The sequence below is a fragment of the Bacillus cereus group sp. MYBK79-1 genome (genome assembly GCF_051915365.1).
Lineage (GTDB): Bacteria > Bacillota > Bacilli > Bacillales > Bacillaceae_G > Bacillus_A.
In genome coordinates, this window is record NZ_JBQAEO010000007.1 from 1 (window position 1) to 57,671 (window position 57,671).

Genomic DNA, 57,671 nt, shown 5'->3' on the forward strand with positions numbered 1-57,671 from the left:
TAATTATAACAACAGTTGGACTACCAAACGAACAGCTGGATTCGGTTTAGCACATGAAAAAATTTATAAAATGTTTAAAGAGCGTTATGAAGAAAAAACCATTTAAAAAATGGTGTGGGAACAGTGAAGCTAGCTTCACTGTTCCCACACCAAATAATTATAAACTGGATAAACCAATGTACTGAACCCCAACAATTTACACAGACTTCTTGACGGAACCGGGATATCGATTTACCGACAAATAACGACAAACTCACACCAAATTATTCCTTATCTTATTAAGCCGTTTTCAAAACTTTAATACCTTTTACGATATTCCAAATGAAGTAATAAATCCCTACAAGAATGAACACCGCATATGTGATCATCATGCCAATTCCAGCACCATCGGATTGATTAAAGCTTACACCATATATGCCGGATACTGCTAATCCACCAAATAAAACCGCATACGGGAAAATATGTGACCAAAATGCTTTTTTCGCGTGGTATTTTACTTCATCCTCCGCAACGAAATACACGATAATCGGCAGTAAAAATGGTGCAAAAAAGATACTAAAGTAACATAATGAAGATAATATATTATTTCCTTTCATCCGATTCACCTCTAAATAGTTTTTGTTATCTTCATTATGTCAGGAATGCATTCTAGAAACTATCGCTTTACCTTTCATGAACATGACATTTTTGTAAGATTTTCATCAAAAATAATCCCCCTTGGATTTCAAGGCGGGATTATTTTTCTTTATATTCGATTCATAAACCAATATTGCGTAATGGCTAAATACTCTCGTATATTCGATGGAATGACAATTCGCTTCGGTGTTTTGGCCGGAAGACCTTCTAATTGTAAACCTTGTTTTGCTGCTATTTTTTTTGCTCTAAACATATGGAAATCGTTTGTTACGATCATTCCTTTTTTCATATTGTCCGGAATTAACGGTTTTGAGAATGTAATATTCTCATCTGTACTCGTTGACTTATCTTCCATTATAATACGGTCTTCTGCAATTTTTAATTTCATTAATCCATTTTTCATTGCTAATGCTTCTGAAATATCTTCTCCTTTTCCTTTCCCTCCAGACACAATCGCAATTGTTTTTTCATGTGATTGTAAATACTCAGCTGCTTTATCAATACGATATTGCAATGAGTACGACGGTTTCGTTCCATTTACTTTCGAGCCTAATACAATTATATAATCCGCATCGTAGGTAGCATTCATTTGCCCATGCTTATAAATGTTATATTGTAAAAATCCCATATAAACGGCGCAGACCATTATAATGCCTATCATATACTTCATTATTTTCTTCTTTTTCATATCTATATACTCCTATGTTCTTTGCTTCTTTCATGATAATATCCATTTATTTGTTTGTATACAGGCAAATTCCAATTCACCCTAATTTATCCTCCGGAAAGTAATATTTATATTCCTTTCGGGAACAGTAAGTACAACTTTGCACGAAGGAGTGTCTCTATTGCTTCTCTTTTTATGTAACGTATCGTTCTTTTTCATTTTATTTTTACTATCACTCAAGTTACTTGGTAAATCTGCTTTAGCACAACTAACGCCTCATGATTTTGGTGCCATTATCTTTTTATCTTATTTAGCTTTTCAGGCCATACCAGTCTCTGGTGCATTGCAAGCCTTTCTCGGTATGGTCGTTATTACATGTTTGCATTTGCTACTTACAAAATTAAGCTTACTAAATAAACTAAATCGTTTTATTCTCGGACATCCTATCATTTTAATTAAACATGGTGATATTATTTTTGAGAACTTACAAAAAAGTAGATATCCAATTGCTGAACTACTATCTAACCTTCGCGTTGCAGGATACCCAAGTGTTCACGAAATTGAATACGCTATTTTAGAAGCAAATGGAGCTATTAGCATTTTACCAAAGCGTGAACTTGTACCATTAACTCCAAAAGATTTGAACATAGATGTTACGTATGCCGGATTACCAATTGCCCTTATCGTTGATTCACAAATTCAATACGATAACTTAAAGTTAATTCATAAGGATGAAAAGTGGTTATATAAAGAATTAAAGGAAAAAGGCATCACAAATATTAAAAGCGTTGCTTTCGCATCTGTTCAAGAAACAGATGGATCTTTTGCAATTAGTTTAAAGGAATAAAAAAAATCCCATTAATTGCTTAATGGGATTTTCTTCATTATATTGCTTCTTTTTTTTCCGCCATATTTAATGGAACAGGATGTTTCATACGATTCATCGTAAATACGATAATCGCTGTTAATACTTCAGCTACTGGCATAACGAGCCAAATTCCGTTTATCCCAAATAATTTTGGCATAATCCATAATAATGGAATAATAAATAATAATCCTCGGCTCATTATAATAAGCACTGATTTTGTCGTCTGTCGCACGGATTGGAAGTACTCTCCATACACAATGTTATAACCTAAAAATACATATTGGATAAAGAACAAGCTAATACCCGTTAATGTTAACTTCAGTAACTCTGGAGATTGGACATCAAATAGACCAATAATATATTTCCCGAAGAATAATCCGACAATTATTGCAACGCCTCCAAGTACAACTGCAATTTTTACAGCAAACTGCAATCCTTCGCGCAATCTTTTTGATAAATTTGCACCGTAATGAAAACTAGCAATTGGTTGTAACGCTGCACCAACGCCGAAGAATAGTAGTAATGTCATCGCATGAATACTGTTGACCATCGCATAGGAAGCTACACCTACTTCTCCTGCATATTGAACGAATGCAATGTTAAAACCAATCGTTACAATTGCAACTGTACTTTCTGCTGTAAAACTTGGGAAACCGATTATCATAATTTGTTTTACTGTATCCCATTCAAAATGGAATTTCGTCCACTTTAAAATACTACTTTTTCTAAAGAAGTGAGTTAATAATACAAGGAAACCAATCGCTGCTGAAAGAATAGTCGCTGAAGCTGCTCCTGTTACGCCCCATTCAAAGATGAAAATAAAGATATAGTCAAACACTATATTTAATACAGCCGTTACAACTAAACCTGCCATTGCTAAATTAGGATTTCCATCATTTCGTATAAATGTACTTAAAATATTTTCTAAAACGTATATCATTCCAAAGGTTAATAGCACATGTAAATAGTCTAACGCATACGGTAAAATCACTTCGTTTGCACCGAATAAGTATGCTAAATCTTCTATTCTCCATAAACAAATCGCTGCTAATACACCTACGATAATTACTGCTACAGTCATAGATTGAGTAAAAATAGACCTTGCTCTTTCTATTTTATTTTCACCTAGTGCAATAGAATATAACGTTGCCCCGCCCATTCCAATCCATAATGAAATTGAAAAGAAAATTGAAAACGCTGGAATAGCCACGTTTACTCCTGCTAATCCGTTTGCTCCAACTCCTCTACTAATCATGACTGCATCAATTACAATATTAACTGACATTAACACCATTCCAAGAACGGCTGGTATTAAATAAGAAATAAATAAGCTCTTTATCGGTTTTTCTCTTAATTTTTCTGTTGCTTCCATACTATTTTGCTCCTTTTTTTCAACTCTCTTTTCTTAGTTTAAACCTTCAAGTAACTTGAAGGTCAATAGAGAATTTAAAAAATAGGTAACTTACTTATCCTGTTTCATGCCAATTTGTAATGATACAATTCCTATAACTTATTGCTTTATTTTTTCATGATAGGAATTTGAATTTCAGTTACTTGCTCCTCTGGATTTTCTGTTACAGACCAATCAATTAATGCAATCTCAATCGCATCTCCATTTACTTCGTATCCTTCTTGATCAATATATTTCATTAATTTCTTATATGTTTCATCCGTTTCTTCATATGGGCCGTGATGATATACACAGGCATACATACCTTCTTTAATTTCATCTGAGCTATGTACTTGAAAAGGCATGTAATCTAAAAGAATGAAAACACTGCTATATGCTTGAAACTCATTTTGCATTAATCCTTTTTTCGCAACTGTTACACCGATATCTCCAGAAAATAAGCTATCATCCATTTGCCTCATATTTTTTTGCAAAGAATGAATGTAGTACTCAAACATATCATCTGTCGTATTCGGAGCAACAGCAATGGCTGTTATTTTTCGCTGCGGGATTTCTTTCATTACCATTTGTTCAGCTTTTGCTTTTGTTGCTTCCTTAATTAAATGAATTCTATGCTCCATTTTCGCCAAAGCATACTCAATTTCTCTTTGTTTTTTCAACATCATTTCTTGTTGTTTCTCCAGTAAATTGAGTGCGTATGCTGGATTTCTTTCATCAATATATTTCTTAATTTCCTTTAATGGAATATTTAATTGGCGTAAAAACTTAATCGTATCTAATAGTGAAAATTGATCGATTGTGTAATAACGATAATTCGTTTGCGGATCTACAGTAGACGGATGAAAAATACCTTTTTCATCGTAATAACGTAAAGTAGATTCCGCTATATTATGCATTTTTGCCATTTCTCCAATTGTAAAACGTTTATTTAATAACATATGCCCTTCTCCAATTCATAAAAAATGTCGCCTTGTTTCTTCTTATTATATAGTGATTCCCTCCATACATAAATCGAATCCTATAATGAAAATCTGCTATTTTTTCATTGATTTTTCATACATTTTATTATATATTAATTACAGGTTCAAATTACGAGTTCAAAAGAACTTGTAATCAGACCCTTTGTTTAATGGGTTTTACATATTTTCATTAGGCAAATTCCGAGAAATCGTATGATAAAAATAAAAATGATGAGGAGAGGATCCGATGGATTTCGAATTTTTCTTTCAAATTGCACTTATTTTATTAAGTACAAAGCTTGCTGGTGATCTTAGTGTTAGATTAGGTCAACCTTCTGTACTAGGTAAACTAATTGTAGGTATCGTTATCGGCCCAGCTATATTAGGTTGGATCGAAAATTCAGAACTTTTAACACAATTAAGTAATGTCGGTGTTATTCTTTTAATGTTTATGGCAGGACTTGAAACAGACTTAGAAGAATTAAACGCAAATCGTAATTCTTCTTTAGCTGTTGCACTTGGAGGTATCATTCTACCATTCGCAGGAGGTTACATTTCAGGTCTTGTTATCGGAATGGAACAAGGAAATGCTGTATTTTTAGGATTACTTCTATGTGCGACAAGTGTTAGTATTTCCGTACAAACACTTCGCGATTTAGGAAAGATGAAAACACGTGAAAGTACAACTATGCTGGGCGCAGCTGTATTTGATGACATTCTTGTCGTTATTTTATTAGCATTTGCAATGAGCTTCTTAGGTACAGATGATGTTAACTTAACAATGATTATCTTGAAGAAAGTTGTATTCTTCGCTTCTATTATTTTAATCGGATGGAAAGGTGTCCCTGCGATCATGCGCTGGTTATCACCGCTACGCGTATCTGAGTCTATCGTGAGCGCGGCTCTTATCATCTGTTTCTCATTCGCATACTTCGGCGAATTATTAGGAATTGCTGGTATTATCGGTGCTTTCGCAGCTGGTATCGCGATTTCTCAAACGAACTACAAACATGAAGTAGAAAAGAAAGTAGAACCAATTGCTTACGCTATGTTCGTTCCAGTATTCTTCGTAAGTATCGGTATGAATATTACATTTGACGGTATTGGCGATCAAATTTGGTTTATCTTAGCATTAACAGTAATCGCTGTATTAACGAAACTAATCGGTTGTGGATTAGGTGCACGAATGACTGGATTTGACGCTAAGTCTTCTGCAATTATCGGTTCTGGAATGGTTTCTCGTGGTGAAGTTGCACTTATCATCGCAGGAACAGGACTTTCTTCAGGCCTATTAGCACAAGATTACTTTACAGCTATTGTTATTGTCGTTATTTTAACTACAATGATTACACCACCAATGTTAAAATACACTTTTGGTGCAAAAGATAAAGCAATGAAAGCAAGTAAATAAGCTTGCTACAATAGAAGGAGATTACTATCTTATAAGATAGTAATCTCCTTTTTCATTTTATCTTTAAACAATCTCGTTCTTTTTTAACCAATTTTCAAACATAATTCGTGCTTCTTCATCATCCATATCACTACTAAATGAATATACCATAATGCCGTAATTATCTATATATTCACCTAGCTTCATTTCCTCCACTTTGCTATAAAAATCGCCTGCCTCATAGTGCGGAATATAAGCGTCCCAAACTGGTTCATTTATTCTTTTGTACGCCGTCACTTCTAAATCATATCCATCTTCATAATACCCGATATGATAATGTTGACTAGGATCATATTTCTTCATAATAATTCCCCTCCCTTTGAAAATTTACCATATTTCACCTAATAAATAAAAGCGAGCTGTAATCACAGCTCGCCTGGTTCATTAAATACGTTCCATCGCTGTCTTCAACGTCCCAACAACAAAGGCAATTTCTTCACTTGAAATAACAAGCGGTGGTGCTAATGTTAAGACGTTATTATATCCTGCTGTTGTCATGCCGTTTCGTCCTATAATTAAACCTTTTTCTTTACAAGCATTTACAACACTTGCAATTTTGTCATTATCAATTGGCTCTTTCGTCTCTTTATCATTTACTAATTCGATTCCAACTAGTAAACCTTTTCCTCTAATATTCCCAACAAGTGGATGCTCTCCAATTTCTTCTTTTAATTGCTCTAATAAAAGCGAGCCCATTTGTGCAGATCGTTCAATTAAATTTTCATTTTCCATAATCTCTAAGTTTTTAAGTGCTAATGCACAAGCGGCTGGGTTCCCACCAAATGTATTAATATGACGGAAGAATTCATATTCACCCTTCCCTTTAAATGCTTCATATATTTCTTTTTTCACAGCTGTTGCTGATAATGGTAAATATGCGCTCGTAATCCCTTTTGCCATCGTAATAATATCAGGCTTCACATCATAATTCATAAATCCAAATGCTTTTCCTGTACGTCCGAAACCACAAATCACTTCATCGCTAATGAGCAAGGCACCGTGTTTTTGACACGTTTCATGAACAGCTTTCATATAGTCTTGTGGCGGCATTAAAATGCCTCCGCCCGTAATAATTGGTTCCATAATAAAAGCTGCAATCGTTTCACTTAATTCCCATGTCATAACGCGATCCACTTCTTTTACACATTCTACATCATAAATGTTCTCTCTTTCTATTCCAGGCATACGATAACAATCTGGCGGCGTTACATGTAAAAATCCTGAAGCAAATGGCTCATATTGATATCTACGCTGTGCTTGTCCCGTCGCTGCCATCGTTGCCATTGTATTCCCGTGATACCCGCGGTAACGTGACATAAATTTATAACGATGCGGTTCACCTTTTTGAGCATAGTATTGTCTTGCTATTTTAAAAGCTGTTTCGTTCGCTTCCGAACCACTATTAGAGAAGAAAATAACATACTCCCCTCCAAGCCACTCATTTAATTTTTCTGCAAGCTTTATAGCCGGTTCATGCGATTGTGACATCGGAAAGTATGATAATGTTTGTAATTGCTTATATGCCGCCTCTGCAAGCTCTTTTCTGCCATATCCACTATTCACACACCAAAGACCACTCATACCATCTAAATATCTTTTTCCTTGTATATCTTCAACCCAGCACCCTTCTGCTTTTGCCCCTACCATTGTACTATTTGGACTAAAGGGACGCATTCCGTGCCAAACATATTGCTCATCTTTTGCTAATAATTCATCCGTCTGTTTCGTTTTCATCATTTCTTCCACCTTCCATAACAACTTATTTTTCACAAAAGCTGCGCTGGTGCCATGATGATTTAAATTTCTCCCTGCTTATTTTCATTCCACAAAATTAAGACAAATCCTACTTACAAAGCAGTATTATTTACAAGAAAATGACAAAAGAAAAAGGAGCTTTTCTTATATATCGAAAAGCCCCTCTTTTTTAATGTGAAGACGCATCACTAATACCATGACCAGTATTAGATTTCACAAGAATCTCATCAAATTTCGCAGCATCTTCTTTCTTACTAGATAAAACGGTCCCTAAATATGCCGCAAGGAATCCTAGCGGAATTGAAATAATTCCAGGTGTCGTATATGGGAATATCGCTTCCCCAACAAATATAGCTTTTCCAGCTACAGGGTTCCAAACATTTGGACTTAGCGCTACGAGAACAATTGCTGATACAAGGCCAACGACCATACCCGAAATGGCACCTGTCGTATTGAATCGCTTCCAATATATTGTAAATAATATAACTGGTAGATTTGCACTCGCTGCAACTGCAAAAGCTAATGAAACTAAAAATGCTACGTTTAATGTTTGAGCAAATAACGCCAGTATAATGGATAATACTGCTACTCCAATAGACGCATAGCGAGCCATTGACACTTGCTCTTTTTCCGTTGATTTCCCCTTGCGGATAATTTCATTATAAAAATCATGTGCAAAGGCTGACGCTGCTGTTAATACAAGGCCTGCCACTACAGCTAAAATCGTTGCAAAGGCAATGGCTGATACGAAAGCAAATAAGAAATCTCCACCTAACGCTTTCGCTAATAAAGGTGCTGCCATATTACCAGCAGGATTTGCTTTAATAATTGCTTCATTCCCTACAAATGCCGCTGCTCCAAATCCTAAGAAGATTGTCATAATATAAAATGCACCAATTAACCATGTAGCGTATACAACAGATTGACGTGCTGTTTTTGCATCACGTACTGTAAAGAAGCGAACAAGAATATGTGGTAATCCAGCTGTACCAAGAACTAGTCCTAAATTTAAAGATAGCGTATCAAGACCATCTTTATACTTTACTCCTGGATTTAAAAACGAATCTTTTAACGGTGTAGCTGTTTTCATTTGGGCGAACATTTCAGTCACGCTAAAGTTAAACTTTGCGAAAACGATAACAGAAATAAGAAATGTACCAGCCATAAGTAATACAGCCTTAACAATTTGTACCCAGCTCGTCGCAGTCATTCCGCCAAAAATAACGTACACTGTCATTAATGTACCAACGATTAAAACTGATGTCGTATATTCGATCCCTAATAATAATTTAATAAGTGCACCAGCCCCAACTAATTGTGCAATCATATAAAAAATCGAAATTGTCATCGTATTAAGCGCTGCAACTCCGCGAACTTTTTTCGCATCAAAACGAGCCGCAATCATATCTGCTAACGTGTACTTTCCTAAATTTCGAAGCGGCTCTGCAACTAAGTATAATACAACTAAGTAAGCAACTAAAAAACCGATGCTATAAAAGAATCCATCAAACCCAGTTAACGCAATCGCTCCAGCTATACCAAGAAAGGACGCAGCAGACATATAATCACCCGCAATGGCCAGACCATTTTGCCAACCAGTTAATCCCCCTCCAGCCGTATAAAACTCACTCGCATTTTTCGTTTTCTTCGATGCAAAATAAGTTATGACGAGTGTACCAAGTACGATGATTAAAAATAGTGCAAAAGCGGTTACATTCAAAGTCAGCCCCTCCCTTTTTGCATGTCTTGCAGAATGTTTTGCGAGATTTTATCAAAGGATTCCGCTTTTTTGCTGTAAATCATACATAATGACCACGTCATAATAAATTGAGTAAATGCAAACACCCATGCCCACGTAACATCCCCAAATGCTGGTGTATTGAGCACCTTTGAATACGATGTTAAAATAGGTAACGCAATAAAAAAACTTAAAAAGAAAATACTCATCGGAACGATGAACTTCTTTTTCTTATTTAATAGCAATTGAAATTCCTCTGACTGAACAACTTCTGTATAATTCACCTCATTTTGTAACTTACGTGCTGACGTATCATCTCGTTTCATTCTCTAATCCCCTCTCTTACTAAAAATACAATTCCCCCTTGCATGCCTAAAGAATAAATTTTATAAATATTCAGAAACTTATTTTCATTTTAGACAATCCATACATTCCTGCAAAGATTTTTCGATAGACATTTTTCGGCAATTTCCCCTAAGTTTTTAATATACTTTTTCAGCATAAAATTTGCGCACTTCACTTCCGCATCAGCCAAGCTTTCATACTCGTTATAACAAAATAAAAAAGTAGTGCTTAGCGCACCACTTCTGTTTTTTTCTCTTTTTCTAAATTACGAGCTGTTTCGCTTAATTCAACATCTTTTCCATCTTTAAGCGTTCCAAATATGAAATCAAATACTGGATTTGAAACACCAAACCAAAACTTTTCATTTTTATAATGGTGTAATATGTGCTGTTTTTTTAGCCATCTTCCAAACTTAGTGACGGGACGAATTGGCTTATGTGCAATATAATGTTTCCATTCATAAACGAGAAGCATGATAATCATTCCGATTCCGAATGAAAGTGTAACAGTAACACTTTTTGTTATAGCGTATGATATAAGTAAATATATAGTAAAGCTCGGTATACTAAACCATATAGGCAAAAATAAAAGTTTTAAATCATCTGGGTACACGTGATGATCATAATGTAGTCTTCTTAACATTTTTAATAAAAATACGTTTTTAGGTGGTTTTAAGTGAAATAAAAAACGGTGCGTCATATATTCGTTAAGCGTATAAAAAACAATCCCAAACAGACACGCTAACATACCGATCCATGTGAATAATTGCATTTTTAAAATAATGATGAAAACAAATAGAATACTATACATAATAACGATATCATGTTGTAAAAAGAACTCTTTCCCCACCCTCTTCATCTTCCTTCCCCCTTTTCCAAAAAAACAGCCGCAACATATCGTTACGACTATTTTTTTCTATATCTTATTCTATTCACTTTACAAATTTGCCTGCTGCTCTATTGTCGAGAAAAAACTGTTCTGTCCAAATATATTTTGCTTTGGAATAATATGTTCCACCGCAAACACTGTTACTTCTCCTCTTTGTACCTCTCCTATAATGAGCCCGAATATTTCATGATTTACCGCAAACGTTGGTTGCTTTGTTTGTAGTAATCTTGCTGCAGTATGAAATACCGCTTCATATAGTGGATTCCTATCAGTAATTTCTTTTCGGATTTTTGGTGCTAGCGTAATAATAATTTCTTTTCCGTCAATAGTGGTTCGATACATAAAAATCTCCCCTTCAATCTTATGTGAACAACTGTAAAGCTTTGTATGCAAAATGGATAGAATATCCTACTAAAATAATACCTGCTCCGGCTGTTATATAGCCAAGTGCTTTTTGCTTTAATAAAGTTCTGCCAAAATGGACAGAAAAAGCGATATTTAAATTCCATAAAATAATGCCAACGATAATACAAAGGCTGTACAAAAAGGCTTCTTGTTTCGTTACCTTCGTAAGCAATGAGCTAAGTGTACTTCCGTATATACCAAACCAAAAAACGAGATTTAATGGATTGGATATCGCAATTAAAAAACCTGCCATAAACGATTGTTTCAGGCCACCTACCTCTTCTTTTTTATATTCCATATTCGAGTGGGAAATTCCTTGTTTTACACTTTGAAATCCTAAATAAAATAATAAGAAAAACCCTGTGCAATACATAAAAGCTTGTACATATGTATACATAAACACAGAAGATAAACCGAAATAGATGAGAAGCATAAACAAAATATCTGCAGTCATTCCACCAATTCCAACAACCCACGCATGCCAAAAACCTCGTTCAATTCCTCGTTTTAACATTTCAATATTAATCGGACCTACTGGTGCAGCTAATGAAATACCTAATACAATTTGTTGTATAATCGCTCCAAACATCGCTCTATCCTTTCTACTTCCTTTACTATTAAGTAATGATGTAATGATGAAAAATAGACTAGCTTTCATCAAAATATTTACTACTAAAATACCCTTTTTTATCCAAAATATGCAAAAGAGCCATCTAGATGATGGCTCTTACTTTTCTAACTTATGAAGAAAAGGACATTTTCCTTTTAGCGGCTCTACATCGTCTCCTATGAAATATTGTTTCCATTCGCGATGATCCGGATCACCATAATGACTAATATTAGGATGCTTCGGCAGCTGATCCCACTTTTCAACCCGATCTCGAACCGTTTGCCTTGAATATGCTCCTTTAGGGCGATCCCCTTCTAATCCATCAAAGATGGTGCGTGGTTGAAACCCAATAACGAGAGAATTTCCTAAATGTCTCGTTTTTCGTTGTTTATAAGCTGGCGCATTTCCAAATGCGAATATCGGTTCCCCACCAAATGAAAATTCCCATAAGTAATGGTCTGGGTCTTCAGGGATTTGTTTCGGCCATATTTGATCATCGTTTTCATGTAAATATTGTAGTACTTTCCAAAAGTAATCACGATAATATTCTAGTGATTGTTCTTCACATTCCGGTTCTACAAAAAGAAAAAATCCCCTTCTTACAATTGGGCGCTCTTTCATTAATTCTAAAAAAGATAACATTGTATGTGGCAAATGACTCCAATCATTATGAGAGAGGAAGGAATAACGAAGTTCATTCTTTTTCAAAGCTGTTAAACCGAAATAGCACGGGAAAGTTGGTTCTAGCACGACACTCGAAAAATTTTGAAATTCCTTTGTAACCCAATTCGGTATGTCAGTTCTTGTTCTCATTCCTTCATTATCTAATAAATAAGACTCATTCATTCTTTCTTTCACCTCATTATGTATAGCATTCAATTAAGAATATTACATACTCGGCCTGTCCTATACCTATTTAAAAATTCGGTCGAAAAATTATTTAAAAATACAAAAAAATAAAATCGCTTACTTGACTAATTTCTACCATTTCGTGTATATTTAAATTAATCATTTAGCAGAATATTCAAGATTATAGCATTTTTAGTTTATTTTATCTTTCAAATGAATTTCACTAAATGAAAAAAGCAAATGTTTTTAGGAGGAATTGTAACATGCAAGGAAAAGTAAAATGGTTTAACAACGAAAAAGGTTTTGGATTTATCGAAATGGAAGGCGCTGACGATGTATTCGTACATTTCTCTGCTATTCAAGGCGACGGCTACAAAGCTTTAGAAGAAGGTCAAGAAGTATCTTTCGATATCACTGAAGGAAATCGCGGACCTCAAGCTGCTAACGTAGTAAAACTTTAATCCAACATATGACAGGAGGTTACCTAACTTGGTAACCTCCTTTGTTATTCCTTTGTATATTTCCGTTTTCCAGAGCAAAAACTATGTGAAATGCGCAATATACAAAGGAGGAATTAGCAATGGGATCAGAAGTAAATGATTTTGAAGAAGTAAAATTCCGTGTAGAAACAGCACAAAAAATGGTAGGATCAGCGACAATTTCAATGGATCCAGATACATTAGAGCATGCTACTACTGCTGTAGAAGCCGCTCGTTCTCAGCTTGAAATTATGAAATCTGTTGCGACGGATTTAGATGAGCCATTTCTAATGAATGAGGAAAAAAAATTAAGTAAATGTGAGCATCAATTAAATGAAGCGAAGCACTAAAAAACATCCAGAGAATTTTCTCTGGATGTTTTTTCATGACAACTGTTCTCCATACTTTTTCAATGTTTCTCCAACTGTACATTGCCGTATGCAAAAGGAATGAGCATAATACTTACTATTTGTCTTTCGATTATGTTCTCGCAAAAAACACCCTTCACAATACGTTTCTAATAAGTCGTTTACCTCTGTAATGAGTTGCTTTTTATCCACCTTTGCACCTCTCTATTCGGTTATTTCTTTATGACTATCAATTACTGTTCCTTCTAATGCTTGCGTAGCTAATTGGTGTGCTTCTTTATTTTGTTTTCTAGATATCGGCTCACATACAAGTTTTAATTTCATTTGCTTCGCCTTTTGTTCAATTTGATCTAAGTAATGATTTAAATGCTCATCATAACAAGGCCATTCTCCAGCCAATTGCTGCAGTACAACTTGCGAATCGCCGCGAAGTGTAACTGCTTCATACTTAATTGCTAATTCCTCGAGTATATTCATGCCATATAGTAACGATGCATATTCCGCTTCATTATTATCATATATGCCTTCTATGTATGCATTACGGCGAATTCGATATTTTGTATTTCCTTTTTTATAGTATACACATATACCTACTCCAGCTTCTTTCGTCTGTACATCATAACCGCCATCAAAATAAACGAGTATTTCTTGGGGCTCTTCCTCCACTTGTTTACTCAGTTTTTTCATTTCCTTTAATGACCATTCTGCATCCATTTCATCATAAAATGATAGTTCTTTCACTCTTCCTGTTTTCTCAAAATCCTCTGCAAATTGAAGCACTTCTTCTATGTTCATATAATCTGTCGTTAATTCTGTCTGCAAACCGCGCTTTGTTTTATACAACCAATGAATTTTATATTTCATACTAGATTCCCCTTATATAAGACTTCTTATATGTAGCCAGCTAATGCAAGCCTCACTTTATTTTATTATATTGTATCAAGAGTCACAGCATTATATTCAATGTGATTACATATAAAAAGAGCTATCCCTTTAGGAATAGCTCTTTCATCTATTACATAAATCTTTCAAATTGTACTCGTTTATTAATCCAGTACATTACAGGCATACCAATCGCCATGACAACAAATTCACCGATTGCACATGTTAACCAAGTCAACATAAACGGTAAATCAAATGCAAGATGAAGTTCAATTGCAATCATAAACATAGTAATCGTAAAAATAACTGTATTAAAAATCATACGAGCCCAAACACCTTTAATAAATCGCATAGAAATAATCGTTGCAACTAATGCAAGAATAGATTGCCCTACTCCAAATACTAAATCGTAAGCGATCATAGGTGAGAAAAAGAGATTTGTTAAAAATACACCTAATACAATTCCGTAAATTGCTTTCTTATTAAATACAACAAGATGATTAAACATCTCTGAAATACGAAACTGTACATTCGTAAAGCCAAATGGCTGAATAAGCATAGAAACAGCAATATATAATGCCGCTAAAATACCATTACCGACTAAAGTTCTTATATTCATGACAAAATCTCCTTAGTTTTTTTACGTGGGATGGTTTCGAACCACGTTATTCGTTTTTTAAGCAACAAGATTATATTCTACGCAATACACACTCTTTCGTCAATAGATTCCTATCATGAACTACCTTTTTTCTTTTAGACAACGTATAATAAAACATATGAAAGTTTTAGGAGGTTTCACTTCATGACAGCAACAATTCAAAATGAAAAATTGATCGTTTCCATTTCTGACAAAGGTGCAGAATTACAAAGTGTTCGCTTAAAAGAAGATAATACTGAATACTTATGGCAAGGCGATTCTACTTATTGGGGGCGCCGCGCACCAATTTTATTCCCAATTGTCGGTCGATTAGTAGATAATACATACTACGTAGATGGTAAACCATATTCTTTAACACAACACGGCTTTGCTCGTGACCTTACATTCACTGTGAAAGAACAAAGTGAAACGAAAATCACTTACATTGTTACTAGTAATGAAGAAACATTAAAAAAATACCCATACGAATTCGAATTACTCGTTTCTTATGAGCTAGACGGACAAATCGTTCATGTAACATATGACGTACATAACCCTGCTTCAAAAGAGATGTCCTTCTCAATCGGAGCACATCCTGGTTTCAACTTCCCGTTATTAGAGGGCGAATCATTTACAGATTATCATTTATCCTTTAATGGTTCTGAACGTTTAGAAACAAGCATATTAGAAGGACCTTACCTTTCAAACAAAAAGCAATTAATCGCTGAAAATACGAATGAATTACCACTTACATACGATTTATTTAAAAATGATGCACTTATTTTTGAAAATATGAATACGGATGAAATCTCTATTCGTTCTCATAAACATAATAAATTTGTAAAAGTAGAATTTGACGGATTCCCATTTGTCGGCGTATGGACACCAGGCGAGAATGCGCCTTTCTTATGTATTGAACCTTGGTACGGAATTGCCGATGAAGTAAATCCAGCAAAAGATTTCAAGGGAAAAAAAGGAATTCAATCTTTACAAGCGAATGAAACATTTACATGTCGTTATAGCATTACAATCGGCTAACTACTCTATCCCCTACTTCAATGAAACATATAAGTAGGGGATCATCTTATCATTTGGAGGTTTCTCATTTTGATTGAAGTATATATTGATGGTGCATCAAAAGGAAATCCTGGTCCTTCTGGTGCGGGAGTATTTATTAAAGGGGTTCAACCAGCTGTACAATTATCATTACCCCTTGGGACAATGTCCAATCATGAAGCAGAATACCACGCTTTACTTGCAGCATTAAAATATTGCACGGAGCATAATTATAACATTGTCTCTTTTCGTACAGATTCGCAACTTGTTGAGCGAGCTGTCGAAAAAGAATACGCAAAAAATAAAATGTTTGCACCACTATTAGAGGAAGCATTGCAGTACATAAAAAGTTTCGATCTCTTTTTTATTAAGTGGATTCCGAGTAGTCAAAATAAAGTTGCTGATGAATTAGCTAGAAAAGCTATCTTACAAAATTAAGGGGGTATGAGTGTGAAAAAAGATTGGATTGCTCCTCTTGCTTTGTTATTTGTCTCTTTTATTTGGGGAGCTACATTTGTTGTCGTTCAAAATGCTATGTCGTTCGTTGGTCCATTTACTTTTAATGGTATTCGCTTTTTATTCGCTGGAATTATTTTATTATTCGTTCAAATGATTTTTTCAAAAAAAACTTCAAAACAAGATATAAAACAGAGTAGTCTCGCTGGATTGATCGTTGGATTCTTTTTATGTGTTGGCTATGTGTTACAAACATTTGGCTTACTTTATACAACATCTTCAAAAGCAGGCTTCTTAACAGGGCTTAGTATCGTTATGGTACCCATTTTGTCTTTTATCTTTTTAAAACAAAAAGCTACCATTTTCATCGTGCTTGGCATTGCTGTAGCAACAGCAGGTTTATACTTATTAACAGCTGGTGATTCTTTTCAATTGAACATTGGGGATATACTCGTTCTCGGTTGTGCAGTTGCTTTCGCTGCTCATATTCTCGTTAACGGCTTCTTTTCTAAGAAAATATCACCTTTATTATTAAGCACATCACAAGTATTAGCTGTCGGTATATTTTCTTCTATTTGCGCCTTTTTGTTTGAAGATTGGGAAAAATTATTTTCAGTAGCACTATGGACGAATTCTTCCTTTTTATTCGCTCTATTTCTAACTTCCCTATTCGCGACATCCATTGCTTTTTTCATTCAAACATCAGCGCAAAAACATACGTCTCCAACGAGAGTAGCCATTATTTTCGCAATGGAGCCCGTTTTTGCTGCATTAACAGGCGTTCTCGTTGCAAACGAACAACTTTCTATTTCTGCTATTTTCGGATGCCTATGTATTTTCCTAGGCATGGTTTTTGTTGAATTACCTTCCAAAACAAAAAAAGAAGCGCAGGCTGCGTGAAGTTACGCTTGTAACTTCCGCATAAAAGCCTTAGCGCTTTTTTTATCTGTAATTTCTTCTTCTTTCAATCGTTCTAATAACGCAACAAAATAACTCCCATCAAACTGTAATTGATGTTTAATTGTCGCTTCTATTGCTGCGTTCACAATCCCATCAGATGCACCAGTATATCCTTGTCCGAACATAATAAACCCTTGTGCTTCTTCTGATAGTTTAAATCCTTTCGTATGTAAGAATGAAAGATAATCCTCTACTGTTTGCATGATATTCCCACCTACTCAAAAATTCTCCATCTCCTATCATACATGTTTTTACACGCTATGAGAATGAAATTTCTTTGACAACTTTGTAAATCTATCGTCTACTGCATAGACAATAGAGGATTTCCTTGCAATATGAATGAATATGTATAGTGGCACTTATTTCATATTAAAGGGGAGACACGATGAAACAAGCACTATTAATTATCGATGCGCAGCAAGAATTAATGGATGGAAATGAACAAGAACATGAAGTTTTCCGTAAAAAAGAGCTATTATCTACACTAAATACAGCCGTACAAAAAGCAATACATGCAAATGCCCTTATTGTTTTCGTAAGAGATATCGATGTTGCTTCTGGTGGCGGAGAAGGGTTTGAAGTACATAATCAAATTCAAGTACCTCAGTCTGCAATCCTTATTAATAAAGCAGCAACAAACGCATTCTATGGCACTTCTTTACTTGAAATTTTAAAAGAAGAGAAAATTGGCCATATCGTTATCGGTGGATGTAAAACAGAACATTGCATCGACACCGCAGTTAGAACCGCTACTGTACAAGGATTTGATGTTACATTAATTAAAAACGGTCATTCCACAACTGATTCTAACGTGTTGTCTGCAGAGCAAATCATTGGCCATCACAATAAAACTTTACATGGCCATTATAACGTTGATCATTTTTCTATGGTGAGAGATATCGAGGAAGACCTCTTTGAACCTATTCATGATCAATATCGTGATTAAAGTAACTGTAAAAAGAATCCTTTTCACGAAAGGATTCTTTTTTTATCCAAAAATTTGTGCTGCAATACTATAGAGCCCATTATTCCTTTTTAAAAATTGATCACTATTTCTCATCATAATTGGTGGTGTATTAACCTTTTGAAAGTTAACAACCTCTAATTCTTTCATAAAATCATTCTTTCCTTCTGTTACATCTATTCTTAATTTTCCGCTATACCCTTTTGCTAACTCATGTACTATTCTCATTGCCATCGCATCATTTTTAGCAACGACTGGACCTATTATTTTATTTTCTGGTGTTTGTATACTTAAACCATAACCTAATACATTTTGTTCCTTGTCCTTTACAACGATACACTGATCGCTTTGCATAATTCTTTGTTTTAAAAACTCGTTTCGACTTGTTCCAAATGCGCCTTCATCTATTCTTATTATTTCTTCTAAATCCCCCTCTTTATAAACCATCATATATTCTTCATCTTCTGCACATTTAAAATTTGTATTGTACGAGTTACATATGTATTTAGAAACATAACTTACTACCCTAAATCCTAATTTTTTATATAAAGGCTTCCCCTCATCTGTAGCAATAAGCATAATTGGAGTTTGAACCGATACGCTCTTAATGCATGAATTCGTTATCGCCTTTCCAATCCCTCTCCCCTTATAGTCTGGATGTACAATGACCATTCCAATAGACGCTACTTCCTCCCCATATAATATTATTGCCGCACTAGCAATTAGTTCCTCTCTCTCATTCCACACACCGTATACAATACCTGATTTAAAAATAGTCTCAATTTCTTCTCTGCAATAATCCCACCCAATATAAGAAGATAATGCTACAATATCGTCTATTTGTTCTTCCCTAAGACGCTCCACCCTAATTTCCAATTCAATCATTCTCCATCCCCTTATCTAGACATTTAAATCATTATTACTAAATCAACTTGTACATGTTCCCTTTATCTGACACACACATATCCTATTTTGACCAAGACTATATTGTAAATGAGGTGACAACATGCCCATTACGAATCGATTTTCTACCACCACTAACGGCGCACTCGCGATTACAGGTAATACTTTAGGCTTAAGTAAAATTAGTAATCAAAACCGTGCTGGTACAATCGGGGCAATTGGTGCATTTATAAGTACAAATACCGCTTTACAAGTGCCGAGTTTTCCTGCTGGGACAACATTAAACTATACACAAAATAGTTCTACCGCTCTTTTAAATATACCTGCTGGTAGTACTATTCTTTACGCAGAACTTGTTTGGGGCGGAAACTATTTATCTCGTGATCAAAACATTACGAGTGTATTAGGAAACCCAGTTTCTTTTACAACACCTGTGTCAACATACTCGATTACCCCTTCATCTGTTACAGCTTCTAATCAAACATTCGTTTCTGGAGCTGTCACATTTGGATTTTATACACGCTCAGCAGATGTAACATCCCTCATTCAGGCTGGTGGATCAGGCTCTTATACAACTGGGGCTGTCCCTGGACTTGTAGATCCTTTAGATGCTTCTAACGGGGCTATTAATTCTTCTGGATGGACGCTCATTGTCGCTTATCAAAACGGTTCCTTGCCCGCAAGAAATTTAACAATTTACGTAGCCGGTAACCGTGTTTCTGCTGATACTGGTAGTGCAGATGTAGCTGTTTCAGGATTTTTAACACCTGCAGGGGGACCTGTAAGCGGGAGATTATTTTTAAGCTCTACTGAAGGGGATGCTGATTTAACTGGGGATCAAGCTTTATTTGGACCAAATTTCAGCTCATTAAATGCTTTATCTGGACCAAACAATGCTATAAATAATTTCTTCGGTTCTCAAATTAATAATGCGGCTGGAAACTTAGATACAACTGGGACATTCGGAACACGCAATCAAAGTGCCGCTACAAGCACAAATATCTCCGCAGGCCGGCAAGGTTGGGACATTACTTCTATTGATATTTCTCCTTATTTAACAAATTCTCAAGTCTCAGCTGCAATCCGTTTAACAACTAACGGAGATGCATATATGTTAAATACAGTCGGGTTACAAATTAATATAAACTCACCTAACATACAAGCAACGAAAAGCGTGAATAAAAGCGTCGCTGCAATTGGAGATATTCTCACTTATACCGTTACTATCCCTAACACCGGCCTTCTGCCTGCTAATAACGTTACTTTTACAGACATACTCCCTAACGGCACTTCCTTTATACCTGGCACTGTAACGGTAGATAACGTACCACAAACAAATGCAAATCCGGCTGCTGGTATATCTCTTGGAACAATTAATAACAATGCTTCTCGTACAGTAACTTTCCAAGCAACTGTCGTTTCTCTTCCAAATCAAAATCCAATTTCTAACATTGCGAATATTACATTTCAATATACACCAATTGCCGGCGGAACTACTTTTAACGGTCTTGCAACAAGTAACTCTGCAGGAACGCAAATTAACCTCGCGGATATTAATGGAACAAAATCAGTTAACAAAATCTTTACTGATATTGGCGAAACGTTAACTTACAGTATCGCCTTAGCTAATATAGGAAATATCGCAGCAACGAACGTTGTTTATACGGATCCGATTCCTAGCGGGACTACTTTCATTCCAGGGAGTGTAACTGTTAACGGCGTTACTCAAGCTGGTGCAAATCCCGCTAATGGTATATCCGTCGGAACTATTGCTGCTAATTCTACGACTACTGTTTCCTTTCAAGTATTCGTTCCTTCTATCCCGCAAACAAATCCAATATTAAATAGTGGTACAACAACTTATCAATACATTCCTGTGCCAAATCAGCCGGCAGTAAGTGGGACTGATACGACCAATATCGTATCTACTCAAGTAAATAACGCTACTGTAACTATGGCCAAAACAGTAGATAAAAATTTTGCAGATATTGGTGATACATTAACTTACACCGTTTCCTTTACAGGTACAGGTAATACGAATGCGAACAACGTTATTTTTACAGATATCATTCCCACTAGTACAACTTTTGTTCTAAACAGTTTAACAATAGATGGAACGACACAAGTTGGAGCAAATCCCGCTAACGGTGTAAATATAGGGTCCATCCCAACTGGTACGACAAAAAACATTTCATTTCAAGTAGTAGTAACTACAATTCCTCCATCAGGTGTCGCACCTAACGGATCAAGCGCTTCTTATCAGTACACCGTCAATCCAAGCCAATCACCCGTTACAAAAAACATTTCTTCTAATCTCGTTTCCACTCAAATTAACAATGCAAATCTAACATTAACAAAATCAACAAATAAACAATTTGCTACAATTGGCGAGACAATCAGTTATACAATTCTTATTACAAACAGCGGAAATACAGCTGCTACTAACGTTCAACTAACAGATCCACTTCCAAATGGAACGATATTGACTCCTGGTACTGTAACACTAAACGGAGTTTTACAAAATGTAGATTCTCTCGTCGCCTTACCTATTGGTACAATTCCTGCTGGTGCTACTTTTACACTCTCTTTCCAAGTAACAGTCATCAATATTACCGCCCAAAATCCAATCATTAATAATGCTTTCGCCTCTTATCTATATACTGTAAATCCAAGCTTTCCACCCACTTCAAAAACAGCAAATTCTAACTCTGTTACATCAACAATTAGACTAGCAAACCTTCAAGTTACTAAATCAGTAGATCAAACGTTTGCGGAAGTTGGCGATATATTAACTTACACTTTTTCTCTTACAAACGATGGAAATGTTACAGCGAACAATGTAGTACTATCCGACTCAATTGCGAATGGTACTGCCTTTGTACCAAACAGTGTTACGATTAACAATGTTGCTCAGCCAGGTGTTACACCAGCCAGCATCAACATTGGTAGCATCAATGCTAATACTACAATTACAGCTTCATTCCAAGTATTAATCACTAGCATTCCAAACCCAAACCCTATTTCAAATAGCGCTTCCATTTCCTATAATTTTATCGTTGATCCAAATACTGCACCTGTAAGTAAGAACACAACTTCAACCACTACATTTACTCAAGTAAATGATGCAAATGTCATTTCGACAAAAACAGTGGACCGAGCGTTCGCTACTGTTGGGGATGTATTAACTTATACTATTCTTTTAATGAATGCAGGAAGTGTTACTGCTGATAGTCCAACTTTCGTAGATACAAATCCAGATGGCACTACCTTTATTCCAAACACGTTCCTTATTAATGGTGTGCTACAAAATAACGCAGATCCAAATATAGGTGTTCCGTTACCTCCTATTCCTGCTAACGGTGAAATTACTGTTTCTTATCAAGTAACTGTCACCTCTTTACCTACACAAAACCCAACAATAAATTCATCTAGTACACAGTATAGCTTTATTCTAAATCCAGGCGATCCACCAACTATAGAAATATCTTTAAGCAACACTGTAAGTACACAAATTAACTTAGCAAATGTAGTTATTGTCAAACAGGGAGATTTAACTATTGCCGATGTCGGGCAGCCAATCACATATACAATCTCCTTAGCTAACCTTGGCAACACTCCAGCAAATAATGTAGTCGTTACCGATATCATTCCTACCGGCACCACACTCGTACCAAATAGTATTTTTATAGGTGGTACTTTACAGCTAGGCGCAGACCCAAACGCCGGTCTTCAAGTTGGTACAATTCCTGCTGGTGGTTTTACAACGATTGTCTTCCAAATTAGCGCGAGTGAGATACCTTCACCAAATCCAATTCAAAATAGCGCGGCACTCCAATATAACTTTATCGCCGATCCAAATTTACCTGCTGTTGTGAGAAATGCTACTAGCAATATAGTAGCTACACAAATTAATACTGCTAATATTGTTGCTACGAAACTAACGAGCACAAACTTTGCTGATGTTAGTGATGTCATAACGTATACAACGATTTTAACGAATAGCGGCAATATCCCTGCCTCTAATGTAACGTTTACAGATATCATTCCAGCTGGTACCATCTTCCTTCCGAATACTGTAACGATTAACGGTGTCCCTATAGCCAATGCAAATCCTGCTAACGGCATTCTTATTGGTACGATAGGAGCGAATTCATCACGTACCGTTTCATTCCAAGTTTTTGTACCAACTATTCCTGCGGTAAATCCAATTACAAATCAATCGAGCACTACTTTCCAATACACATATGACCCATCTAAACCAGCCATCATGCAGATGGTGGCATCTAACACTGTACAGACAACTATTAATAACGCTACGATTACCGCGACAAAATCAGCCAATAAACAGTTTGCTAATATAAATGATATTATTACGTATACGACTACTTTAACGAATACTGGAAACACACTTGCATCAAATATAGTATTTACAGATGCCATTCCAAGCGGGACTTCTTTTATTCCAAATAGTGTAACAGTAAATGGTACTACACTCTCTAATACAAATCCTGCTAATGGCATAGCAATTGACCCTATAAATCCGAATACAAATACAATAATTTCGTTCCAAGTGCAAGTAAATTCCATCCCGAATCCGAATCCAATCCCTAATCAAAGTAATACCGCTTACCAATATGTCGTAAATCCTAACTTACCTCCAGTATCCTCTAATGCGTTAAGTAACGTAATAACAACTCAAATTAACAATGCTACTATTGTCGCTACGAAGTCAGTGAATACACCGAATGCTGCAATTGGGGACATCGTTACTTATACGATTGCAGTTACAAACACAGGAAATATCCCTGCCAGTGCTACAGTTTTAACAGATGGACTTGGACCTGGTGCATCCTTCATCCCAAATTCCGTTACGATAAATAACGTTTCCCAACCTGGATTAGATCCTTCCTTAGGTATTCATTTAGACGATATTTCACCAGGAGGCACTACTTTTATTACATTCCAAGTGAAAATCCTCGCTATTCCACCTAGTGGCACTTTAACGAATAATGCTCTTGTAAACTACGAATATGCAGTGAATCCAACTGAAACACCAGCTGTTGGTAGTACCGTTACAAACACAACAGTTACACCGATTATTGATGCTACTCTAGTAATAAATAAAAATGCTAGTACAACTTTTGCTACAATTGGTGATACGATTACATTCACTTCATCTGTTACAAACACAGGAAATACTACTGCTAATAACATTATTTTTACAGATACAATTCCAAACGGTACTGCCTTTGTCCCAAATAGCTTTAAAATAAACGGGGTAACCGTCCCGAATGCAAATCCACAAAACGGTATCAATATTGGTAACTTGAATACAAATGCATCGATTACACTCAGTTTTCAAGTAAACATTACAACGCTCCCAAACCCTAATCCCATTCCAAACCAATCATCACTTCAATATAGTTTTATTGTAGATATAAATGAACCGCCTGTTTCACGAACAGTTCAATCCAATACAACTTTTACGCAAGTAAATTCGGCTTCCGTTATCGCAACGAAAACTGCAAGCAGTGCCTTTGCCGCTGTTGGAGATACAATTACGTATACAACTACGCTCACTAATAACGGAAATACTACTGCTAACACACCCGTTTTTACCGATATATTACCACTTGAACTTTCATTCGTGCCTGATAGTCTACAAATTAACACCATCCCGCAGCTTGGATTTAGACCAGATAACGGGATTTCTTTAGACGCAATTCCGGTTGGAGGAACGACAACAATTAGTTTTCAAGCGATTGTTGGCTCAATACCAGCTACAAATCCAACTTTGAACCAATCTAGCACGACATATTCTATCATTGTGGATCCTACCGAGCCGCCAGTGACAGAAACAGCTATAAGTAATCCAACTTTAGTGCAAATTAACGAAGCAATCATCCAAGCAACGAAAAGCGTGGATCGACTATATTCTGACATCGCACCTGGAAATTCATTTTTAACGTATACAGTTTTATTAGAAAATATCGGGAACACAACTGCTACGAATATCACTTTTACAGATTCGATTCCAAATAATACAGTATTTATAGAAGATAGCGTTCGAGTAGGCGGAGTTTTATTACCTGGAGTAAATCCAGCGAACGGGATACCAATTGGGGATATTATTGCAGGAGATTTTACAAACGTCACCTTCCGTGTGCAAGTAGTTAGCATCCCAAATCCTATTTTCACAATCGGACCTGGAGGTCCAAACTCACCGGTTATAAACGGAGCTTCCATTGATTATCAATTTATGACAGGACCTAATTTACCACTTGTTTCACGAAGTACGACATCTAATGCTGTTTCAACACAAATAAATTCTGGGGAAATTGTGGCAGTTAAATCTGTAGATAAAACTTTCGCTACAATCGGGGATACACTTTCTTATACAATTTCATTAAGCAATCCTGGAAATGTAACATCACAAAACGTACTATTTACTGATATTTTACCTGAAGGAACAATATTTATTTCTGGAACTGTTACAAACGAATCGGGCACTCAGCAAATTGGAAATCCAGCTAGCGGAATTCAGATTGGAAATATAAATCCCGGTAATACAGCTACTATTACGATAAACGCACTTGTAACAAACATTCCAAGCATAAATCCTATCTCTAATTTTAGTTCCGTACAATTTGAACATGTGGTTGATCCTAGCCAACCTTCTGCATTACAAACAACTATATCTAATACAGTTTCAACGACCATTAATAGTGCAATATTAACTACAACAAAAACTGTTGATAAATCTATTATTTCTGTCGGTGATACCATTACGTATACAACGACTATTACGAATACAGGAAATACACCAGCTACAAATATAACTTTTACAAGTGCGATTCCTCCTAGTACTACTTTCATACCAGATTCGGTCACAATAAATGGCATCCAACAGCTTGGTTCACAACCAGCACTTGGAGTAACTATACCAAATATCGCTCCTGGTGAAACAGTAACTGTTACTTTCCAAGTAAATGTTATTTCTGTTCCCCCTTCAAGCTCGATTATGGGTAATGATACGATTTTATATTCTTATACTGTTGATCCAAACGGAACTCCTGCTACTACTTCTACTTCAACGAATATTGTTACAAACCCTGTATTAGATGCTATGTTAACGATGGTAAAATCGGTCGATCAAACACTTGTAACGCTAGGTGATACTATTACCTATACGACAATCTTAACGAATAACGGTAATACAAACGCTACGAATATTACTTTTACTGACCTTATACCAGATGGTACAACGTTTATTACTGATAGCGTTATAATAGATGGCATTACACAAATTGGTCTTAATCCAAATACAGGTATAACGATTGGTGCAATTGCTCCTAACAGCTCAATATCTATAGCATTTCAAGTTACCGCTACTTCTACACCTGTTCAAAATCCTATTGCAAATACTGCTACTGCTTCCTACACATTCATTGCTGATCCAAATGCACCTATTGTTTCAAGGAATGTTACTTCAAACACAGTGTTCACTACAATTAACACAGCTACCATTCTTTCATTAAAACAAGTCGATAAATCCTTTAGTCGTATTGGAGACACACTCACCTATACTGTCACTTTAACAAACAATGGAAACTCATCCGCACAAAACGTTATTTTTTCAGATACAATGCCAAGCGAAACTACATTTATTGCAAACACATTTTCTATAAATGGAGTTCCTCAAACGGGAGAAAATCCAGCGAACGGTGTAGATATTGGAACTATAACGGCCGGGGCTACAGTAACTGTTTCATTCCAAGTAAACGTAACCTCATTACCAACAGAAAATCCAATTGTAAATTTCTCATCCACATCGTATCAATTAGTCTCACCACCTGATGCAGAAACTTCAATTAGTAATCCTGTTTCAACACAAATTAACGAAGCTATATTATCCATGACGAAAAATGAAAGTGTATCCTTTGCAGATATTGGGCAAACTGCTTTTTACACTACTTCTATTTCGAATATAGGAAATACAGATGCAGCCAACATTGTATTCACGGATGTATTACCGAGCGGACTCACATTTGTTCCTAACACATTAACTGTTGATGGTGTTTTACAACCTGACGCGAATCCAAATACCGGTGTATTACTTGCAACACTTCCGCCTAATGAAATATATAGTATCGTCTTTCAAGTTACAGTGAACAGCATCCCACCTATTAATCCTGTACCAAATACAGCATCAACGACGTATGAGTTTACTGTTGATCCTGTTAACCCTCCAGTATCAAGTGCAGCTAATTCTAACACGACGCTTCTTCAAATAAACAACGCAACTATTAATAGTACAAAAACAACAGATCTTAATTTTGCGGATGTTGGTAATACAATAACATTTACACTTAACCTTCCTAATACCGGGAATGTGGCTGCAACTGATGTTACCGTTATCGATATACTTGATAGCAATTTAAGTTTCGTTCCAAACAGTTTCACAGTTAATGGGCAAACTATTCCAAACGCTGATTTATCTACTGGTGTAAATATCGGTTCAATTAATGGTGGAAACACATCAATCGTCACATTCCAAGCCATCGTTTCAACCCTCCCAATCAACAATCCTATTTCTAATTCGGCTCTTACCACTTACCGTTATATTGTTGATCCAGATCAGCCGTTCATTTCAACTTCTAATCAATCTAATACAACAACAACACAAGTTAATAGCGCTATCCTTACTGCACAAAAAAATTCAAATGTGTCAACAGTAGATATTGGGCAAGATATTGTCTACTCCGTTACGATTACAAATAGCGGAAATGTTAGTGCGACGAATGTTATTTTTACCGACCTAATTCCAGACGGAACTTCCTTTGAACCGAATAGTTTTACACTTAACGGAACTACCATCCCAAATGCAGACATAATTACAGGCGTTCCAATTGGTGATATTGCACCAAACGAATCTGTCATTGTAGCGTTTCATATTAATGCCGATGCAATTCCGCCTATAAATCCAATTACTAATCAAGCTAGCGTTAGCTTCCAGCATATCGTTAATCCAGCTAATCCTCCTGTTTCAAAAAACATTACTTCAAATAGTGTTACAACAACAATTGAAAGTGCTATTTTAACTACTACTAAAATCGGAGATAAAGCTTTTGCAACGATTGGTGATACGATTACGTATACCACTACGATTACGAATACAGGAAATATTCCTGCTAATAACGTTATTTTCTCAGACCCGATTCCATCGTGGACACAATTTGTTGCAGGATCAGTTATTGTTGATGGCACACCATTAGCATCTGCTTCTATCACCAGCGGTATTGGCATAAATACAATCATTCCAAATCAAACTGTAACAATCATATTCCAAGTTCAAATTGTAAGCAACCCAACAACATTCACACCTGAACTCCAAAACTTAGGATTTGTAAACTTCCAATATAACGTAGGAGATGCATTACAGGCTCAGCCTGGAAATGTGGAAACGAACGTCTTCGTTACTTCTATTAATTCAGTAATACTTTCAGCTATAAAAACTGCTAATGCTGCCTTTGCAAACATCGGAGACACGATCACTTATACAGTTCTAATTCAAAATAACGGCAATACAAACGCTACGAATGTAAATTTCTCAGATTCGATTCCAGCAGGAACAACTTTTGTTGAAAATAGTTTTACTGTAAATGGAAGTACCATTCCAGGTGCAAATCCAAATAGCGGAGTGAATATCGGAACCGTGAACGCGGGTAGTTCCTTAACTGTTACTTTCCAAGTCATAGTTACATCTACTCCACCTTCGAACCCAATTACAAACGTTGCATCTATTCAATACGAATTTATAGTTAATCCGGCCTCTCCTCCTGTTACAGGTACAATAACTTCTAATAGTGCTTCCACACAAATTAATAACGCGACTGTTATAACTGTTTTAGAAGCAAATCGTACAATCGTATCGATCGGAGATATCATTACGTATACAGCAACATTAACGAATACTGGAAACTTCCCTGCAAATTCTGTATTACTCATTAACGGAGTTCCTGAAGGAGCATTATTTGTTCCAAATAGTGTTACGCTTAACGGGATTCCACTTCCAGATGCAAGTCCAACTCTTGGTATTCCAGTTGGTATTATCGCACCAGGTGATTCTGCTACGATTACGTTCCAATTTCTTGCAAGTTCTATTCCACCGCAAGGAGCGATTATAAATCAAGCACTTACAAGTTACACGTATATTGTCGACCCGAGTCAACCTCCAGTTACAGCAACATCTTCATCTAATACGGTAAATACAGCTGTCGTTGATGCATCGCTATCTGTAATGAAAAATACAGATTCCCTCGTACAGTCTACTGATGGTACAATCACTTACACTGTAGTCATTCAAAATGACGGGAATACAACTGCAAATACAGTTACTTTAACAGATTTGGTCCCAGAAGGAACTGCATTTATTCCGAATAGCGTAACCATTAATGGTGTTTCAGCTCCAGGTGCTGATCCGAACGTAGGCATTTCCTTAAACGCCATTGCACCTTCAGAAATCGTCACCGTCATATTCCAAGTTATCGTGCAAGCAATTCCAAGCGTGAATCCAATTTCTAATATAGCCCGTATTGACTATACTTTTATCGCTGACCCAACTGCTCCTATCATCTCTCGAACAATTACGTCTAATCCAGCTTTCACACAAATTTCGGATGCAAATGTTCTTTCTTTAAAAGCAGTCAATGCACAACAAGCGACAACCGGTGACATTTTGACCTATACGATAACGTTAGAAAATACCGGAAATATTCCAGCTACTAATCTCATATTTTCAGATACGATTCCAGAAGGGACTACATTCGTAGAAAATAGTTTTACACTTAACGGAACAGCTATACTTGGTGCAAATCCAAATGCAGGTGTTACTTTGCCTAACCTAGCAGCAAACGCTACTCACCTTATTTCATTCCAAATCCTTATTAATGACTCATTCTCGCAACAATCAATTACAAATCAATCTAATACAACATATACAATTCAACCAGACCCAGGACAACCGCCTATTACTGAAACATCTACAAGTAATATTGTCGTTACAAATTTCGTGCAAGCACAATTGACAGTTACAAAAACGTCCAATCCAATAAATGTAGATATTGGCGGAACTATACTTTATATTTCTGAAGTGAAAAATATCGGCAATGTTGACGCGATAAATATTATTTTTACAGATTCTATTCCAGCTGGGACTACATTCGTTCCCGACAGTGTCACAATTAACGGTGTACTTCAGCCTGGTGTAAATCCTGAGAACGGAATACCAATTGGAACGATTCCACCAAACAGTTCCAAAACAATACTATTTCAAGTACAAACAAATAATCCACCTACTGAAACCGAAATTGTAAATCAATCATCTGTAAATTACCAATATGTAAGTATTCCTACAGCTCCACCAGTGAATCGCTCTGTAAATTCTAATATCGTTACAACATCACTTCAAAATGCAAATATTATTTCTGTTAAACAGGCAGATGTAACTTTCGTATCCATCGGGCAAAATATTACCTACACAAATACACTACAAAATATAGGAAATGTTCCAGCTAACAATACGGTGTTCATTGACAACATTCCAGAAGGGACTATATTCATTGAAGATAGCTTATCAATAAATAATGTGATTCAGCCTGGTGCAAATCCTGAAAATGGAGTAACTCTCGGCACGATACAACCAGATGAAACAGTCACTATTTCATTCCAAGTACAACTTACAAATATACCAGAGGGCAATACAGTCATTAACATTTCAGACACTTCGTATGAATACCAAATTGACTCTAGTTCTCCGATTATTCAGCGTCGATCATTATCAAATGCAGTAAATACTGAAGTGCGGACAGCAAGTGTTAGTGCAATTAAATCCGCTAACAGATCTATTACACGCATAGGTCAAATCATCACATATACAGTCGCGGTTACAAACGCTGGTACAGTACCTATTACAAATACTCTCCTCATTGACGCAATTGCTGCTGGCACCACATTCGTTCCAAATAGCATTCTTGTAGATGGCATACCAAGGCCTAACGAAAATCCAATTACCGGAATCACCCTTGATATTATCCTTCCAAACAATACAATTATCGTTACATTCCAAGTAAATGTAGTCTCTACACCTTCTCAAAATAACATTAATAATATCGCCATCATCCACTATGAGTATCAGCCAGACCCAAGCTTACCACCAATTTCAGAAACGATCTCTTCCAATACTACAAATATACAATTTATTGATGTTATTCTTATCGCTACAAAATCCGCTAATACAGTATTAGCAAATATTGATGAAACCATTGAATATACAGTATTCATTCAAAATAACGGATCCACTTCAACTAACTCCATCTTTTTTACTGATATTATAGAAGATGGAACAGTATTTATTCCAGGGAGTGTAACAGTTAACAATACTGTACTTCCTGCAGCAGATCCAAATATCGGCTTTTCCATTCCTAATATTACGTCAGGTCAAGTAACTACAATAACGTTCCAAGTTTCCGTTACGAATTTACCTGCTGTAAACCCAATACCTAATACTGCAAACATCGTCTACGACTTTATTTTTAACCCTGACTTTGCACCTATTCAAAAATCTACTACTTCGAATACTACTTTCGTTCAAATTAATGACGCTGATATCGTTTCACTGAAAACTGTTGATTTGACCTCTGTAGCAATTGGTGACATTTTAACTTATACAACAACTTTAACGAATACAGGAAATATGGATGCTACTTCTGTTGTGTTTACAGACAATATCCCTGATGGAACAACCTTTATAGACGGTAGTGTTTTAGTAAATAATATCCCTCAGCTTAACGCGAATCCAAGTTCCGGTATACTTGTAGGAACGATTGCTCCTAACGTTTCTATCCCAGTCACGTTTTCCGTTACTGTTGTATCTCTTCCAGCTAGCAGTCGTATCCAAAACCAATCAACTTCTCGTTATACAATTAATGGCGAGGAACAAATATCAACTAGTAATATTACCTTCACTGAAGTTATTTCTGCTAATGTACTCGCTATAAAAACAACACCTATCCAATATGCTGACCTACAAACGATTATCCCTTACACAATTTCCATTACAAACAATGGGAATATACAAGTAGAAAACATTATCGTTACAGATATCATTCCAGCGAATACGAGCTTTATAGAGAATAGTGTTATTGTGAATGGCACCGCTCGTCCAAATGACAATCCACTTAGCGGGATACAAATTGATAACATTCCGCCTAATACGACAGCAACTATTCTATTCCAAGTACGAGTTACTTCAATTCCGCAAACAAATCCAATCTCTAACATAAGTACAATTGAATATCAATACACGTTACCGAATCGACCACCTATTACCGAAACTATTCTTTCATCAGCTGCTGTAACAACAATTAATCACGCAAATTTAGACAGTAACAAAACTGTTAACCTTGCATTTGCAACAGTCGGTGACACGTTAACATATACAATTACATTCAATCAAACTGGTAATGTTGCAGTAAATGATGTAGTCATTCAAGATATTATTCCTGAAGGTACTACGTTTATAGAAAATAGCGTCATTATAAACGGAGAAACTCTTCCGGGAGTTAATCCTGTAAGTGGTATACCAATTGGTACTATAACTGTTGGTGGAAATGCTAGCACTTCATTCCAAGTTTTAGTGACTTCTATCCCAATATCAAATGTACTCAACAACAACGCAATCACTACCTTTAACTATATAGTCAACCCAAATAACGTACCTGTTACAAATACAACTACAACAAATACCGTCACAACGACTGTCCAAAACGATAACGTCTTTGCTATTAAGTCTGTTGATGTAACGAACGCCTTACCTGGTCAAACTTTAACGTACACCATTTCCATTACGAATAATGGTAATATCACTATTGAAGATCTTCTTCTAGTAGACACGGCACCAGTAGATACGACATTCGTTTTTGGTAGTGTTACGATTAACGGAAGCAATCAACCTAATGCGAATCCTGAAAATGGTATTACATTAGGAAATCTTGCTCCTAATGAATCTGCTATCATCACTTTCCAAGTAATGATATCTTCTTCAACTCTTCAATCTACTATCAATAACGATGCTTCCGTTTCCTATACGATCACCATTGATCCAAATGAACCACCTATTACAATTACAAAGCAAACAAATACCGTTACAACAACACTAATTGAGCCAATTATTAACATTGAGAAAACAGCAGACAAATCTCTCGCCGTTATAGGAGATATTATTACCTTCACATTAGCGGTATTGAACGATTCCCCGATCCCTACGATAAGTACTTCTATTTTAGATACCATTCCAGCTGGGACTACATTTGTAGAAAACAGCGTAACAATTAATGGGGCTCCGGTTCCAAATGTTCGTCCAGACACCGGCATTAATATTGGTTCTTTATCTGCAGATGCAGTAGCAACGCTAACATTTCAAGTTCTCGTCACTTCTATTCCTTCAAACAGTACCATTATCAATTCTGCTACCGTCACAGCCGCTTTTCAATTGGCACCACAGGACCCAATTATTACTTTTATTGTTAACTCAAATATCGTTCGTATACCAGTTCAATTTATAACTGCAACAGTAGTGAAAAACGCTTCCGTCAGATCAGCTTATTTAAAGCAATATTTTGATTATACGGTTCGTATTACGAACACTTCCAATATTTCACTTTTAAACATTTCTTTACAAGATACCATTCCAGCAGGTTTACAATTTATAAACGGCACTGTCTTTATTAACGGTGAACGTTCTCCACTAGCAAATCCAAATATCGGTTTCCAAGTAGCTACTAATTTGGAACCAAACGAAACAATTATCGTGTTATTCACTGTGCAAGTGATACATCCGCCTGTTAATAATGAATTTAAAAATAGCGCAAATGTTTCATTACAACTTCAAGTCTCGCCTACTGATCCACCAATTACAGTAACGGTTACAAGTAACGAAAACATCGTCACCTTTATTTCAGACAATCCAGATGAAGTACTTCCAAATTTAAATTGCTTCTTTGACGGAGAACGTTTTATACGCATCACTCCTCGGAATATACGAAATTACTTTTGGGCTTGGATATGGTGGAAGTAATCAAAAAAGAAAAAGCTTGTAATTTGGATAGTATCCAAATTACAAGCTTTTTTCATGAGAAAAATAATAATACTCAATTGCTAGTAGCACTATATGCTACATGTCTTCTCTCAATTCTCTCTTCAATTTCTTTCATATTTTCTTTATTATTTAATAGTGATTGTTTATTTTCAATTAATAATTGTTTAAAAGATTTTCGCACTTTTTTTCGCATTTTCATTTTCCTCCTTGGGGGATGGTTTATATAAAAGATAAAGAATTATCTGGTTGTTCTTATAATAATGGATTGTTGTGAATTCTATTTGAACTTCATATGAAAATTCCGTTTATTTTCTGACAACTTTGTGAACACGCAAAAATTTGATCGCCCTAAAACCATTTTGAAATTGCTTCATGTCATTATAAAAGTTGCTATTGTCATCAACCTCTATCAATATATTTTGTCGAAACATTAATATATTTAAAATTTAGTTCTATATAATTTTATTTACTACGATACTGTTCGTAAAAACAAAAAGAGGGATGTTGTATAAGTCAAACTTTGACTTATACAACATCCCTCTTTCAAAACTATTCACAGCATATTTATTAATATTTCAGGTCTTCCCCAATTCATTTCTTCACAAACGAATCTAAGTTTTTCTTCATCCATTGTGTGTAATCCTTCTTCTAGTGAACATAAAATTGGAACTTCACAGTGAATTTGCGCTAATTGTAATGAAATATTTAAATTCTCTAAATCACTTTCAATCTTCGTACGCTGCGCTTTCGTTAATGATGCGACATTTTCTAGTACAGTTGCTACTGTACCATACTCTTGAATAAGCTTATACGCTGTTTTTTCACCGATACCTTTTACACCTGGGTAATTATCGCTCGTATCTCCCATGAACGCTTTCGCATGCACGATTTGCCACGGCTCTACACCTTTTTCTTCCATGATTTTCTCTGGTGTATAATATTCGTAATTTCCAATTCCTTTGCGCAAGAGCATAACTGTAACGTTCTTATCAACAAGCTGAAGTAAATCCGTATCACCTGTTAAAATATAAACTTCCGCTTCATTACAGTATTGTTTCGCAAGCGTGCCGATACAATCATCCGCTTCATACCCTTTCATACCGATAACTGGAATAGACAATTTCGCAGTCATTTCTTGTACTAAGTCAAATTGCGGAATTAATTCTTCAGGCGGCGCTGCACGATTCGCTTTATAATTTGAGAACGATTCTGTTCTAAATGTCGTACTTCCCATATCCCAGCATGTTACGATATGTGTCGGTTCGATTGCTTGCATAGCTGTTAATAAATGTTTCATATAACCATGAATCCCGTTTGTAGGGGTACCATCTTGTCGTTTCATAAATTGTCCGTAGACACTTGTTGCGTAAAAAGCACGAAATAATAGTGCCATACCATCAACTAATAATACTTTTTTCATAATCCCTCTCCTACTACAAAAAATAATAACCCCACGTCATCACGTAAGGTTATATAAATAGATTACCATTCTACGTTTTTTTAACTTTGTCTATTATACATTGTTTTTGTATATTTAGCATCATTTACACATTAAGACATTCTACTACAACAAGTATGAAGAATTCCTGAATACGTATTTTTCCCAGTCGAAACAACTACAGCCTTTGCATTTCCACCAACAATATACGTACCTTTGAAACATACGTTTTCAAGTTCAAGTGGATTATAGTCTTTCATTCGTTTTAAAGGAATAAATCGTTTACGCTCAAGATGATAACAACTTTCAAATTTCTCAATACTCGCATCGTTTCCTGTTAGCACAGATTCATTTACTAATAAATCATTCGCGTAAATGATACGTACATCTGCTGGTACTGTATCACCTTCTGAAAGAAAAATCATATCACCAGGAACAAGCTCTTGCACTGGCACATTCATCATCTTCAGTTCATTGTTTAGCCCTATGCCATTAACACATTCTACTCTAGATACAGTAATCTTTTCACATTGCAATTCATCACGCACTTGTTGTTTTGAAAAACCTGGGATCATTCCACTTAGCTTCATCATGACTTCTGCAATACGTACTCTTTTTGAAGTTAATTCGTTTCGGCCGTATACTTGAATACGTTTTTGTGCCTCTTTCATAGATAATCCGTCTCTTGTTGTTTTAAAATACGCAAATACAGATTTCACATCTCTCGTTGCGATTTCAATTAATAAATCTTTATTTTTTTGAAGCAATGTTTGTTTTTTCATTGATTTTTTACTTAATTTATATGACGTGTTACCCACAGTTTTGTTTGCATATAACATATTATCGTCTCCTCCTTTACAACATAGGAAGAAACGCTTTGTTTCTCAATTTATCCACTTTACCATGAAAGTGTCTAGCGCTTAAACATACATATAAACGCTACATGATGATAAATATAGAGGGAGGAACAAGTCGTTTCCTGCCTACATCATATATTTTTGATTTGAAGTATATGGGTAACGGAACCGAGTCAGAATTTGACATGCTCCTCACCTCCTCGTTTCATTTTATAGTTTATACTATGAAATTACTCATAGCTTTGTAACAAAAAGACCCTTACTCCGAAAAGAGTAAAGGCCATGACATACACAAATAAACGATTCCTAATATAATTAGAAATCTACGGACCTCTCCCTCGCCGAGTTTTAGCACTGTATAGCATAGGTACATTACCAGCTACGTTAAGAAAAACCTTAATTCGATCATTCCTGTTGACCCATTGGCGTCTCTCGACATTTTTGGGCAGTAGCATTTCTCTATACAGGAGCCTCACCTAACAGAGACTTATTATTATTACATAGAAAATGTTACTCTTATTTAAAATAGATGTCAACAGCAGCCTACAATTTTTTCGCAAGGTATGGCGGACTAACGTATATAAAATAAAAAACTTTACGTCTAAACGTAAAGTTTTTAATAAGTGATACAACCAGCAATTACAATCCCAATGGAAAGCGATAAAAACATAAGAAAAAGACCGACTGCTTGATTATCTTCTTCGAGACTTTTGTTTATATTAAAGCGTGGTGTAAGCCACTCAGCTAAATAAAAGACAATAATTTGAGCCAAAATCCCAACCGCTCCCCACGAAACCATATCAAGAAGTGAAATAGAATTAGCTGCTGTCGAATATAAAACAATAGCTAACCCAAGTAATCGTCCTCCAAGTACATAGCTTACCGCTTTATTCCCTTGAGCCATTAACTTAAATTCTTTTACTTTCGTTGTCACTTCCATCAGGAAAAGACCAATGCATAAAAGTCCAAGTGTTACTGCTAAATATAATAAAAAATTAATCATATACTTTCCTCCTTTTTTATACCTACCGGTAAATAGTACGATTCATTCCCCGTAATTTTTTCCCCAGCGCGAATACCGATACTACTCGCTTTTCCAGCAATTAAAAACGAACCAAACACATACGACAGTTTCTCTATCCCTTTTTCTGTTTCCATTGATACGACTGGAAGTTCTGTATATTTTTGAAATACTGGCAGTGACGCTTTATACGTTTCGTGTGCATTTTGAATCATAATATTTTCGTCCTTATCGCGAACGGTAATTGTATCTCCTTCTCTACCAAATGAAGGTTTTTGAACGAAAGAACCTTTTCCTAAAAATAAATCTGGTTCTAAATATGTAGGTAACATATATTCTTTAATCCACTTTCGTTCCTCATTTGTATAAAAGACATTTTCTTCTGCTAGCCCCCAAATAAGACACTGAATTGATTTTGGCTGAAGTAAAAATGCTGACAAAGGATTTATAATAAAAAGCTTTCCTGATTTTACGAGCTGCAACAGTTCCACACCAACCAAATCTCCTGTTTCAGGATCTTGATCCTCAATTAAATCTTCTATCGGATATGTTTGGCGATATAAAACATCAATTTGTACTCCATCGCTATCCACTAAAGCATCTTTTGTAATTCTAAGTTCTGACATTGGCACTACTTTATTTTCAACATGGCATAACTGACTCAAATACATAGTCGTATTCCAATCCTCAATATGTTCATGATGTGCTGTAAAAACAACATTGGGATTATCTATTCCCTTTGTCGCTTCCATTACGGCTTTTGTAACACCTGAAGATAGTAACCGCTCTTGACCCAAGTTTGGATCATCATAACCTAGTTTTCCACAAACTTTTCCATTCATTTGAAAGCATTCCATAATAAAAGTTGGTGTATCACTATTAAACTCAAGCATTTTAATTTGGTTATCACCTGTTAACACGAAATCAAATCGCGAAATAACAGATTCAGGATATAATCCTTTCATTCTAATGAATGATAAGCTCGCAGGAGGAAATCCAAGTTCAAGAAGCTGTTCATCACTTAAATTACGCAAAAGTCTAGCAGTCTTAAAAAATATTTTCCCCATTCGTTCCGTTGCTAATTGCAATTGTTTCATAGTCTGATTTGTTATCGAGAAAACATGAAACAAACTATACTCACATTCATATAAATCCGACCAAAAATCCGGATATTTCGAATAAAACTCTTTTCGATCCCTTATGTATTGCGACATAATTAGCCTCCAAATCCACCCTTTGAACCGCTTCCAATTCCACCTTTAAATTCCGCAGACGATTGATAAGATTTAAACGCCGATGAATTTTTAAAAGTGGATTTATTTTGATAGTATCGCCCGCCATAGAAGTAATGCCCACGATAACCTGAACTACTATCATCACACTGCCATACCCCAAGTTCATCATCCCAATCCCAATCTGAACAACTCTTATCCTTCGGTTTTGGAGGAAGATCTTGTGCACAGCCAAATAAAGTGCCAGTCATTAAAGACGTTACGACACCACCTACTAGCCATTTCGTTTTTGTCACCTTCGCACTCCCCTTTTTAAAATCTATTCCTATTATATAGGATAGCATGATAAAGTAGAAGAAAAAGGAAGAAGAGGGATAAAATGCGCTTAGAATATCGACTTAATGATGAAACGAAAGAGTATCCTGCTTTATGGAACTACGCAAATATTTCTAATTCTGAAATTATCGCACGCATGACTTGTGAATATTTTATAAAAGATAAAAATACATATGTTGTTACTGCAACTTCAGTAGATCCAGACGGAACAGCAGTTATATACATTCAACAAGAAACTTTTTCTAACGATCCGTCAGATCCAACTTACTTCCACATCGGTTTTGAAGTTAGAGAGCTACAGGATACAAGTTCAAACTTGATTGAAAGTAAAGATGTATGGAACTATGAAGAAATCTTGCCATATCTTCATTCAGATATTATATATATTCAGCGCGACGGCATGCATATGGAGTTCGCTTTAGATTCAAGAGAGATTGATGAAGACAGAAAGTGCTATATTTATTATGGAAACTTCACAGGTGAATCGAGATAACGTGAAACTTTAATCAGTGGGGGTTTTCTTCATCCCCCACTGATTATTAGCCCTCACCAATCGGACTTTAATGGGCAGTTAATCCCCCACCTAAATTCTTTGCTTTCGCTGAATTTTGAGGTGGGGGTCTTACTGCCCATTAAAGTGGGATAATATGAATATATGTATGCAACAAAAAAACCTTACGTATAAAACGTAAGGTTTTTATATAGCCCCACATATGCCGTTCTCTCTAGATGTCCATAAACCTGCTCTCACAGGTGGATGCTCTCACAAATGTTTGTAACTTCCTTCTTAAAAAGATGGCTTGTTAGCTACATTTAAATATTGAACTTCCGTATTAAACTTATTGGTTTAAGACATGCATAAGCTACGTACACCGTAGGAATTTTATATAATGTTAGTTGAAATAAGACCCCCGCACGTGCCGCTCCTCGTAAATGTCCAAAAACCCGCTACTCGCAGGTGGATGCCCTCACAGTTACCGTACATCTTCCTCCACAAGGAAGGCTTGATGATGGTCGCTAAATATTGAGCTTCCGTATAACTAACATCGGTTTTAGACATAAATAAGTTACGTACACCGCAGGATGTATTATTTACTTGTCGTTATATTATCACATTGTTTCTAATGTGTAAAATACAAAGTTTTTCGAGCAATTTCTTGCTTGTGACCTTATTTTAATACAAATTATTTTTGCATGCAAGTGATTAATCTTCTTCTTTTGTAATTTGATTTTCTGGATAAGAAATCCAATCACTCCAGCTACCTGCATACAATTTAACATTTTGGAATCCAGCTAATTTCAATGCGAGGATATTTGGACATGCTGTCACACCAGAACCACAATACACAATTGTTTCCTTATCTTTCGAAAGATTTTGGAATCGTTCTTGTTGCCCAGCTTCATTCTTAAATTGTCCTGATTGTACAATTCCATCCTTCCAAAAATAGTTTACTGCTGTCGGAATATGTCCTGCTTTTGAATCAACAAGTTCCTCTACACCAGCATAACGTTTTGGTTCTCTAGAATCAATTAACGTAACATCTGCACCTGCATGAATATTCTCTCTGACCGTTTCCATCGTTACAAGCATATGATCTTGTACATTTGCTTTGAATACTTTTCGTTTAGCAACAGGAATTTCCGTTGTTATCGGTAGTCCATTCTCTTTCCAAGCTGGAAATCCGCCATCTAATATATATACTTTCTCATGTCCTACATAGTTTAATAACCACCAGAGACGAGAAGCATTTGCACCCGCTTGACTGTCATATGCAATTACTGTCGTATGTTCATCAATACCAGCTTGTGAAAGCTTGTCTGCAAACTCCTCAATATTCGGCAACGGATGGCGACCACCATGTTCTGTTACAGGACTTGATAGATCTAAATTTAAATCAAAATATAACGCATGAAGAATATGTTCTTCCTCATACTTTTCTCTACCCCAATTCGGATTCGCTAAATCAAAACGACAATCGATTATACGGACGTTCTCATCTTCTATATGCTCACGTAACCATTCGACTGTAACTATCATCTTTAACGACCTTCTTTCTCTTGCAAACGACTTACATACTCCATAACCATTTCTTCTGTAACATATTTACGCTGCAGTGTAACACCATTTTTTGCAAGATCATTAATTTGCTTTGTTACAACATTAATGACATCAACCGAAAATTCTTTCCCCTTTGACGCAAGAGATACGGCTGCTTCAATAGCTGCTTCACGCTGCGCATCTAATTGTAAACATGCTTTTACACTTTCATTTTGTTTACGAGAATGTGCTGTAATTGCTTTATGTACTTCCATCTTCTCTTCCCCCTAAATAAGTTATACGTTCTGATTCAATTCCATTGCAAGCCGAATCATATCACGACATACAATCCCATTTTCAATAATCTCTTCTTCATAATGCTTTGAAAAGTAATCAAAATCAATAGAAAAAATACGAAATCCACATTTTTGATATAAAGCAAGTTGTGAAACACTAGAATTGCCTGTACCAACTTCAAGTTTTGACATACCATATCCTTTAGCAGTTTCTACGGCATGACTTAATAGCTTCTTTCCAATCCCTTTTCCTTGCAAGTGCTCTACAACCGCAATATTCATAATTTCCATCGTCTTCGTCCTTGTTTCCAAAAGAACATATACACCGACAACTCTCTCTTCTTGCTTAGCTACATATGTTAATCCTCTTTGTACATATGCATCAATTTGCTCCTCACTTGGATCAGCAAGCAATAATAAAGGTTTCGGTATAGCTTCTTTCGAAATAGGTTCTATTACAACAGGCATAAAAATTCCCCTCTTTTCTATTGTTCTAATCCCTCCTTGTCTACCATAAATAATAGAAAGGAGGGATTCACCATGGACAACAATGAGAAAAAGTGCAACGTCATCTCTATTGATGGAAAGAAGAAGAAAAGCGACACGTATTCCTATCCAAAATTAGTAGTAGAAAACAAAACATATGAATTTTCTTCATTCGTCTTATGCGGTGAAACACCAGACGGCAGACGACTCGTTCTTACTCATATGATTTCTACCGATGAATTTGCTGGGTTTGTCAAATCTTTAGATACAGTACTGCAAAAGAAAATTGAACGAATCTTTTTCTCATAACGACTAGATCACATAAATTTCTTTTTCAATCTCCACTAACTGCTTTTGCAATTGTTCTTTACTTTGTTCATATAGTGATACATCAATCGTTTCAGCCAATGCAAATAATATACTTTCATAATAATTCATCACATCTTGCTGCATCACTTTTTGGAATAAGTTCCATTTCATATTCCATTCTTGCTTATAATGATGAACAAATAAATCTTTTTCATCAGCTACATAGTTTGATACGAAAGGCTCTAATACAACTTTAGCCTCTTCTTGCATGAAAGCTTTATCATTTTTTTCAAAAAAGCTTTTTTCATTTTTAAAATGTGCCAATGCTTTTTTGAAATCTTTGATTTCCACTGAAGGGAACGGTTCTTTATGTGTAATATCTTTATACTCATAATCCACTGTTCCACTCATAGAAATTGATTCATTTTCTACTTTACAGTTCACCACAATTTCATTCTTTGCACGCCTCATCGCTTCATCTATCCATTTTTCAAGGCGTAATGATGTCGCACGCATTTCTTGTAATAAATCATGCTGAATAAATGCGACTAATTCCATAACGCACTGTTGCAACTGCACTTTCACATTTCCGTCCGTTCGAAGCGATGCTGGATTAATAAATTCAGTAAACACATCGTTATAGCGTAGGAATAGACGCTGTTGCACGTAATAAAGCAATTCTTTCACTTCATTTTGCATCGCCTGCTCTTCAGCAAGCACACTATATGATGAAATAATATGAAGTAGTTGATCACGCTCTGCTTCATATTTTTTCGTTTGCTTCTCTTTCTCCTCATTCCCCTGCTTTGCACCATTTATCATATTTACTAAAAGCTGATCCGCTCCTTGCAATGCACCATATAAAGCATGAACAGATACGAGCATTAAATCTCTCATCATAAAGGATGTAAATGATTTCTCGAACTTAGCAATCCCAGAGTTTTGTAATATACCGTACTTCTCTCTTTCAATATTCTTTCCTTGTTTCTCTTCAAGTGCACATAAACTTGAAATCGCAAATAAACGCGGATTTCTAATACCGTATTGTAATAGCTGGTCTGCAATATACCCTTTTACCATTTCAAGTTCTTCTTCAGACTCTGCTAAATCGGCCGCATTAATTAAGAAGAACATTTTATCAAGAGCAAAAGTATCCTTTACACGACCAAGCTGGATTAAAAATTCACGATCAGCACGGGAGAACACATGATTATAATACGTTACAAATAAAATAGCATCCGCGTTTTTAATATACTGGAACGCAACGTCCGTATGACGGGCGTTAATAGAATCCGCTCCAGGAGTGTCTACAAGCGCTACTCCTTGCCTTGTTAAAGCACAATCATAATAAAGCTCCATGTACTCAACAAAACATGATTTTTCTTCATTCGCTACATAATCAGAAAACTCTTCTAATGTAACTTGTACTTGCTTCCCTAAATGAGCAGAAACTGTATCATACCCTTTTTGTACCGCTCGTAAAAAACTAAATGTTGTTTTTTGCTTCCCTGTTGGTGAAGGATATTTCATAACTTTATCAATTTGTGCTAACGCTTCATCTAACGTAGTAATCTCATAATGAAACAGCTTATAAACAGCTTTCATATCTTCTAATAGAGCTTGCTTTGATTTAAATTGAACCATTACTGTTCCGTGTGGTTTTTCCTCTGTAACCGGCAAAATTTGATTAATCGTTGCCGTCGTCGGATTTGGAGATACAGGAAGTACCTTCTCACCAAGCAATGCATTGGCAAATGATGATTTCCCAGCACTAAACGCTCCGAATAACGCTACTGTAAATTGTTTCGTTTCCACACGACGCCTTTTTTCTATTACCTCTTGCTGTACATGTTTCAGCGCTGGCAATGGCTCTAATATCGTTTCAGCTTTCTTCACTTTCTCTAATATACGCTGAATATTTAAAGCTGCCGTTCCTTTTATCTCTTCTTCATGAGCCGCTACGTTATCGTTTACGCTTTCCTGCTCTTGTAGTGTGAATTTCTCACTAACAATTTGTGTTTTATTTTGCAATATCTCCTCTATCTGCAATCCTTCAGGTGTAGCAACACGCTCGTTCCAAACATTTTGTAAATAACTTTCATATGTCTCCAAATTGTTACTATATTGCAATTTCGTTTCTTTTGCCGTTTGCAACATCGTATATTTTTCAATCTCTTCTTCAATGCGAGCAACTGCTTCCTTCACCTTTTGCTTTAAAACGACTGCACTTTTATCAAAAATTTGCTGTGCTTTTGTAAAATAACGTTTCTTCAGTTCATTCGCTACATCTGCTGTATAAAGAAGTAAGTAATCACCTGTGAAACCTGCACCTTGTTTAATGACCTCAGCTAACATGTCTGGTCCAAAAGCAATCTCTAAAGCATATATGTCTTTTCCAATTTCCTCTGTGAATAATCCTTCTTCTTTTAAGAAGGCAACAATAAATTCTTTCACATGGAAATCAAGTTGCGTTTCAACAGTCTTTTGCAAAGCAGAATAAAAAGCATCTAAACGTCTCTGTTTTTCTTGCTCCGTCTTTCCTTTCGCAAATAGCAAACCGACCTTAAATTTTGTTAATTTCGTTTCTAAATACGCATTTGCCAATTCTCTCATCTCAAATGGCATTAAATACGCGTTATCTAATATGGCTTGTAAGCCTTTTATAAATTCGTTTCTCACATGAGATTCTTTACTAGCCTCGCGATGTTTCGTTTCCGTTAGCTCTTCTTTCTTTTCAACTATTTCTGAAATCGAAAGCGGTGCCGCTAACTCTTCCTCATATTTCAAAAGAGCTTTTTCATTTTCAGAAAGAATAAACGAGAAATGTTCCCCCATTAAATATTCTGTTTCGCGCTCCATTCCATCTCTTACATACTGCTCTTTTTCTTTCATAATAGATGTAATTAATGTTTCTAGGCTTCCAATTTCATTATGTGGATGGTTCATCATTCGTAATGACGTATAATAAACTCCATCTACTTCAATATCCCAGTTAGAGAACGATTGTTTTACACTATCTTTATAATCCTCAAATGTTAATTCATTTTCTTTATGTTTATCTATTTGATTTACAACGAGATAAACCGTTTTATTACGTTGTTTCAATTCTTTAACAAATTGTAAATTCACTTCCGATTGGACGTGATTATAATCCATCATATAAAAAATTACATCTGCTAGATGCAGCGTTGATTCTGTCGCAAGTTGATGGGCATCATCTGTTGAGTCAATCCCTGGTGTATCAACTAACATAACACCTTCAGGAATTGGCGCATCATTCCGATAAATGTGAACACCAATTACCTCATCACCGTCTTTACAAATTTGTTTTAATTCTTCAGCTGAATACGCACCGTCATATTCGTACTGTTCTCCAGACTTAACTGTTACGACAACACGATCCATCCCTTTTTCAATTTTGACAACGTTAGCGCTTGTCGGAATTGGACTTGTTGGTAATAACTGCGCTTTATATAGATGATTCATCATCGTTGATTTTCCTGCAGAGAAGTGACCACAAAACGCTATCATAAGCTGCTCTTGTTTATATTTTTGAATCACCTCAAACAACTTTAAACTATTCTCTGCATCGCCGTGTTTTTGCCACTCTTCATAAAAACAAACAAGTTTTTTCATACCGTTTGTCTGTACTATGTTTGTCATCCCCTTGTTCCCCTTTATCCAAGATGTATATACTTCTCCCCGCTATTTGCGAGCTAATAATCAACGGGATATACATCCCCGCATTGATTACAGTTTCACTTTACTATCATACTAAATTTTCAGCATATTCTCATTAAAAATAAAAAATCCCTTTCATTCTTTTTACAAATGAAAGGGATTTTATGTCATATCACTCATTTTGCTGTTCCTACTCCATTTAAAACATACTTTGTAATAACTGCATATACAGCGACTGTACCTGCTACTAATGCATACACCATACTCATGCACCAACCTTTTTTGATAATGATTATCACTTTTGAATACATTTTATCATTAAAGAGAATCATTATCAACACTTTTCATAAAGAAAGCCCCTTATAAGAAGGAGCTTTACTGCCTGTTTTGAAGAAGGTTAAAACTTGTTGTGCACTCTTATTATATCTCATAATACACATCTTAACAGTTTTAAAAATTGGAAATTACCTATATACCCTCCTCTTTACATTTTGTATAATAAAAGGGAATTACTTAACAAGGAGGAAAATAATGACACAAAATATTTCACAAGGCGAGAGGATACACTCCATCGATATTATTAGAGGAATAGCTGTACTAGGTATTTTTCTTGTTAACTGGCCTGTTATCGCTGGGATTGACTCACGTGATCTTTCAGGAATTTATGAGGGGCTAGATAGCTATATCCGTCTGTTTTACGATATGTTTATTCAAACAAAGTTTTATACTATCTTTTCGTTTTTATTCGGCCTAGGCTTTTACATTTTTATGACTCGTGCTGAAGCGAAAACAGATCGACCAAAAACTTTATTTGTTCGTCGCTTACTTATTTTATTATTATTTGGTTTCTTACATTACGTTCTTTTATGGGACGGAGACATTTTACATACTTATGCAATCGCTGGATTTTTCTTATTTTTATTTTATAAGAGAGAACCTCGTACCATTTTAATATGGGCAATCGTTTTATTAAGTATTTTTCAATTTCTTATGCTAATTGCTAGTATTGGTATTGCCTTCATGCCAAAGGATGAACTTGGATTATCCTTACCAATCATGCCACTTGAAGACTGGGTGTCACAAATACAAAATCGTTTCCATGCATTTTATGCTGATGGAATTGGACTAAACGCATTCATGCTCCCAGAAACAGTTGGGCTATTTTTACTTGGTTTATATGCCGGCAAAAAGGATATTTTCCGCCGTACGAAAGAGTTAGATCCAAAGCTTAAAAAATGGCAAATTATTATGTTCATTTTAACATTGCCAATGTGGTTCTTCATGGTCCGTTATTTCTTATCAAAACCATCTTATGAACCAATTTATATGCAGGCCTTTACAATGTTTAGTGGAAAGACATTATTCATCTTCTACATTTTCACGCTTATGCGTTTATTACAGAAAGAAAAATGGCAAACATTATTACGACCATTCCAATACGTTGGTCGAATGGCGTTAACAAATTACATCTCGCATACAATCGTTACGTTACTAGTATTCGGTCTATTGTTCAAAAATAATTATCTTGCTCCATTATGGGTAGGACCACTATTCTGCATCGGTTTCTACACGTTGCAAATCTTTATTAGCCGTTGGTGGCTGTCACGTTATCAATACGGGCCACTTGAATACATTTGGCGTCTTGGTACGTATGGGAAAATGATGCCACTTAAAAAGAAAAGCAAGGTCTCATAACGAGACCTTGCTTTTTTATGCTTCTCTTACTGCACTTTGCATAGGAACTGGCTCTTCTTTTACTTTCACTTTACGCTGCGGCACCATATTAAATACGATATTTAAAAGGACTGCTGACGCACTTCCAAGTACAATTCCATTATCAGTTAAAATACGAATGCTTTCTGGAAGTTGTGAGAATAATGTAGGAACGACTGTAACTCCAAGTCCGATTCCGACAGAGCATGCCACGATTAATAAGTTTTCTTGTTTACCAAAATCAACGCTACTTAACATTTTAATACCATACGCCATAACCATACCAAACATTGCTAACATCGCACCGCCAAGTACTGATTTTGGAATGATTGTAGTAATAGCTGCGATTTTAGGAATGAACCCAAGAACGATTAGCATACCACCACAAGTATAAATAATAACGCGATTTCTTACTCCAGTTAGTTGAACAAGTCCTACGTTTTGAGAGTATGTTGTATATGGGAACGCATTGAAAATACCACCTAACACCATCGCTAATCCTTCTGCGCGATACCCTTTTGTTAATTCTTTTTCACCGATCTTTTTATTGCAAATATCAGATAATGCGAAGTAAACACCTGTTGCTTCTACAATCCCTACGCAAGCAACTAAAATCATCGTAATAATTGGTGTTAATTCAAATGTTGGTGTACCGAAGTAAAATGGCTGAATACCATGGAACCAATCAGCTTCTCCAACCGCTTGCAAGCTTACTTTCCCCATAAATGCTGCAACGATTGTACCGAACAATAGACCTAGTAAAATAGAGATTGAACGAATAAACCCGTCAAAGAAACGATACATAATGATGATAAATAGTAACACACCAAATGCTAATGCTAAATTTTCAAGACTACCGAAATCCTTACTTCCTACTCCTCCAGCCATATCATTAATTGCTGCTGGAACAAGTGTAACCCCAATTACAGTAACGACAGATCCTGTTACGACAGGTGGAAACAGCTTTACAAGCTTTCCAAATAATTTCGCAAAAATAACAATGAATAACCCCGCAGCAATAATCGCTCCATAAATAGAGGATACGCCGTATTGTTTCCCGATTGCAATCATCGGGCCAACCGCTGTAAATGTACAACCAAGTACAACGGGAAGTCCAATACCGAAAAAGCGATTTGATAATGCTTGTAAAATTGTCGCAACGCCGCACATTAATAAATCAATTGAGACTAAATATGTTAACTCTTTTTGATTTAAACCAAGTCCGCCGCCCACAATAAGCGGAACGATAATTGCACCAGCATACATTGCAAGCATATGTTGCATACCAAGTGATGCGATTTTAAATGGATGTTGCTTCATCGTTTATTTCACCTCCGCAGTTTCTTGCTGTACAAATGTAACTGTGCTGTTATCAAGTGATGCAATCTCTGCTAGCGACTCAACACGAACGCCTTGTTCACGAAGCTTCTTTCCTCCATCTTGAAATGCTTTTTCAATAACAATACCAATTCCTGCAATACTTGCTCCAGCTTGCTCTACTAAACTCATTAAACCTAAAGCAGCCTGACCGTTTGCTAAAAAGTCATCGATAATTAAAACGCGATCATTTTCATCGATATGATTTCGAGATAATGAAATTTCATTCGTTTCTTGTTTCGTAAATGAGTATACGTTTGCAACGTACATATTATCTTGTAACGTTAACGATTTACGTTTTCTTGCAAAGATTACTTTTACACCAAGCTCTAATGCAGCCATAACAGCTGGTGCAATGCCTGAAGATTCAATCGTCACGATCTTTGTAATGTTCTCTTCTTTAAAACGTTTAGCAAATTCTTTTCCGATTTCTTGCATAAGTACTGGGTCAATTTGATGGTTTAAAAAAGCATCTACCTTTAATACGTCACCAGATAAAACCTTTCCTTCGTTCAAAATCTTTTCTTGTAATACTTTCATGTTTGTTCCCCCTCTTATGCAATAAAAAAACTCCAAAAGCCGCCACCACTCGTTACAAGTGAGAGACGCGCTTTTGGAGTTTCGCAAAAAAGAATGCTAAACAAGCAAATATATTCGTCCTCACTCATAGTCAAAGTATTTACGGTACTTCGGTAGAAACTTGCAGGCCATATCCCCGCGATTATATGAGTGTAGCTAACTATTTATTTTATAGATGGATTATAACGCACTTTTTATACTTTGAAAAGTATTTATTAACAAAACACGTACAAATTTTATCAAAACATCATTTTCGTTCGAGTTTTGTAAACTCTTACATATTATTTCAAAGCGTCGTTAAAACAATTGGCCCATCTTTTGTAATCGCAATTGTATGCTCATATTGCGCTGATAATTTCCCGTCCATCGTTCTTGCAGCCCATCCATTTAAATCTACTTTCGAATATCGCATACCTACATTTACAATTGGCTCAATTGTAATGACCATTCCTTCTTGCAGCTCAGGCCCTTGCCCTTTCTTCCCAAAATGAAAAATTGCTGGTTCTTCATGAATCTCTTTACCAATTCCATGTCCCGTAAAGTCTCTTGCGACAGAAAAGCCTTCATTTGCTACGTAACTTTCAATTGCATAGCCAATATCTCCAACATGATTACCGATTACCGCCTGATCAATTCCTTTATACAATGCATTCTCAGCTACTAACAATAACCTTTCTGCTTCTTCTGAAACATTTCCAACTCTATACGTCCAAGCAGAATCCGAAAGACCACCATTTAAGTTTACTACTATGTCAATTGTTACAATATCGCCCTCAGTTAAAGGTACATCCACCGGAAATCCATGACACATTTCATCGTTTATAGATGCACATATCGCATATGGATACCCGTTATATCCTTTCTGCTGAGATATTGCACCATGCTTTTCTAAATATGCTTCAACAAACGTATTAATTTCTTTTGTCGTAATACCTGGTTTCATCATTTTCGCAATTTCCCTATGACATGAAGCAAGTAACTTCCCAGATTCGTGCATTAAATCTATTTCATTTTTCGTTTTAATTATAACCATGCTTACCTCTACCTTCCTTGCTAAAATTACTATTTGCTACTAATTCAAATCCAAAGCTTCCAATTATAAAAGCAAACATCCTTTTTCTATTTTCCGAATGTAAATTTGTATTTCATTCGTTTTTACATATTACATCTAGTATTTTTTGTTGATGTTTACTTATAAACAAAGTATAGTAACACTATACTATTAAAAGGAGGATTGTTAAAGATGATGCATGCAGGAAGACTACGTCAGCAAACTTTGAACAATAAGTAACTTAATACGTTCAAAGGCTCTGTTTTCATAAAGCAGAGTAAACGGGATTAGTCTGCACATTTTTAATAATCTTCAACGGAAGAATACACTTTCCACATGAAGAAAGGCAGATATACATCTGTCTTTTTTTCGTATATTTTTTCATACAAAGAGAGACGTTTATTCATTATATCCTCGTTTACTCTTAACCACAGACAGAAGCCCGTCTGTGGTTTTTTTATGATTACATTTTCTTATATCTCGCTACTTTAATCATATGGATGTAGTTAGAAACAATTCGTAACAGAAAACGTATGAAAACATTGAAATCAAAATAAACATTTGGAGGAAATAAAAATGAATACACTTAAAGTGAAACAATTAGCAAATCAGGAAGGTCTAAATATATTAGAAGATTCAATAGAAATCAATGAATCTGGCGTTGACTTTCAAGTAGCACACGTTACAGAACAAAACGGGGATAAATGGATACTACGAATTCCTCGTAGACGAGAATCTATGAGACATGCTCTACGTGAAAAAGAAGCATTAGAAATCATGAAAAAACATGCAGAATTCCAAGTTCCTGATTGGTCTATATTTTCTAAGGAACTAATTGCTTATAAACAACTAAGTGGTATTCCTGCCGCTACTATCGATATAGAACAACAAAGTTATATATGGACCTTTAACGAAAAGGATGTACCAACTGAATACTATATTTCCTTAGGAAAAGTTCTAGCGAATTTACACTCATTACCTCAGCAAAAATTTAATAATATAGGTGTTGAAATTCTTACTGCTAATGAATTAAGAACTTCTATGAAACAAAGGATGAATCGAGTGAAGGAACAATACCACATCAATCAAAACTTATGGGATCGTTGGCAAGCATGGCTAGCTGAAGACTCTTTTTGGCCATCTCACGTAGGAGTAAAGCATGGGGATATCCATCCAGGTCATATCCTGATTGATAATAAAAATAAGGTAACTGGCTTAATCGATTGGACAGAAGTAGGGATAGGTGATGTATCTATAGATTTCACATCGCATTATCTACTCTTTGGAAAGGATGGACTAACAAAGTTAATTCACTCTTATGACAACGCTGGCGGTAAAACTTGGTCAAGAATGGATGAACATATTATTGAACTTCTAACAACGAGTAGTATTACTGTTGCTGAATACGCTCAAGTGTCAGGTTTGAAAGACATGCATGAAATAGCTGTACACATGCTATCAACTGAAAGTTAATGAAGTTGCAAAAAACAGAAGAACCCTCTTCTGTTTTTTGTTATTTTTCACATATATAATTCATTTTCAAAAACTCAAAACAGCTACCATTCGTCTTCTGTATAAAAGTTCCAACTACTTCAAATCCTGCCCTTTTATATACTTTAATAGCTCTTTTATTAAATGTCGCTACTGATAACGTTATATAATTGCATCCGTATTTTTCTTTACTAAAAGCTAGCCCAGCATTTACGAACTGTAAACCAAATCCATTTCCAGTTATATCAGGTCTCATTCCAAGACCTATATCAACCGTTCCATCACTTATTTTATAAACAGTAAAAAATCCAATGAGAATGCCATCTTCATTTACAGAAAATGTATGATTCCCTCTACTTTCATCATGTAAAAACTCAGCTAAATCTTCTTCATCTGCCTCTATATCGTAAAAGGAATATTCCCCTTCATAATGCCAGTTATATGCAATTTCTTCTGCTTCTTCTTGCGTCATTACTGTATATGTATACTTCATTCTTCTATCCCCTTTAAAAAAGAGCTGCAATTAAGCAGCTCTTTTTTATAACTCATAAATTTCTTTATACTTCGCTTCTAAATAATCTGCTAAGTAGTTTGCATTTAATCCTTCACCTGTCACATCTTCTAAAATTTCAAGTGGCTTTTTCGTTTTACCGTATTGGTGAATATTTTCTGTTAGCCATTCACGAATTGGTGTTACGTTTCCTTCTTCTAATAATGCATCAAAGTTCGGAATGTCTTTTAACATTCTTTGCTTAAATTGCGCTGCATACATATAACCAAGCGCATAAGATGGGAAGTATCCAAATGAACCACCAGCCCAGTGAACATCTTGCAATACACCTTGTGCATCGCTTTCCGGACGAATTCCTAAATATGCTTCCATCTTATCATTCCAAGCCGCTGGCAAATCCTTCACTTGTAATGTACCATCAAATAATTCTTTCTCAAGTTCATAACGAACCATGACGTGAAGCGAATATGTAAGCTCATCTGCTTCTATACGAATGAACGATGGCTTCGATTCGTTAATCGCATCATAAAACTCATCTACTGATATATCATTGAATTGACCATCGCTATACTCTTTTAATAAATCATAATTTTTCTTCCAGAATGATTTATTACGACCGATAAAGTTCTCAAAGAATAATGATTGTGACTCATGAATACCCATAGAAGTTCCACTACATAGCGGTGTACCTTCAAATTTCTCTGCAATATTTTGTTCATATACAGCATGGCCACATTCATGAATTGTTCCAAACACTGCCATACGGAAATCTTTTTCATCATAGCGTGTTGTAATACGAACGTCCCCTCTATTTAATGTAATCTCAAATGGATGTACCGTTTCATCAAGACGACCTGCTTCAAAGTCATAATTCAATTGCTTTAATAGCTCTAACGTAAAGTTTTTTTGTTTTTCTTTTGAAAAATTTTCTGATAAAGCACTTGTCTTTAATCTCTTTTGCGATTCGGATATTTCTTTTACGAGCGGAACGATACGCTCACGAAGTTGACCAAATACGTGATCTAACACTTCTACTGTAATACCCGGCTCATACATGTCTAATAATGTATTATATTTATATGTTTCGTAACCCCAATATGTAATAAATTTCTTTTTAAATTCAACTATTTGTTCTAAATACGGACGGAACATTTCGAAATCAGATTTTTCACGAGCTTCTTCCCACACACTCTCCGCTTTCGCTTCTAATTTCACATACGCTTCATATTCTGCTTGTGGAATTTTCTTATTTCTATCATATTCTTTACGACACTCTTCAACCATTTTCTTCGTCGTTTCAGAAAGTTTATCTTCACGTATTAAAGCTTCAAGTTCTGTTAAATAATTCCCCATCTCATCTGAAGTCGACATTACAAATACTTCTGATGAAAGCATACCAATTACTTCTGAACGCTGGTCTACACCTTTTTTAGGCGCACCTGTTCTTAAGTCCCAAAACATTAAGCTTAATGCTTCCCCATAATTTTGTATCTTCTTCACATATGTTAAAAATTGTTTTTCTACTTCATATGTAGCTACTGTCATCCTATAAAACCTCCCTTTTCTACCTCAAACTTAATTCGACATGGAAATTTAAATTCCTTTTATAATAGAAAAAAAGCTTGGCAAGCGCCAAGCTTTCTCCTTATAATTCTTTACCTTCTACTGGTAGTACGTTTTTCACCGCTTCTATCACTTTCTCATCTTCTGTATGAGATAAGAAGATTGATATAGCACCTTTATCATCGCTCGTACGAATTAAACGTCCAATTCCTTGACGAAGACGTAAAATCATATATGGTACATCTACATCCCAGAATGGATCATTTACATGTTTACGCTTCGCTTCAAACACAGGATCGTTTGGAGGGAATGGTAATGACCAAATGATAACATGTGATAATGATGAACCAGGAATATCTAAACCTTCCCATAAATGAACGGCACAAAGCACAGTCTCTTCTTCATTTTGGAAACGAGAAACAAGCTGACTAATTTCTTGATCCCCTTCATATAGGAACGGAACGGACATTTGTTCTTTACTTACATATTCTTTAAACGCTGCAAGTTCTTGCGTTGTACGGAATAATACAAGTGTACGTCCATTTGTTTTCTGGATATTTTCAAGTGTATATTGACACTTTCTTTCCCATTCATTTTCTTTCGTATGCGATAGTAAGTTTACTGCCATTTGCTCCTCATAATCAAACGGTGAGGCAACTGAGAATGATAAGTAATCTTTTACCCCTAGGCTATTTGCTGTAAATGCGAATGAATCGTTGTTAGATAGTGTAGCCGAAGAGAAAATATACGGGATTTTCTTCGAGAATACTTTCTCTTGTAATACTTCTTCAACTGCACGTGGCATAATCACTAACGTGAAGGCTCCATCACCTTCTTCACCCCATGTAATTACATTTTTCTCATGCATGAACAGACGAAGTGAATGTTCTAACACATCTAAATGTTCATCAACGATATTTAAATCATACGTGTTTACTGTATGCATTTCACTTTCAAATACTAATGCATCACCGACTTCACCAATTTTCGCATAAAGTCTATTCGCTTCAGCTGTTACTTTTTCTGTCACAGTAATTTCTAAACGATCAGAACCGGCGATTTCCTTTTTGTTTTCTTGTAACACATCAAAGAATCGCTCTGTTTGCCAAATTGTTTCTTCTACTAAATGCGCAAACTCTTCACGAATATCATTTTGCAATAATCTCGTTAAAAGTTGCTCCATCATCGTTTGCTTTAAACGATATGTTAAAGCTTTTTGAGCTGCATATTCTACAAGATGTCCTTCATCGAATACAACGCAGCTACTTTCAGGTAATAACGGAATTTGCCCTTCACGCTTACGAGCATCGTACGTCCAAATATGATCCATGTAGAAATCTTGAGAACAAATAATTAAATCTGCCGCTTTACGATAATGTTCACGAGAAAGAGTTTGACCACAACGATGACGAGAATCACAAGTGAAGCAATCTTGGAAATAATCCCAATTTACTTTTGACCATTCCTCATCATTTAAAAGCGGAAATTCTTTTCTGTCACCGTAGTGAGTAAAGTTTTGCATCGTACCATGATCGAATACAAACTGTGGTAATTCGTAGTATACATCTTCAATTACTTCTGGAGCTCGTCCACTCATAACATCTTCAAGTTTACGTAAACATAAATAATTATCCATTGATTTCGCAAGTCTAACATCAACAGATAGTCCTAATGCTTCAGATAACTTAGCAATGTCCCCTTCTTCTTTCACAAGCTGCTCAATTAACGTTTCATCAGCACAAGCGATAATAGCTGGTTTTCCAGTATAACGCGCATAGCAAATTGCATATAGAAGATATACAATTGTTTTCCCTGTCCCTACACCCGCTTCTGCGAACATTACTTTCTTTTCTTGGAAAGCACGCTCTAATTGAAACGCCATAAAAATTTGTTCATCACGCTCTTCAAAGCCTTTTTCCGGAAGGATATCGTAAAACACATCTCCAATCCATTCATTCAACTTATCATAAAAATTATCTTGTTTTCCTACTTCAAATGGTAATCTCTTCTCAGTAAACATCCTTAGCCTCCAACCAAAAAGTTTTTCTATAAAAAGATATAGCAACTGCTACTCATATGTGTGCAGCCACTTTCCCCTGTTGCCATACATAGAAATACACGAAAAAAAATTTTCCTTTCGAAAAAGGAAAATTTTTTTCTATATTAATGACTTTAAATACCGTTTATCAATCGCTGTTTCGTGTGAAAGAGCTGACAAATATTCTTCTTGTGCTTTTTGTATTTCATCTACAATCGCACCTTGGCTATCCACTTCTTTTCCGATCTCATCATACGTACGATGAATAGCTTTTTGAATCATCGATAATTGGAAACTATCCATATCACGTCCTCCTTTACGCATTACATAATAGCCAGTATATGCGCGCTGGAGGAGTTTTATACTATGAATTACGCGGTGGACGTTTTCCGAAGTATTGGTAGTAATCTGTACGGATAAATCCATTAAATAGTTTACGTTTCTTCGATGCATCTTTTCCATAACACTTTTCAAATGCTTCGTAGCTTGTTAATACATACGCTGACCATGTGTCTAATGGGCGGAATACTTGTCCCATTTCTTTGTACAATTGTTCAACGAGTGCTTTTTCACTTAAACGTTCTCCGTATGGAGGATTCGTTACAACATATCCATAATCCTCTTTTGTCGTGAAATCTTTTACTTGCATTTGTTTAAATGTGATTAAATCACCCAAACCTACTTCTTCAGCGTTGTCTTGAGCAACTCGGATCATACGATGATCGATATCTGATCCAATGATTTGTAGTGGTTGATTATAATTCGCTAAATCTTCAGCTTCTTGACGAGCTTCACGCCAGTTTTGTTTACCAACCCAGCCCCACTCATCTGATGCGAAGCCACGGTTAAATCCTGGTGCAATATTTTGTCCAATTAATGCTGCTTCAATCGGAATTGTACCTGATCCACAGAAAGGATCCACGAAAGGACGATCCGGCTTCCAGTTTGTTAACTTAATTAAAGACGCAGCCAATGTTTCTTTTAATGGGGCTTCCCCTTGATCCATACGGTATCCACGTTTATGAAGTCCAACACCACTTGCATCAATTGTTAATGTTGCAATATCCTTGAGCATTGCGATCTCAATACGGAATAACGGACCATCTTCTTCAAACCAAGTTGTACGTTTATATGTTGTTTTTAATTTTTCAACGACAGCTTTTTTAACGATACGTTGGCAATCTGAAACACTGAACAACTCAGATTTTAAC

At 35.8% G+C, this 57,671-nt stretch carries 48 protein-coding genes, 2 other RNA genes and 3 riboswitches (1 of these 53 running past the window's edge); of the genes, 13 read left to right on the forward strand and 37 right to left on the reverse strand.

The window, feature by feature from the left end:
- Nucleotides 1–278 precede the first annotated feature (278 nt).
- Both ACTFOB_RS13345 and ACTFOB_RS13350 read right to left on the reverse strand, forming a co-directional pair.
- Complete coding sequence (locus tag ACTFOB_RS13345) at nucleotides 279–596, reverse strand: DUF4870 domain-containing protein (RefSeq protein WP_166702253.1); 318 nt, start codon at nucleotides 594–596, stop codon at nucleotides 279–281.
- A 149-nt stretch (nucleotides 597–745) separates the two neighbouring features.
- A complete protein-coding gene (locus tag ACTFOB_RS13350) occupies nucleotides 746–1,297 on the reverse strand; it encodes a YdcF family protein (protein ID WP_440025428.1) in 552 nt (183 codons plus the stop codon).
- Nucleotides 1,298–1,484: 187 nt separating this feature from the next.
- Between ACTFOB_RS13350 and ACTFOB_RS13355 the strand changes: the two genes are divergently transcribed.
- Nucleotides 1,485–2,150: a DUF421 domain-containing protein gene (locus ACTFOB_RS13355; RefSeq protein WP_222660623.1), complete on the forward strand. Its 666-nt coding sequence runs from the start codon at nucleotides 1,485–1,487 to the stop codon at nucleotides 2,148–2,150.
- A 37-nt stretch (nucleotides 2,151–2,187) separates the two neighbouring features.
- Here the strand turns inward: ACTFOB_RS13355 and ACTFOB_RS13360 are convergent, their stop codons facing one another.
- Nucleotides 2,188–3,543, reverse strand: coding sequence for an MATE family efflux transporter (locus tag ACTFOB_RS13360; protein ID WP_440025107.1), 1,356 nt, complete (start codon nucleotides 3,541–3,543; stop codon nucleotides 2,188–2,190).
- A gap of 146 nt (nucleotides 3,544–3,689) precedes the next feature.
- A complete protein-coding gene (locus ACTFOB_RS13365; RefSeq protein WP_440025109.1) occupies nucleotides 3,690–4,520 on the reverse strand; it encodes a MerR family transcriptional regulator in 831 nt (276 codons plus the stop codon).
- 268 nt (nucleotides 4,521–4,788) lie between these two features.
- Here ACTFOB_RS13365 and ACTFOB_RS13370 point away from each other — a divergent pair, with 268 nt between their 5' ends.
- The gene (locus tag ACTFOB_RS13370; protein ID WP_277616605.1) at nucleotides 4,789–5,952 is read left to right on the forward strand and encodes a cation:proton antiporter; all 1,164 of its coding nucleotides are present in this window, start codon (nucleotides 4,789–4,791) and stop codon (nucleotides 5,950–5,952) included.
- 63 nt (nucleotides 5,953–6,015) lie between these two features.
- On the opposite strand, the gene ACTFOB_RS13375 is transcribed toward ACTFOB_RS13370, so the two are convergent.
- The 8 genes from ACTFOB_RS13375 to ACTFOB_RS13410 form a co-directional block, all read right to left on the reverse strand.
- Nucleotides 6,016–6,294: a DUF3986 family protein gene (locus tag ACTFOB_RS13375; protein ID WP_440025111.1), complete on the reverse strand. Its 279-nt coding sequence runs from the start codon at nucleotides 6,292–6,294 to the stop codon at nucleotides 6,016–6,018.
- An 81-nt stretch (nucleotides 6,295–6,375) separates the two neighbouring features.
- Nucleotides 6,376–7,725, reverse strand: a complete 1,350-nt coding sequence (locus ACTFOB_RS13380) for an aspartate aminotransferase family protein (RefSeq protein ID WP_029440731.1) — start codon at nucleotides 7,723–7,725, stop codon at nucleotides 6,376–6,378.
- A 190-nt stretch (nucleotides 7,726–7,915) separates the two neighbouring features.
- On the reverse strand, nucleotides 7,916–9,466 hold the full coding sequence (locus ACTFOB_RS13385; protein WP_440025112.1) for a solute symporter family protein: 1,551 nt from the start codon (nucleotides 9,464–9,466) through the stop codon (nucleotides 7,916–7,918).
- Nucleotides 9,467–9,468: 2 nt separating this feature from the next.
- Nucleotides 9,469–9,810 carry a DUF485 domain-containing protein gene (locus tag ACTFOB_RS13390; protein ID WP_440025113.1) on the reverse strand — a complete coding sequence of 114 codons (342 nt, stop codon included), beginning with the start codon at nucleotides 9,808–9,810 and terminating at the stop codon, nucleotides 9,469–9,471.
- Nucleotides 9,811–10,057: 247 nt separating this feature from the next.
- On the reverse strand, nucleotides 10,058–10,687 hold the full coding sequence (locus ACTFOB_RS13395) for a sterol desaturase family protein (protein ID WP_440025114.1): 630 nt from the start codon (nucleotides 10,685–10,687) through the stop codon (nucleotides 10,058–10,060).
- 78 nt (nucleotides 10,688–10,765) lie between these two features.
- Complete coding sequence (locus tag ACTFOB_RS13400; protein WP_440025116.1) at nucleotides 10,766–11,059, reverse strand: cytoplasmic protein; 294 nt, start codon at nucleotides 11,057–11,059, stop codon at nucleotides 10,766–10,768.
- Between the two features lie 19 nt (nucleotides 11,060–11,078).
- Nucleotides 11,079–11,711 carry a LysE family transporter gene (locus ACTFOB_RS13405; RefSeq protein ID WP_000466560.1) on the reverse strand — a complete coding sequence of 211 codons (633 nt, stop codon included), beginning with the start codon at nucleotides 11,709–11,711 and terminating at the stop codon, nucleotides 11,079–11,081.
- Nucleotides 11,712–11,849: 138 nt separating this feature from the next.
- Nucleotides 11,850–12,578: a YqcI/YcgG family protein gene (locus ACTFOB_RS13410; RefSeq protein ID WP_440025118.1), complete on the reverse strand. Its 729-nt coding sequence runs from the start codon at nucleotides 12,576–12,578 to the stop codon at nucleotides 11,850–11,852.
- A 266-nt stretch (nucleotides 12,579–12,844) separates the two neighbouring features.
- Here ACTFOB_RS13410 and cspB point away from each other — a divergent pair, with 266 nt between their 5' ends.
- The gene (gene cspB, locus ACTFOB_RS13415) at nucleotides 12,845–13,042 is read left to right on the forward strand and encodes a cold shock-like protein CspB (protein ID WP_001161731.1); all 198 of its coding nucleotides are present in this window, start codon (nucleotides 12,845–12,847) and stop codon (nucleotides 13,040–13,042) included.
- A 119-nt stretch (nucleotides 13,043–13,161) separates the two neighbouring features.
- A complete protein-coding gene (locus ACTFOB_RS13420; RefSeq protein ID WP_000534394.1) occupies nucleotides 13,162–13,410 on the forward strand; it encodes a DUF2564 family protein in 249 nt (82 codons plus the stop codon).
- 33 nt (nucleotides 13,411–13,443) lie between these two features.
- Here ACTFOB_RS13420 and ACTFOB_RS13425 read toward each other — a convergent pair whose 3' ends face one another.
- The 3 genes from ACTFOB_RS13425 to ACTFOB_RS13435 all read right to left on the reverse strand — a co-directional run bounded on the left by ACTFOB_RS13425 (nucleotide 13,444) and on the right by ACTFOB_RS13435 (nucleotide 14,929).
- The gene (locus ACTFOB_RS13425) at nucleotides 13,444–13,620 is read right to left on the reverse strand and encodes a zinc-finger domain-containing protein (protein ID WP_000358801.1); all 177 of its coding nucleotides are present in this window, start codon (nucleotides 13,618–13,620) and stop codon (nucleotides 13,444–13,446) included.
- A gap of 12 nt (nucleotides 13,621–13,632) precedes the next feature.
- On the reverse strand, nucleotides 13,633–14,292 hold the full coding sequence (locus ACTFOB_RS13430; RefSeq protein ID WP_440025119.1) for a ribonuclease H family protein: 660 nt from the start codon (nucleotides 14,290–14,292) through the stop codon (nucleotides 13,633–13,635).
- A gap of 151 nt (nucleotides 14,293–14,443) precedes the next feature.
- A complete protein-coding gene (locus tag ACTFOB_RS13435; protein ID WP_001026467.1) occupies nucleotides 14,444–14,929 on the reverse strand; it encodes a QueT transporter family protein in 486 nt (161 codons plus the stop codon).
- Between the two features lie 6 nt (nucleotides 14,930–14,935).
- Nucleotides 14,936–14,980, reverse strand: a riboswitch (PreQ1 riboswitch).
- A gap of 132 nt (nucleotides 14,981–15,112) precedes the next feature.
- Between ACTFOB_RS13435 and ACTFOB_RS13440 the strand changes: the two genes are divergently transcribed.
- The 3 genes from ACTFOB_RS13440 to ACTFOB_RS13450 all read left to right on the forward strand — a co-directional run bounded on the left by ACTFOB_RS13440 (nucleotide 15,113) and on the right by ACTFOB_RS13450 (nucleotide 17,359).
- Nucleotides 15,113–15,985 carry an aldose 1-epimerase family protein gene (locus ACTFOB_RS13440; protein WP_440025120.1) on the forward strand — a complete coding sequence of 291 codons (873 nt, stop codon included), beginning with the start codon at nucleotides 15,113–15,115 and terminating at the stop codon, nucleotides 15,983–15,985.
- Between the two features lie 69 nt (nucleotides 15,986–16,054).
- Entirely contained in the window at nucleotides 16,055–16,441 is a 387-nt protein-coding gene (locus tag ACTFOB_RS13445) for a reverse transcriptase-like protein (RefSeq protein ID WP_000573873.1), read from the forward strand.
- A gap of 12 nt (nucleotides 16,442–16,453) precedes the next feature.
- Nucleotides 16,454–17,359 carry a DMT family transporter gene (locus ACTFOB_RS13450; protein ID WP_440025121.1) on the forward strand — a complete coding sequence of 302 codons (906 nt, stop codon included), beginning with the start codon at nucleotides 16,454–16,456 and terminating at the stop codon, nucleotides 17,357–17,359.
- Between the two features lie 2 nt (nucleotides 17,360–17,361).
- On the opposite strand, the gene ACTFOB_RS13455 is transcribed toward ACTFOB_RS13450, so the two are convergent.
- Nucleotides 17,362–17,622, reverse strand: coding sequence for a DUF6123 family protein (locus tag ACTFOB_RS13455; protein WP_001195212.1), 261 nt, complete (start codon nucleotides 17,620–17,622; stop codon nucleotides 17,362–17,364).
- A 182-nt stretch (nucleotides 17,623–17,804) separates the two neighbouring features.
- On the opposite strand from ACTFOB_RS13455, the gene ACTFOB_RS13460 reads away from it, so the two are divergent.
- A complete protein-coding gene (locus ACTFOB_RS13460; protein ID WP_440025122.1) occupies nucleotides 17,805–18,365 on the forward strand; it encodes a cysteine hydrolase family protein in 561 nt (186 codons plus the stop codon).
- A gap of 42 nt (nucleotides 18,366–18,407) precedes the next feature.
- On the opposite strand, the gene ACTFOB_RS13465 is transcribed toward ACTFOB_RS13460, so the two are convergent.
- Nucleotides 18,408–19,268 (reverse strand): GNAT family N-acetyltransferase, encoded by an 861-nt coding sequence (locus ACTFOB_RS13465; protein WP_440025124.1) that lies wholly within the window; start codon nucleotides 19,266–19,268, stop codon nucleotides 18,408–18,410.
- A 121-nt stretch (nucleotides 19,269–19,389) separates the two neighbouring features.
- On the opposite strand from ACTFOB_RS13465, the gene ACTFOB_RS13470 reads away from it, so the two are divergent.
- A complete protein-coding gene (locus ACTFOB_RS13470; RefSeq protein ID WP_440025126.1) occupies nucleotides 19,390–34,422 on the forward strand; it encodes a beta strand repeat-containing protein in 15,033 nt (5,010 codons plus the stop codon).
- Between the two features lie 73 nt (nucleotides 34,423–34,495).
- Here the strand turns inward: ACTFOB_RS13470 and ACTFOB_RS13475 are convergent, their stop codons facing one another.
- From ACTFOB_RS13475 to ACTFOB_RS13500, 6 genes are all read right to left on the reverse strand, one after another.
- Nucleotides 34,496–34,636: an FbpB family small basic protein gene (locus tag ACTFOB_RS13475; RefSeq protein WP_440025128.1), complete on the reverse strand. Its 141-nt coding sequence runs from the start codon at nucleotides 34,634–34,636 to the stop codon at nucleotides 34,496–34,498.
- A 360-nt stretch (nucleotides 34,637–34,996) separates the two neighbouring features.
- Entirely contained in the window at nucleotides 34,997–35,863 is an 867-nt protein-coding gene (locus ACTFOB_RS13480) for a 5'-3' exonuclease (RefSeq protein ID WP_151631031.1), read from the reverse strand.
- 131 nt (nucleotides 35,864–35,994) lie between these two features.
- Entirely contained in the window at nucleotides 35,995–36,720 is a 726-nt protein-coding gene (locus tag ACTFOB_RS13485) for a P-type ATPase (protein ID WP_151631032.1), read from the reverse strand.
- A 343-nt stretch (nucleotides 36,721–37,063) separates the two neighbouring features.
- Nucleotides 37,064–37,229, reverse strand: a riboswitch (M-box (ykoK) riboswitch).
- Nucleotides 37,230–37,354: 125 nt separating this feature from the next.
- Nucleotides 37,355–37,741, reverse strand: a complete 387-nt coding sequence (locus tag ACTFOB_RS13490) for a DUF350 domain-containing protein (protein WP_000606860.1) — start codon at nucleotides 37,739–37,741, stop codon at nucleotides 37,355–37,357.
- Nucleotides 37,738–38,973, reverse strand: a complete 1,236-nt coding sequence (locus ACTFOB_RS13495) for a glutathionylspermidine synthase family protein (RefSeq protein ID WP_440025130.1) — start codon at nucleotides 38,971–38,973, stop codon at nucleotides 37,738–37,740. Before ACTFOB_RS13495 ends, ACTFOB_RS13490 begins: the two co-directional genes overlap by 4 nt.
- Before the next feature lie 2 nt (nucleotides 38,974–38,975).
- Nucleotides 38,976–39,287, reverse strand: coding sequence for a hypothetical protein (locus ACTFOB_RS13500; RefSeq protein WP_440025131.1), 312 nt, complete (start codon nucleotides 39,285–39,287; stop codon nucleotides 38,976–38,978).
- An 83-nt stretch (nucleotides 39,288–39,370) separates the two neighbouring features.
- On the opposite strand from ACTFOB_RS13500, the gene ACTFOB_RS13505 reads away from it, so the two are divergent.
- Nucleotides 39,371–39,820, forward strand: a complete 450-nt coding sequence (locus ACTFOB_RS13505) for a hypothetical protein (protein WP_440025132.1) — start codon at nucleotides 39,371–39,373, stop codon at nucleotides 39,818–39,820.
- 207 nt (nucleotides 39,821–40,027) lie between these two features.
- Here the strand turns inward: ACTFOB_RS13505 and ssrS (ACTFOB_RS13510) are convergent.
- The 5 genes from ssrS (ACTFOB_RS13510) to ACTFOB_RS13530 all read right to left on the reverse strand — a co-directional run bounded on the left by ssrS (ACTFOB_RS13510) (nucleotide 40,028) and on the right by ACTFOB_RS13530 (nucleotide 42,129).
- Nucleotides 40,028–40,211, reverse strand: a non-coding RNA gene (gene ssrS, locus ACTFOB_RS13510) — 6S RNA.
- A gap of 21 nt (nucleotides 40,212–40,232) precedes the next feature.
- A non-coding RNA gene (gene ssrS / locus ACTFOB_RS13515) (6S RNA) lies at nucleotides 40,233–40,415 on the reverse strand.
- A 116-nt stretch (nucleotides 40,416–40,531) separates the two neighbouring features.
- Nucleotides 40,532–41,365, reverse strand: coding sequence for a sulfurtransferase (locus tag ACTFOB_RS13520; RefSeq protein WP_440025133.1), 834 nt, complete (start codon nucleotides 41,363–41,365; stop codon nucleotides 40,532–40,534).
- A gap of 2 nt (nucleotides 41,366–41,367) precedes the next feature.
- Entirely contained in the window at nucleotides 41,368–41,640 is a 273-nt protein-coding gene (locus ACTFOB_RS13525) for a YpbS family protein (RefSeq protein ID WP_000451808.1), read from the reverse strand.
- A 21-nt stretch (nucleotides 41,641–41,661) separates the two neighbouring features.
- Nucleotides 41,662–42,129, reverse strand: a complete 468-nt coding sequence (locus ACTFOB_RS13530) for a GNAT family N-acetyltransferase (protein WP_440025135.1) — start codon at nucleotides 42,127–42,129, stop codon at nucleotides 41,662–41,664.
- 72 nt (nucleotides 42,130–42,201) lie between these two features.
- Here ACTFOB_RS13530 and ACTFOB_RS13535 point away from each other — a divergent pair, with 72 nt between their 5' ends.
- Nucleotides 42,202–42,456: a DUF3931 domain-containing protein gene (locus ACTFOB_RS13535; RefSeq protein ID WP_000369740.1), complete on the forward strand. Its 255-nt coding sequence runs from the start codon at nucleotides 42,202–42,204 to the stop codon at nucleotides 42,454–42,456.
- 3 nt (nucleotides 42,457–42,459) lie between these two features.
- Here the strand turns inward: ACTFOB_RS13535 and ACTFOB_RS13540 are convergent, their stop codons facing one another.
- On the reverse strand, nucleotides 42,460–46,119 hold the full coding sequence (locus tag ACTFOB_RS13540) for a dynamin family protein (RefSeq protein WP_440025137.1): 3,660 nt from the start codon (nucleotides 46,117–46,119) through the stop codon (nucleotides 42,460–42,462).
- Between the two features lie 549 nt (nucleotides 46,120–46,668).
- Here ACTFOB_RS13540 and ACTFOB_RS13545 point away from each other — a divergent pair.
- Nucleotides 46,669–47,832 carry a DUF418 domain-containing protein gene (locus ACTFOB_RS13545; RefSeq protein ID WP_440025139.1) on the forward strand — a complete coding sequence of 388 codons (1,164 nt, stop codon included), beginning with the start codon at nucleotides 46,669–46,671 and terminating at the stop codon, nucleotides 47,830–47,832.
- A 15-nt stretch (nucleotides 47,833–47,847) separates the two neighbouring features.
- Here the strand turns inward: ACTFOB_RS13545 and pbuX are convergent, their stop codons facing one another.
- From pbuX to ACTFOB_RS13560, 3 genes are all read right to left on the reverse strand, one after another.
- Nucleotides 47,848–49,170 carry a xanthine permease PbuX gene (gene pbuX, locus ACTFOB_RS13550; protein ID WP_440025140.1) on the reverse strand — a complete coding sequence of 441 codons (1,323 nt, stop codon included), beginning with the start codon at nucleotides 49,168–49,170 and terminating at the stop codon, nucleotides 47,848–47,850.
- Nucleotides 49,171–49,173: 3 nt separating this feature from the next.
- Entirely contained in the window at nucleotides 49,174–49,767 is a 594-nt protein-coding gene (locus ACTFOB_RS13555; protein WP_151631040.1) for a xanthine phosphoribosyltransferase, read from the reverse strand.
- A gap of 107 nt (nucleotides 49,768–49,874) precedes the next feature.
- Nucleotides 49,875–49,976: riboswitch (purine riboswitch) on the reverse strand.
- A 116-nt stretch (nucleotides 49,977–50,092) separates the two neighbouring features.
- Complete coding sequence (locus tag ACTFOB_RS13560) at nucleotides 50,093–50,839, reverse strand: type I methionyl aminopeptidase (RefSeq protein ID WP_440025142.1); 747 nt, start codon at nucleotides 50,837–50,839, stop codon at nucleotides 50,093–50,095.
- 594 nt (nucleotides 50,840–51,433) lie between these two features.
- Here ACTFOB_RS13560 and mphL point away from each other — a divergent pair.
- The gene (gene mphL / locus ACTFOB_RS13565; protein ID WP_440025144.1) at nucleotides 51,434–52,330 is read left to right on the forward strand and encodes a macrolide 2'-phosphotransferase MphL; all 897 of its coding nucleotides are present in this window, start codon (nucleotides 51,434–51,436) and stop codon (nucleotides 52,328–52,330) included.
- 40 nt (nucleotides 52,331–52,370) lie between these two features.
- Here mphL and ACTFOB_RS13570 read toward each other — a convergent pair whose 3' ends face one another.
- The 5 genes from ACTFOB_RS13570 to ACTFOB_RS13590 all read right to left on the reverse strand — a co-directional run.
- Nucleotides 52,371–52,841: a GNAT family N-acetyltransferase gene (locus ACTFOB_RS13570; RefSeq protein WP_440025146.1), complete on the reverse strand. Its 471-nt coding sequence runs from the start codon at nucleotides 52,839–52,841 to the stop codon at nucleotides 52,371–52,373.
- Between the two features lie 45 nt (nucleotides 52,842–52,886).
- Nucleotides 52,887–54,404, reverse strand: coding sequence for a carboxypeptidase (ypwA, locus tag ACTFOB_RS13575; protein ID WP_440025147.1), 1,518 nt, complete (start codon nucleotides 54,402–54,404; stop codon nucleotides 52,887–52,889).
- A 100-nt stretch (nucleotides 54,405–54,504) separates the two neighbouring features.
- Nucleotides 54,505–56,442 carry an ATP-dependent DNA helicase gene (locus ACTFOB_RS13580; protein WP_440025149.1) on the reverse strand — a complete coding sequence of 646 codons (1,938 nt, stop codon included), beginning with the start codon at nucleotides 56,440–56,442 and terminating at the stop codon, nucleotides 54,505–54,507.
- Nucleotides 56,443–56,580: 138 nt separating this feature from the next.
- Nucleotides 56,581–56,763, reverse strand: a complete 183-nt coding sequence (locus tag ACTFOB_RS13585) for a DUF3921 domain-containing protein (RefSeq protein WP_000376887.1) — start codon at nucleotides 56,761–56,763, stop codon at nucleotides 56,581–56,583.
- 61 nt (nucleotides 56,764–56,824) lie between these two features.
- On the reverse strand, nucleotides 56,825–57,671 hold the 3' portion of the coding sequence (locus ACTFOB_RS13590) for a THUMP domain-containing class I SAM-dependent RNA methyltransferase (protein WP_000521238.1). Its footprint extends 293 nt past the window's final position; only the last 847 of its 1,140 coding nucleotides appear in the window; its start codon lies beyond the right edge, outside the window; the stop codon is at nucleotides 56,825–56,827.

What these genes read in the sequence shown, in the direction of transcription:
- ACTFOB_RS13345 (WP_166702253.1), bottom strand. Translation starts at nt 596, where the DNA reads ATGAAAGGAAATAATATATTATCTTCATTATGTTACTTTAGTATCTTT.
- ACTFOB_RS13350 (WP_440025428.1), bottom strand. Translation starts at nt 1,297, where the DNA reads ATGATAGGCATTATAATGGTCTGCGCCGTTTATATGGGATTTTTACAA.
- ACTFOB_RS13360 (WP_440025107.1), bottom strand. Translation starts at nt 3,543, where the DNA reads ATGGAAGCAACAGAAAAATTAAGAGAAAAACCGATAAAGAGCTTATTT.
- ACTFOB_RS13365 (WP_440025109.1), bottom strand. Translation starts at nt 4,520, where the DNA reads ATGTTATTAAATAAACGTTTTACAATTGGAGAAATGGCAAAAATGCAT.
- ACTFOB_RS13370 (WP_277616605.1), top strand. Translation starts at nt 4,789, where the DNA reads ATGGATTTCGAATTTTTCTTTCAAATTGCACTTATTTTATTAAGTACA.
- ACTFOB_RS13375 (WP_440025111.1), bottom strand. Translation starts at nt 6,294, where the DNA reads ATGAAGAAATATGATCCTAGTCAACATTATCATATCGGGTATTATGAA.
- ACTFOB_RS13380 (WP_029440731.1), bottom strand. Translation starts at nt 7,725, where the DNA reads ATGAAAACGAAACAGACGGATGAATTATTAGCAAAAGATGAGCAATAT.
- ACTFOB_RS13390 (WP_440025113.1), bottom strand. Translation starts at nt 9,810, where the DNA reads ATGAAACGAGATGATACGTCAGCACGTAAGTTACAAAATGAGGTGAAT.
- ACTFOB_RS13395 (WP_440025114.1), bottom strand. Translation starts at nt 10,687, where the DNA reads ATGAAGAGGGTGGGGAAAGAGTTCTTTTTACAACATGATATCGTTATT.
- ACTFOB_RS13400 (WP_440025116.1), bottom strand. Translation starts at nt 11,059, where the DNA reads ATGTATCGAACCACTATTGACGGAAAAGAAATTATTATTACGCTAGCA.
- ACTFOB_RS13405 (WP_000466560.1), bottom strand. Translation starts at nt 11,711, where the DNA reads ATGTTTGGAGCGATTATACAACAAATTGTATTAGGTATTTCATTAGCT.
- ACTFOB_RS13410 (WP_440025118.1), bottom strand. Translation starts at nt 12,578, where the DNA reads ATGAATGAGTCTTATTTATTAGATAATGAAGGAATGAGAACAAGAACT.
- cspB (WP_001161731.1), top strand. Translation starts at nt 12,845, where the DNA reads ATGCAAGGAAAAGTAAAATGGTTTAACAACGAAAAAGGTTTTGGATTT.
- ACTFOB_RS13420 (WP_000534394.1), top strand. Translation starts at nt 13,162, where the DNA reads ATGGGATCAGAAGTAAATGATTTTGAAGAAGTAAAATTCCGTGTAGAA.
- ACTFOB_RS13430 (WP_440025119.1), bottom strand. Translation starts at nt 14,292, where the DNA reads ATGAAATATAAAATTCATTGGTTGTATAAAACAAAGCGCGGTTTGCAG.
- ACTFOB_RS13435 (WP_001026467.1), bottom strand. Translation starts at nt 14,929, where the DNA reads ATGAATATAAGAACTTTAGTCGGTAATGGTATTTTAGCGGCATTATAT.
- ACTFOB_RS13440 (WP_440025120.1), top strand. Translation starts at nt 15,113, where the DNA reads ATGACAGCAACAATTCAAAATGAAAAATTGATCGTTTCCATTTCTGAC.
- ACTFOB_RS13455 (WP_001195212.1), bottom strand. Translation starts at nt 17,622, where the DNA reads ATGCAAACAGTAGAGGATTATCTTTCATTCTTACATACGAAAGGATTT.
- ACTFOB_RS13460 (WP_440025122.1), top strand. Translation starts at nt 17,805, where the DNA reads ATGAAACAAGCACTATTAATTATCGATGCGCAGCAAGAATTAATGGAT.
- ACTFOB_RS13465 (WP_440025124.1), bottom strand. Translation starts at nt 19,268, where the DNA reads ATGATTGAATTGGAAATTAGGGTGGAGCGTCTTAGGGAAGAACAAATA.
- ACTFOB_RS13470 (WP_440025126.1), top strand. Translation starts at nt 19,390, where the DNA reads ATGCCCATTACGAATCGATTTTCTACCACCACTAACGGCGCACTCGCG.
- ACTFOB_RS13475 (WP_440025128.1), bottom strand. Translation starts at nt 34,636, where the DNA reads ATGCGAAAAAAAGTGCGAAAATCTTTTAAACAATTATTAATTGAAAAT.
- ACTFOB_RS13480 (WP_151631031.1), bottom strand. Translation starts at nt 35,863, where the DNA reads ATGAAAAAAGTATTATTAGTTGATGGTATGGCACTATTATTTCGTGCT.
- ACTFOB_RS13485 (WP_151631032.1), bottom strand. Translation starts at nt 36,720, where the DNA reads ATGTTATATGCAAACAAAACTGTGGGTAACACGTCATATAAATTAAGT.
- ACTFOB_RS13490 (WP_000606860.1), bottom strand. Translation starts at nt 37,741, where the DNA reads ATGATTAATTTTTTATTATATTTAGCAGTAACACTTGGACTTTTATGC.
- ACTFOB_RS13495 (WP_440025130.1), bottom strand. Translation starts at nt 38,973, where the DNA reads ATGTCGCAATACATAAGGGATCGAAAAGAGTTTTATTCGAAATATCCG.
- ACTFOB_RS13505 (WP_440025132.1), top strand. Translation starts at nt 39,371, where the DNA reads ATGCGCTTAGAATATCGACTTAATGATGAAACGAAAGAGTATCCTGCT.
- ACTFOB_RS13520 (WP_440025133.1), bottom strand. Translation starts at nt 41,365, where the DNA reads ATGATAGTTACAGTCGAATGGTTACGTGAGCATATAGAAGATGAGAAC.
- ACTFOB_RS13525 (WP_000451808.1), bottom strand. Translation starts at nt 41,640, where the DNA reads ATGGAAGTACATAAAGCAATTACAGCACATTCTCGTAAACAAAATGAA.
- ACTFOB_RS13530 (WP_440025135.1), bottom strand. Translation starts at nt 42,129, where the DNA reads ATGCCTGTTGTAATAGAACCTATTTCGAAAGAAGCTATACCGAAACCT.
- ACTFOB_RS13535 (WP_000369740.1), top strand. Translation starts at nt 42,202, where the DNA reads ATGGACAACAATGAGAAAAAGTGCAACGTCATCTCTATTGATGGAAAG.
- ACTFOB_RS13540 (WP_440025137.1), bottom strand. Translation starts at nt 46,119, where the DNA reads ATGACAAACATAGTACAGACAAACGGTATGAAAAAACTTGTTTGTTTT.
- ACTFOB_RS13545 (WP_440025139.1), top strand. Translation starts at nt 46,669, where the DNA reads ATGACACAAAATATTTCACAAGGCGAGAGGATACACTCCATCGATATT.
- pbuX (WP_440025140.1), bottom strand. Translation starts at nt 49,170, where the DNA reads ATGAAGCAACATCCATTTAAAATCGCATCACTTGGTATGCAACATATG.
- ACTFOB_RS13555 (WP_151631040.1), bottom strand. Translation starts at nt 49,767, where the DNA reads ATGAAAGTATTACAAGAAAAGATTTTGAACGAAGGAAAGGTTTTATCT.
- ACTFOB_RS13560 (WP_440025142.1), bottom strand. Translation starts at nt 50,839, where the DNA reads ATGGTTATAATTAAAACGAAAAATGAAATAGATTTAATGCACGAATCT.
- mphL (WP_440025144.1), top strand. Translation starts at nt 51,434, where the DNA reads ATGAATACACTTAAAGTGAAACAATTAGCAAATCAGGAAGGTCTAAAT.
- ACTFOB_RS13570 (WP_440025146.1), bottom strand. Translation starts at nt 52,841, where the DNA reads ATGAAGTATACATATACAGTAATGACGCAAGAAGAAGCAGAAGAAATT.
- ypwA (WP_440025147.1), bottom strand. Translation starts at nt 54,404, where the DNA reads ATGACAGTAGCTACATATGAAGTAGAAAAACAATTTTTAACATATGTG.
- ACTFOB_RS13580 (WP_440025149.1), bottom strand. Translation starts at nt 56,442, where the DNA reads ATGTTTACTGAGAAGAGATTACCATTTGAAGTAGGAAAACAAGATAAT.
- ACTFOB_RS13585 (WP_000376887.1), bottom strand. Translation starts at nt 56,763, where the DNA reads ATGGATAGTTTCCAATTATCGATGATTCAAAAAGCTATTCATCGTACG.